The organism is Mesorhizobium sp. WSM1293 (genome assembly GCF_000513875.1).
GTDB classification, from domain to species: domain Bacteria; phylum Pseudomonadota; class Alphaproteobacteria; order Rhizobiales; family Rhizobiaceae; genus Mesorhizobium; species Mesorhizobium ciceri.
Map to the genome: position 1 here is coordinate 1 of NZ_AZUV01000030.1, position 52,875 is coordinate 52,875.

Below are 52,875 nucleotides of genomic sequence, written 5' to 3' on the forward strand. Positions count from 1 at the left end.
TACCGGACGCAAATCATAATCGAGGACGGCACGGCCCGAGCGATCACCCGAAGGGGCTACGACTGGTCATTGACGTACAAGACGATAGTCGAGGCGGCGGCAACCCTTTCCCCCAAGTCGGCAATCATCGACGGCGAGGCAATCGTCCTCAACGGGAAGGGCGTGTCGGATTTCCANTCGCTGCGGTCCGCGATGCGATGGGCGCCGGATCGGATTATCTTCGTCGCCTTCGATCTACTGCACCTGGACGGGGTCAACCTGCGCCCAGCACCTCTGCTGGAACGTCGGGAAAAGCTGCTCGAACTCGTCGGGCCTGCCAAGGGCGTGATCCAGTACAGTCATCATGTGCATGGCGGCGGGGCCGACTTCTACGCCGCGGCAGGCGAGACGGGCTGTTTCCGTTCGGACCTTTCCGCTAAGAGCGGGCATGTGCAAGCATCAAGAATTATCAATAGTTAGCGGAACCTAATATCGCGCCGAATCTTGTGCCGAGATGAGCGCGCGCGGAATCAACTTTCTCCATGGATGACGAACAACGTTCCGGAGACGACCAAGGCCGACGTTATTGCCGTTGATGAACTCACGCATAAGCTTATAGCCGACGCCAGGTCCTTGGGGATCAAACGGGAAGAAATAGACGAGGAGGTCGACAGCCTCTATCGCACTATCCTCGATGCCATCGTCCACTATGATCCTGGCTTGGCCGAATGACCGCTCGCGGCCGCAACTTCCTCAGCGATTGGATCGCGAGCCATCTGCCGGTTACCACAACCGGCGACCCAATCGCCGCCAGCGACCTTGCGGACCAGATGATGGACGCCGCCCGAGATGCTGGAATCAAGCCTACCGAGATTTATGAAGAGGTCTGGAGCGTATCCGAAGTAATGTTCGAGGCGATACGAAAACGCCCGAGGCGCCTCGCGACTTTATAGCAGGTTATTCTCCAAGCAGCCGAACGCAGTGGGCACGGATTTCCGGCATGCGGTTACACCTAGACTTTAGATTTCCGCCAGCCAGCCCACCAAGCTTGCCATTGGGAGCAAAACCACCGCTCTCCCTTGGCTGGGCTGACGACCGTCTCGTTGTAGTATCGCTGGCCGGGCAGGTGATAAATGCGCTCGCCTGTCTCGACGCTGATATTGCCCTTGATGATGCATCCATCCGGCGCGCGCGCTGTGAAATCGCCCTGTCGGTGCACGGTAGGAAGGCGATGTTGGTCAATCTGCGGCAGGAAGTAGCCGGCGGTTGCAACGCCGCAGAGCAACGCCGGAATTAGCGCCCGCTGCTCTAGCAACGAACGTCTACGCCGCCTTCTAGACTTAGACGCCTTCTGCCCCTGTAGGCTCCCCCTCTCCCCAACGGGAGAATGCGACTCTTGGGGGCTAGAGTCCAGAACCGGCCTGTTTCACCGGCCACAGCGCGCCGGAGACTTTTCAATTGATTGGCGCCGACGCCGATCCAAGGGTCTTTTGTGGTGTAACCCACTTGTAACCAAATTGGTTACAAGTTAAGCTGTTGTGGTTACAAAGTAATTCCTGCCACAGAGACCAAAATGCCCTTCTACTTCTACTGCAACGACTGCCTCGCACCCTGCCGCTGCCACGATTCCGAGCTTTGCGCCGGATGCCGCGAGCGCCGCGCCGACAGCATAGCGGCCGAAGAAGCCGACTTCGCTTTCGATCTCATCGAATCCAGCGAGGGAGGAGCAATGCCAGCCAGAGCATAGCCCGAGAACACAATCCCTTTTGAAACCTCGGCGGGAGTCGTCCCGCCGACCGTCCATACCCCCTACCACAGAGACCCCAGACCATGACCAAGCCAACCGAATACGAGTTCACCCTGCCGGACGGCAGCAAGCGCTACGAGATCGTGATCGATCGCAAAGATGTCTTCGTCTTCCAGAAGATGCAGCGCGCCGTCAGCGCCAAGCCGGTCGAGGCGAAGCAATGAACGCGCTGATCCCGCGCAACACCGTCGAGCAGATCGTGGCCTATCGCGATGCAGCGGTGGCTGCCTATCACGGCGCGTTCGCTTCGATCGAGCAGGCCGATCGAGAGTTGAAGAAGGCCGCGTCGCTCTGGAAAGCGGCCGCCGGCGATCATGCCTCCTCTCGATACGGAGAGCGCGACAACCGTGAGGTAAGGGCTTTCTTCGAAGCCGTCGACCTGCCCGACGCTGAGCAATGGAAGCGCACGGCAATCCGCCTGATCGACATTTCGTGTTGGAACTATCTGGTCAAAATGACCGACCTCGAAATCCTCATGGACAAGCAGGCCAAGGACGAGCTGCGCGACACGTTGAAGTGGGTGCCGGAGCGCTACGACCACCGCCATGGCGACGGCAAGGCGCTGGTCAATCTCGACGAGATCATGGGGATTCCGCCGGTCACGGTCGACAACGTTTATGCCACCATCGACAAGTGGGCCGGCGAATCCGAGATGATCTTCCGGCGCGGCATCGCCACTGCATTCTCGAAGCTCGACCGGCGTTTCCGCTCGCATGACGGTTTCAAGGTCGGTAGCCGAATGATCCTGACCTATGCCTTCGACCGCGACCATGGGCACGTGTCCTATGGTGGCACGTGGGACACCGTGCGCGACATCGAGCGCACCTTCTCGGTCCTCGACGGCAAGAAGCCGTCGTACAACAGCATCGAGAACGTGGTGCGCGCCGAGCGCAAAGGCTTTCAGCCCCAGCAGTCGGAGCATCACGGCGAATATTTCAGGATCCTCGCCTACAAGAACGGCAACGCCCATCTCTGGTTTACCCGCGACGACCTTGTCGTGAAGGTCAACAAGATGCTCGCCGAATACTACGGCGAGGTGATCGGCGACGGGCAGACGCAAGAGCCCGATGACCTGTTCCGCAACCGGAAGACCACGCCTGCGCGGAACTTCGGATTCTTCCCGACACCGGACGGCGCGGCCGAGGAAGTGCTTAAGGGCGTGCCCCTGTTGCAGCCGATCGAGAAGCCGCGGCTGACCGTCCTCGAGCCCAGCGCCGGCACGGGCAATCTGGCGCGGCGCTGCGTCTCCAGCATCAAGGACTTTTCCGACCATTACGGCTATGGCCAAGCCGACCGGATGGACAGGTGGCGCAAGGAATACCGCTTCGACAACCAGGTCGATTGCGTAGAGATGCAGGGGCCGTTGGCCGCCGCGCTCCAGGCACAGGGCATCTATCGCAAGGTGTACGCCGCCGACTTCCTGTCGCTGCGCCCATCAGTCACCGGGCTTTACGATCGGATTGTGATGAACCCGCCCTTCGACATGGAGCGCGATATCGATCACGTCGTGCACGCCCTGGGTTTCCTCAAAGACGACGGTCGCCTTGCCGCCATTATGTCAGCCGGAACCGAGTTCCGCGAGACCCGCAAGGCCATCGCCTTCCGCGCGCTGATCGAGAAGCTGAACGGCAGTTTTCACGATCTGCCTCACGGCTCTTTCGCCGAAGTCGGGACCTACGTGAACACAGTCACCGTGAAGGTCTGGAAGAACGGCCGCCGAAATCACTTTTAGGTTGACCCAATTGTAACCATTTTGGTTACAATATAGATCATAGTTGGCACCACGGAGACTTGCCCCATGATTCCCCTACGAACCCCACCCGAAAGCGAGGAGGACCGGCGGCGCCGGCTTCCTTCCATCACGCAGGCCCTCGATATGTGGTCCTCGTGGCACTGCGACTGGTCGCCTCTCGGAGCCACCGGCATTTACAGCCTAGACATGCAGCTCGGCGACGCGTTTCGCCATCTGCTCTACCGGCCCGTGCTGCGCGACAGGCTGGCATGGATTGAACGCCAGCTGCGCCGGCCGCGTCGCCGCGATCGGGACGACCGCTACCAGGCCGAGCTGATGAAATGGTGGCTCGACCTTTTCGAAGTCGAGCAGGCGCCCGTCATCGATCGGCGTTCGAGCGCCAGGAGGTTGCAATGCGCTTTATCCTGATCGACGCCGGCATCCGCAAGGTCTTCGACATGATGACCCCGCACCGCATAGACCAGAATTTCATCGCTCGAACCCTGCGCCGCGATACCGTGGAGCGCGTCGAATTGGCCGATGATCTCGATCTGTGGGTGTCATCCGAGCCGGTGAGACAACGGTTCCGGTTCTTCGCCGACGGCCCGGAATATGTCGGGAGCGGCATGCTCACCGGTCGCACTTGGCTCGGCGACTTCAAGAGCTTGCCGCGCTGGCTGACCTATGAGGCAATCAACGGCTGGGTGGCCTGGCCGCGCTGCTACGACGTCCCCCAGGCACGCCGGAAAATACAACGGCCGACCGGGTTGCCCCTGATCGGCCTGCCTCTCGACCCCTACCACAGAGTCTTGCCCGAAAGCGCGAGAGATAACCTCTACCTAATGCAGATGTATGGCTAGAGCAACGCACCATAACGGCACCAGATGGGTCTATTTTGGTTGCTGCAGAAGTTCCAAAAAATTTACAATCGGACCTGTCCAAACCCCTACCACGGAAGGCGACTCGATGCGCATTTTTACCTCAAGCTGGTTCACCCCCCTGCCCAGCACCATCCAGAAAATCGGCGTTTCCAGGGGAACACCGCGAGGCTACCCCGCCGGCTATCGCAAGATGCCGGAGCTGGCTCCAGGCGAATGGTTCAAGACCGCCAGCGAACGCGATTATAAGCAGCTCTATTTCGAAAGCCTCGCCAAGCTTGATCCCGGCCGGATCGTCGCCAAGATGGAGGATCTCTCGGCCGGCAAGGATTGCGCGCTGCTCTGCTACGAGGCCCCGAGCGACAACCAGTATTGCCATCGCGCCTACATCTCGGTGTGGCTGAAAGAAAAGCTCGGACTCGAGGTTTTCGAATATGGCCTGGAGGCCCAGGGTTGCGCGTGGCAGCATCCCAAGCTGCCGGCGCAATACCGCTTGCGCGAGCCGCCTCAGCCTCTCCAGGTGGCCCCCTACCTCGGCGCAATGGCACCCGACGCCCAAGGCCGCACCTGGACCGTGATTGGCATCAATCCAGAGCAGGTCGACCAGGCGCTGGTGCAGTCGGAAGACGACAAGCGCTCGATCTCCGTGGAAGTCCTGCAGAGCCGGTTCCAGCCGATAAGCTGATGACCTGCGAAGTGATTGAATTTATTGGCTTTTTCTGTTGGTGCCACTTGTAACCGATTTGGTTACAAGCTAAGTTATTGAAGTAGCTTAGAAATCTGGACCAATGTCGCAAAGCCGCTTCCTTTCACCACTGCAGTCTTTGTCAGAACAACCCGACGAATGCGGGCTGGCAACTGGTGACTTCTCGCTCATTCATCCGGCGGCCGAAAGCCGCTCGGGAGCGCGGGCCGGGCTTAGCACAGCCGCATGCGCGACTTCGTCATCCCCTACCACGGAGAAAGCCATGACCACACAACAACGCCTCGCCCATGGAACCCGCGTCATCGATCGCGACGGCTTCATCGGCTCCATCTGCAACACGACCGACCACGACGGTTCGTTCTGGTACGACGTCCGATTTGAGCGCGGGGACGCGGTTCGCTACCCTCGCGACTTGCGCGTCGTCATCGACGACTTTCCCGCATACGCGATCGTCGACGACAAAGATCGGAAGTACCTCGATGGCGAGACGATCGCCGTCCCCTTCAAGTCGGCCCGGCATGGGATTTTGTACAGCTTTTATCAATTGGGCTCGGTCGCAGCATACGCAGTCAAGAACGGCGATGACGTCGAGGCAGCCATCGCGAGAGCCCGGTCGCTAGGCCACAAACTGCATTACGCGTTTGGGCTGGCGACCTCGCTGACGGCATGGGAGCGGCCGAAGGAGATCGTGCCCGGCTTCGATATCGGAGACACGATCCGTTTCGCAGGCAAGCTATTCAGGATCGAGCGCGCCCCAAATCAGAATATCGGGCTTGTTGAAGTCGAGCCGGTGTCGGCATGACGGCGGCCCGGTTCCACAACGCCCTGCGCATCCTTCTCGGCCTGGACGGCTATGACCTGATGAACGCCGGCGTCGCCGACCAGAATTGGGGAACGCCAGAGGCGTCAGAGCGCGACCAGATGGGCGCATTCCTGGAGGATCCTGCCCGGGAAGCGCTCCGCATGCCAGATGCGAATTTCGACCGGCTCATGGAGCTAGTCGAGAGCCGCCAGCCGCCGGCGCCGGCCGCCACAGATCGCCCCGGCGATCAGGCCTCCGTCTATGCCGAAGAGACCGGCATCGACTACGCGACCGCGCTTGTTCACTGCAACATGGATTGAGAGAGCTATTGGCAAACAACAAAACGTTACGCGCACCTAATAGACGGCCGGGCCAGGACGGCAGTAGACCTGATCGCGTCAGGCGTCCGTAATGAAGATACAGCGGGCATCGATCAACAGCAGAGAAAGTGCTCTATCGCCATGAAACTCATGAAACTCCCAGCTCTTCTCCCCGCCAGCCTTCTGGTACTGGTGCTTGCATCGTCAGCGCACGCGGACTCTTGCCCATACCGACTGCGTTTCAATTTCGGCGCAGACGCCACCGGCAGCGGCATGGCCCACAGCGGCCAAAAATGTGTATTCCCCATCTTCGTCCATGGCTCTGGCAGCAACTCAAGTATGAAAATCATTTCCGCGGCTGAGCATGGCGTCGCCACAGCGCCGAACCGCTCAAGCATCACCTATCATTCCCAAAGCGGCTACAAGGGTGCCGACACCTTTGTTTTCGCCGTTACGGGCAAAAACGCCGAGCGCTCTGGTACCTCGAAGATTACCATGAATATCACGGTTGATTAAACCGGGGTGCGATCAACGCGAATTTCACTGCGCTGTTAGAGAAAAGAGGCGGCCCGTTGCCGCCTCTGATCGGCTCCCCAACCATCACCCCTTTTTCTGGGCGCCATCGTGGAGAACATTTCCTTGTAACCCACTTGTAACCGTATTGGTTACAAGCTAAGTTATTGTTGTTACAAGGAAACTTCCCTACCACGGAGACCAGGCCCATGAAAAAGCGCATCCCCCTCGACCAGGTTATCCCTAACCCCGAACAGCCGCGCAAACACTTCGACCCGATCAAGCTTCGCGAGCTGGGGGAATCGATCCGGGAGCGCGGCCTTATCCAAGCCATCACGGTTCGCCCGATCGACGGCAAATTCATGATCGTGGGTGGTGAGCGCCGCTGGCGCGCTCACCAGATGATCGAGGCGGCCGACATTCTCTGCGAGGTCGTCAAGATCGACGACAACGAAATGGCGCTGCAGGCGATCGTGGAAAACCTAGCCCGTGCCGACATCAAGGCGATGGAAGAGGCCCGCGCGTTTCAGGCGATGCTTGACCGCGGCTGGACGATCGAGAAGCTGGCGAAGGATATCGGCGTGCAGCCGGCGCGCATCACTGCCCGCACGGCGCTGCTCAATCTGGACGAGACCATCCAGTCTCTGGTCGACAGCAACCAGTTCCCGCTCGGACACGCAAACTATCTGGTCGACCTTCCCAAGCACGACCAGATGCAGATCGTGAAACTGTTCACGAGTGGGAAGCTGAAAGACTGGTCGGGCGTCCGCGCTGCCGCGCAATCGGTCCGCGACCGCATCGAGCAGGGCGGCATGTTCGACGACAGCATGCCCGAGCCGTCGAAGGACGATATCGCAGCCATGAGCAGGATGGAGAGGACGGTCGAGCGGATCATCACCGCGATTTCCGGCGGCTTCAAAGACGGCGAGTGCGTCGCGCTGAAATCGGTCGACCCGACCAAGGCCGACAAATGGGCCGACACGCTGGCGGCAGCCTCGCGCACGATCCGCACCATGGAGGCTCAGCTGCGCCAGGCACATGCCCGCTCGGTGCTGATGTAGATGCCGTCAACTCCTGACAACCAAGGGTTAGCAGTTGATAACAAATCAGAACGTTTACCGATCATTTCGTGAACGGACGCCCGTCGTAGCCGAGCCGCACAACTCACAGCGACGTGTTAGGTTGAACTTTGAGAACCCGCACCGCCGGCACCCGTGCCTGCGGCTGTGGTAGGGAGGGGCAGCGGATTGGTCTCCGCTGCCCCATTTTTTTGTCGAGTGTAGAGGCACCGCCAGCGCGCGTCAGTCGCCGGCCTTCCCGTCACTCATGCGACGGTCGTATCGCTCGTCCTTGCCCGCCTCCGACGGCGCAGTGTTCCCTTTTGAGAGTTCCCTATCTCGCAGCTTGGCGCAACGCTCACAGCACTGCGAGTTGATCTCCGGCGACAGCCAGCCCGCCGGCGCGTCCTGGGCACCGCAAAGCGAGCGAGCGAGTCCAACTCCAATGCGGCGAAAATAGTGAGGAGTCCCGGCGACGCCCCTCTTTGCCCACCCCTCGGTGAAACCTTTTTTGTCAGTCATGGCTATCGATGCTCCACCGGAATCATCCGGCCCTTTCGAAAGATGCGCTCGGCCGCGTCGCGGGCGCTGGTGATGGTCTCGCCATCGCGCCGCAAATGCCCATTGAAGTAGCGCAACAGGTTCTCAGTGACGGCCTTCCACGCCTCCAGCTCGGTCGGGAAGACTCGAGGCGCACCACAGGGGCCAAGCACCGGCTCCGCTCGGCCATCCTCGGCGAAGCGCAGCATGGCGTGATGACCGCCCACGACCGGCGTGGTGAAGCCCGCGAAATGGTTCAAAGCATGCTCTCCTGGCGGACAGAGTTCGGGTGTGGGGGAACGATCTTTCGATCGGCGAAGATGGGCTCGTCAGCCTCGGCGAAGGTGCGGGCGCGGAGCTGCTTGCAGACGGCGCGCTCGATCTCTCGGCCGTTCATCAGCTGGGAGAGGTCTTTCGCCAGCTTCGACCCGGACGTCTTTGACGTGCAGGCGATGCGGTGCTCGCCGGCAACCGCGCGGATCTCGTCGCTCCAGAGCAGGTGGATCATCCGGTGATACCAAGGCACCTGCGCAGAGAAGGGTGCGCGCCAGTGGCGCCCGCTGGTCAGCACCGGCTCGGGATAGGTCCAGAGGTCGTAGAGGCGACGGCTTACGCCCGAAAGAGTCGCGTCGAGCTTGCTCGGAATCGTCGTGCGATAGCCATGCTTCGGGTGCGGCTCCGACATGCCGGGGCTCGTCGTCCATTTCGAGTGCGCGGCGATGATCAGGCCGTGGCAGCAAGGCCCGAAGAACTTCACCTGGTCGGACAGCCGCGAGAGGGTGTCGCGCTCGGATTTGATCTCGCAAATCCAGATCCTGTCAGGCTGCACCGCGACGACGTCGGCGCGAGCTGCGCCGCCCTCCACGTTCATCTCGTGAATGATCCTGGCATCGGGCCACAGCTCGCGGAATCGCGCGACGACCTTCTGGCGGATTTCGATCTCAGCGAGGGAGCGGGTGTGCTTCATGCGGCAGCTCCCGGCTGATAGTCCTTCCAGTCAACGCGATTGATGACCGTCGGACCGGCATATTCGCCGACGAGGTTCTGCTCCCAGACGAACCAAGCCGTATTCATCCGGCTATTGGCCTCGTTTCCGTCCCAGCCGTCGCGATGCATCATTGGCAGGCGGCGGGAGAAGACGTGCACGCGCGCCGGCATGCACTCGTCCATGGCGTAGTTGCGGTCCGGATCGTCGAAGCCGCAGAGGAAATTCAGGTTGAGCAGCAGCGCCATTTTCGGCGGCCGATGCACGCGCAGCGCGTGCGCGACGAAAGCGTTGAGTACCGAGCCGTAGGGCGGGTTGGTGGCGATATCGTCGCAGTCGTCGCCTGCCTCACTGGTGACGAAGTCCTGCACGGTCTGCAGGACGCCATGGCGATCGTGCGTGCCATAGTCGACGAGGTCGGAGAGTACGACGTCATAGCCGGCAGCCTCCAGCATGCTCGAGATCGCGCCTCGGCCGCACGCCGGTTCCTTGACGCGCGCGCCGAAGGTCTCCAGCGCCAGGAGCGTGTGCATGGCTTCCGGACAGGTCTCGTAGAGATTGTTGCCGCGCTCGGCGGCGCTGGCGCTGTCCGTGCCGATCGCCACGCGCAGGTTGGCCCGACTCGGCTCGAGTCCAACAGCGACGCGGCCGGCGATGGCACGTTCCACGATGCCAGGATCTCGGCGTTCCGCGTCGGCCAGCTTGCGCGCCTCGTGGATTTCCCGTCGCGTCAGTCCTGCCTCGGCCGCTGTAAAACCGTTCTCAGATGGAACGGTTTTCTTCGGTCGCCCGCCCTTCGACGCCTCGCCCGATTCCTGAGCGGCCGACCATTCGGTGGCGATTGCGATCTTGGCGCGAGTCTCGATCAGCAGGGCGTCGGCCTGGAGCCGCCGCGCCTTGGTTATCAGGTGTTCGCCGGCGTGGAAGCGCGTGGCATAGCTGCCTGCCGCCTTCGCCTGGTCATAGGCGCCGGAGGCCAACATGCGAGCCGAGGCGACGTCGCCGTCGTCGAACAGCATTCGGGCTCGCTCGATGACCTGAGCGAGTCCGGAGGCGTCAAAGGGGACAACGGCATCCATGGCTTATGCCATTTCCGCCAGCTTGGCCCGGGCGGGATCGAGCACCTCGAGTGTCGTCCTGATCTGGTGAAGATCGGCGTCGGTCTCTTGGTGGCAATTGTCGCGCACGAGTTTCGCCTGAGCGATGACGCGCTCGAACTCAACCGTCGCGGCAGCCTTGACCGCCTCCAGCTCGGTTTCCTTGGTGCGCATCTGATCGACAAGACGTTTCAGCGATATGCCGGTGGTGGCGATCATGTTGCGAACAGTGGGCTTCACCTCGCTCGTGTCGCGGGCCAATTCCTCGTCGACCGCCTGCGAGAAATCTTGCTCGACTTCGGCCAGGTCGCTGCCGGTAGCTTGTACGGTGGGCATGTTGTCCATTTCACTGGATCCTCAGGTGAATGCCGCGACACGACACGCGCGGAATTGCGCGGCCGCGAAGACGGCGGATGAAACGGGAAAGGCGCGCGATCATTGCGCCTGATCGCCGTATTGCTCGGCGACGACGGCCCCGACGATCTCGTCGATCCATTCGTCACGCCACCACGCGGTTTTGCGGTATGTCGGAAGGTTGCCAGGCGCAGCCGCCATCCCTTTGCCGTAGCCGCAACATCTGGCGATCCCGATCTTGCGAGCGTCGGGGAACGCTTCGGTCAGAGCTGCGAAAGCCAGGTGCCGCCCGCGCGCCTCGCGCTGCGCGACTTGGCCGAGCGCCGTCAGGACTGGACTCGTCTCAGCAAGCCGGCAGGCCGTGACGATGGCCAGGGCGATCTGATCAGCGGTCGGGAACATCAGATGACCCCCGCCGCAAACCGGTCAGCTTCCCGATCGGCCTGCCCTTTGAGGAATGCGAGCAGTTCGGCATGGGACCAGACGGCCGAGCGCAGCGAGCCGGCTTCGGCCAGGAGCACGCTGTTCAGCGTTTCGCGACTGGCGCGATACCAGTGCTGCCCGAGATGGACGTTCGCCAGGAAGCGCTCGGCCGCAAGCACAAGGGTGCGCGCCACCGCCAGCCCCGGCGTCCAGAGGACGTGGGCGAAGTGAAGCCTCTCCCATCGACCGGGTTGCAGTTGCGGGAGGAGGGCTTCGATGTTCTCGGCCGGCCCAAGCCGGAACACGCCAGGATCGGCATCGAAGCCGACGGCGCAGACCGCGGCATAGCCGGCGTTCTTCCGGCGCTTCACCAGGTTGCGCGGCGTGGCGATGTCAACCGGCATTTTCTTGCGCCTCGCGCCGGCGACGGTTTTCCTCGCGCTTGCGTTCTTTCCGGCGCCGCTCGATTTCCCGGACCGTCAGACGACGAAAACCACGGCTTGTGCGGACCAGCCCGAATTCCTGCTCGATGCCGGCGAGGATCTGCCCCAGAACCCGGCTCTTGATGTCGTGCAGCGACTGCCTCGACATGATGTCGACGCGGTGCTTGTCCCAGACGCGGGTGCAGAACTCCGCGCCATTGCCGCCGGCGTGAGCGAGGAATGTGCGCTTGTAGCGCAGCGCGTCCTGGCCCTGCCGCCCTGCCCGCACGAAACGCAGCAGGTCCATGATGTCGACCATCCGGTCGGCGGCCGACTGGTGAACCACGATCCGAACCTCGGAGGTGTCGTATTGGGCCATGCCGTCTTCAAGGCGCGACCGTTCCCGGATGAAGGCTTCGCCCTCGGTCTCTCGCGATGAAGGCATGGCCGACCCGACCCGCGATACCATGCGACGCTCGACGTTCTGCATCTGGCGTTGCGTGTCGACGGCATCGGCGAACAGCAGCCAGAGCAGGTCGCGTGGCGTCGGCAAGCCTCGCTTGTTGCTGGCAAAGAAGACGCCCTCGGCGTGCCGCATGTGCTCGATGAAGCGGTCGATCCGCTTCTCCTTGTCCGCTGGGGTATCGAGAAAAAGACGTCCCATTCAATCAACCCCGAGCGCCGAAGCAGGTGCCGTTCCAGTTACAGATGTTGCCATTTCGGTTACACGTTGGGCAAGCGAAAGATCGCTCGGCCACCGTGTTTTCCGCACCAAGCGACGATGCTTAACCGTGCTTTCCACGCCCCTGTCGCCATATTGACGACGAATCGAGCCCAGCCATTCTCCCCACTCCGGCCGGTCAGGCGTGATGACGAAATCGCCGTCCTTGTCGATCGGCGGCCCGCCATGAAATTCGAGGAACAGCTGCTTTTTCATGAAAGGGATCATGTGGGGCTTTTCCTTCCGAAGGATCATGGCCGTTCGATAGGTCTCAGCTGTCGCAATCGCCATGGCCCGGTCGTCAGCTCCAAGGTTGGCGAACGTCTTGGCAGCCGCTTCCCAGCTATCCGGGCGCATCTTCTCCGGCCATGAATCCCACAAAATATCGAAATCCCCCCCGCCTCGCGCGTCAGCGCGCCCTGGAGGTTCTCTTACTGGTTCTCTTACAAGGTTAGTGTCCGGATTCCGGACACGGCTATTGGCATTTTCCGGACACGGCTTTGCCTCTTTTCCGGACACGGCCCCGTGTCCGGATTCCGGACTCGGCACCACCACATCTTGTGCCGCGACGAAATCGGCCTCGAACGAGAACCGGTACCGCGTGTTCTCCTGCTGCTTGGTGCGGGGGTTGATATTCTGCTCGCGGCGGATCAGGCCGATGCGCTCCAGGATCTTGAGATGTTCGTTGAGGGCAGAGCGCGACATCTCGCAGTCGTAGGCAAGCTTGTCCTGAGAAGGGAAGCAGCCAAGGTCGGGGTTGTGGCGGTCGCAGAGGTGCCACAGGACGACCCTGGTCGCCGGCTTCAATCCACGCTGAGTGATGGCCCAATTGGTCGCAGCGTGGCTCATGCCCCGGCACCATGGGTGGACGGCGCGCAGGCATATCCGCAGCGCCGCCACGGATAGCCTGACCCCGCTTCTTTTTGTTTTTCCACGTACATGTCGCTCTCTCAACGTGAGGAGCGGCAATGCCTACAAGTTACAAATGGTATTGCCGTTCAGTGTTAGTTCAGAGTCTAGCTAAGTGACGTAATCACAGCCGACAGGATTTGCTTGGTCATAGCAGTCCCGACAGTCTCGCCAAGATATGCCGCTGCTGCCACCAGATGCACCCTTGCCGCTCGCTCCGCTGCGGCGCTTCCGATACTTCTGGCCGTCACACAAAAATCGGCCATGACAGCCTTTATTTCGCCGTTCAACGAAGACCCGACGCCCGTCTGCTGCATTTTAATTAAATCCTCTCGAAATGTTTCGGCTCGAAACATTAGCGCGCCTGAATAGGGCCAAGTCATTTCGGGAGGAAATCAACAGTCCGTCACTCGGCTCTGGCCGACGTCTTAGTGGCATCGGCGAAGGGATCGTTAGCCGGCACCAGCGTGGAACCTGCCTTTTGGCAGAGCCGGTTATACCGGCCGAGAAGTTCGAAGATGGCTTTGCCGTTCCAGTTGGACGCATTGCCATACCAAGCCTCTCGCACGCGCCAGTGGCCGCGCGGATAGCCCAGGTTGTCGCAGGCGGCATTGATCTGCGCTTTTATGCCCATGCCCGGTTTGATCGGACCCGCGGCCTTGAAGACCACGTCTTGTAGTTCAGCTGCAATGTCTTGCATCGATTCCTCACGAACAACAGGAGAAGGAACGACGAACAGTCGGGATTCTCGGATGCCCTGTCGGACACCTCCAACGATTTCCACGTCATAGTTGCCCCCTGTGTAAGGAGGCTGCAGATGAGCGACGAGGACGATACCTGGATACCCATGGGCCTCGCGGCCTGGGGCGTGGTCGAGAATGCCGACCGGCTTCGGACGGATAGAGGCAACTTGTTGATTATAACTCGGGCTAGGCCGAAGCCTGTCGCTTCGCAACGACATCAGCAGCCTCCTTGCCCAACCAGTCGCTTCCCGTCACCGCGCCGTCAGTCATAACGACGATGCGGTCCAGATATGGTTGCTTGGGCATCCTGCCGCCTTCATAGCGGTCGACGGAAAGTCGGGTACAACCGATTTTCCGGCCGACCGCGGCAGCGCTCAAACCGCGCTCGAGGCGCCACTTCTTCAAGGGATGATCAGCTTCCATGTTTACGATTTGGCACCAATCTGGTTACACGTCAAGGATTGTAACCAGATTGGCACAGTTTCGCGGGCAATTAAATTGCGGTACCGACGAAATATGAGCAACGGCATCAGGCATTTCCGCGAGAAGAAGGGCATCAGCAAGGCTGAACTTGCGCGACGCGTTGGCATCACCCGTCAGCACCTCGGCCGCTTGGAAGAGGATGAGCGCAAGCTGTCGGCAAAGTGGGCTGAGAAAATAGCTCCCTTCCTCGATTGCGCGCCGCAAGAGCTGTTGTTTCCGGAGCTTGCCCAGATTGATCTGGCCAAGTTCAACAGCGTGTTCGAGATCCTCAAAGGCAATGAGCCAAGGCCGGAATTGCCTGCGCTGGCGATCGACACGAGCTTCCTGGAGCGGATGGTGCCAGACGTGTCGGCGCATAACCTTCGGTTCATGATGGTCGACGCCTACCAGGCCAACGGACTTGTAACCAAAGGGGATGCGCTTGTCATCGATACGGATGACAACCAGCCGAATCGGCCGGGCCTTTATGCGCTCGATATTGCCGGTGTGGTGCAGTGGCGGTACCTCTCCCCGACGACTTCTGGCACCGTACAGGTCCACAGCGACACCAGCGCTGCGAACAATGAAACCGTCAATCCGAAGGATTTGAAGGTCGTGGGTCGCGCCCGCCTCAGGATTTCAACTTTGTGATGTGATTTTTTTTGCCCGTGTTGTAACCATTTTGGCTACAGCCCTTGCAAAAGGTACCAAATCGGTTACGATCTCTTCACGCAGAAGGATCGCTAGACCGATGGCCCAGTTCCCCCTGGTTGTATTTCTCCATCATGGCTCGCGGTCTGGTGTCGAGTATCTGCGTGTTCCCGGCCGGGTTGGTGCCCTCACCCCCGTATACCACCGCCAGCACCAGCTCGGCCGGGTCTCCCCAATCTGACAGCAGACCGCACCCACGACCGCTTTGTCGTGCCCGGAGTGGTGCCAAAATGGTTTCACGTGTAACGCAAAAGGATACAAACGGATGACGGCGGACCAATATGCATGGTGGCGTCAGGCTTTAAAACTGGCCGGCGGATATCGGGAGCTGACCCACGATCAGCTGCTCCTGCTCGCCCCCTCGGCCGATAGCCCGGAGTCAGGATTTTTCAGGAACCGTCCGTACAAGGACGCGCCCCTGGTCCCCGTTGCCATCTGGCGCGACACGTCGGGCAAGGTCATCTGCCTGCAGGGCGACAAGGAAGCCGAGGCCGACAAGGTCTGGAACTATGCTTGCCGCAACCCGATCACCGAAACGCTCTATCATTCGGTGTTGGCCGGTGGCGCATGGCCAGACGAGCCGCCGTCGGTGGCGAAGGATCACAACCTTCCGGCCAAGTCTGGGGACCTGCACAAGGACCTGGCCGCTGAACTCGCGGCCGAGAAGGAAACGGTCGAAGGTTTCCTCAAGAAAGCTATCGCCACTCAGGAGCAGGCCGATCAGGCCGGGGTTTGGGCGAAGCGGCTCTCTGGCATCGCAACGAAGGCGGATGAACAGTTCAACGTCGAGAAGCGTCCATGGCTCGATGGCGGCAACGCCGTCGACGACAAATGGCGCGATGTGCGCGCCGATGCAAAGGAACTCGCCAAGAAGCTGAAAAAGCACGGCGAGGCGTGGCTAAAAGAGCTGGATCGGCTGGAGCAGGAACGCCAGCGCAAGGCCCGTGAGGATGCCGACCGAGTCCGGCTCGAGGCCGAAGCGGCAGCGCAGCGCGTGGCGGATGCCGCCCGCGCCGCCGAGGAAGAAAGCGCGCGGCGCAATGCCATCGCTACGCAGCCAGGCCTTGCGGCTTCATTCGAACAGGAGAGCCAGCAGGAGGCCGACCTTATCGAAGCCGAGGCCGAGGCCAAGCGGCTGATCCAGCGGGTAGCAGACGCGGAACGTGACGCGCAGGCCCGCCCGATCTTCTCCGGCAGGACCGGCGCCAAGGTGTCTCTCCACACCTTCTGGGTCGCGAACATCACCGATTACGACGCGCTGGTCGCAGCCTTGAAGGACGAACCAGAGGTGCGGGACGCGGTCGATAAGATCGCCGGCCGCCTCGCTCGCAACAAAGACGCCATCCTGCCAGCCGGCATGGAGCGCATTCCCGACAAGAGGGCAGCATGACCGACCAGAAAATCATCGCCGTGAAATTCGGCGAGAGCGACAAAACCTACGACTATTTCGCCGGCGCCTTCGACGTCGCCATTGGCCAGCGCGTGATGGTCCCCATGCGCGGCCGCGAAGTCAGCGTCACGGTGGCCGAGCTCAAAGACCACTCCGACTTGGCGAAGGTGGCCGTCATCCGCCCCGACGCGCGCACCGACGAGCAGCGCGCCGCCAAGCATCCGAACGGCCAGCACCAGTGGTCGCCCGACGGCACATTGCTCGACGAGAACGGCAACCGGTCCGTCTTCGACGACGTGGACAAGTAGCCATGAGCTGGGTGCGCCTCGCAATCGTCGCCCTCTGGTTGCCGGTCAGCCTCGTGGCCTTCTTCGGGACGCTACAGCGCGAAATCCGGTCCGCCCTCTGGTTCGCATGGAACGACATGCGGATCGAACACGACGCAATGCGCCACACCTGGCGCGTCAACCACTGGAACCCCGAGGATTGGAAATGAACGAACGGGCACAGATACCGGCTCTGATGGTCGGCGGCGCGATCAGCGCCATCATCCCTCAATCGATCGAGGAAACGTGGCGTCTCTCGACCATGATCGTTGAGGCCGGGTTAGCACCACAGGCGCTTGTCGGCAGAGAGCCGGCCGAGGACGCCGGCGACGCAATCTGGAACCGCTGGGGCAAGAAGGGCACGAGCGCCGTCGCGATCGTCATCATGTCGGGCGCGGAGCTCGGCCTTCCTCCCATGGTGGCGCTTCGGTCCTTCACCGTCATCGGCGGCAAGCCGGCGCTTTACGGCGACGGCCTTATCAACGTCGTTCGCAAGTCGGGCAGAGCGAAGTCGGTGGAGCTGGGCTACCTGCGTGACGCGACGAAGGAAGCGCTCCTCAATCTCGGCCTGTCGAAGGACGTGGTCGCGCAGATGAACACCGTCGACGAACGAACGATCGGCTGGTGCAAGGCGGTGCGCGCCGACACCGGCGAAATGAAGGTCGAGGCCTATTCAGTCGCCGACGCCAAGCAAGCCGGCCTTTGGGACGAGCGCCCGACCCGTCGCGGCACCACATGGATCGACGGCAAGAAGGTGTGGGGCGAGGTCCCCAACGATTCCTCGTGGTTCCGTCATCCCAAGCGGATGAAGCAATGGCGAGCGGGTGGCTTCTGTCTGCGCGAGCTATTCGGCGACGTCCTTGGCGGCGTCCGCGACGAGTTCGAGGCCCGCGAGATCGCCGGCGATCTGATCGAACACGACGACGAGCCCGCACCCAAGGCGAGGCTCATACCGCCATCGCCACCCAAGCCGCCGAGCCCCGACGCGCTTTCCGGCATCGACACGATTCCCGACAACGGCTTCGACAAGGATATGGCCGGCGAGCACGACGGCGCGGAAGCTGCCGAGGAGGAGCAGGAACAGGCCGCCGACTACGGCGAAGGCAAGGCATTCAACTACGGCAAGTTCTTCGAGGATTTCCAGATAGCCCTTGCCGGCGCGAAGTCCGCCGTGGCCGTCGAAGAGGTCTGGACCGAGTTCGACGTGGGGGCGCGGTTCGAGAACGACGACAGCAGCCGCCAGTTGGCCGACCGGATCAAGGCTCGCCGACTGGCTGCATTCAACCCGCCGAGTGCAGGCTGATGGCTGGCCGGATCGCAATCTTACCGGACCACGGCACCCAGGTTCTCGGTCCTCCCGTGAAGTGGCGGCCGCGGCAACTTACGACCAAGGAAAAGCTAGAGATCGTCGTGCGCCAGTTGGGCAAGGAACCCGGTGGCGCCCGGCTCAATCCTCTCGACGGCGTTCAGTTCGATCACGATCCTGCGCTCCAACGGCGACGGTGGGACGAGCAGGCCAAGGATACGATCCCGCCATCGTGCGCGCTGGATTTCATCATCGCCCTCAACAAGCCGACCCACGGCATCAAGACAGCCAAGGTCGACGTGCCCGAGATCGCCAAGCTCAAGCGCCTCGAGGGGCGCACCGGCCAGAAAAAGCCGAAGAGGAAGATACCCGGGCAGAAGCTGCAGTCGAGGCCATTCCCCAAGCTCAATCGAGGGTTCCGGTGATGCGCTCCTTTCCGGCGGTGCTGGCATGAAGGTGATCGACTTTGCACGGCGCTGCTCCGGCATCTCCCTTGTGGCCCTGAAATGGTCCCACGACACCTTGTCGACGGCTCCGGTGGACGTCGACCAGACGGAAGACCCAGACACCGTCCAAAGGTTCATCGCCGAAATGCGGGAACGTCTCAACTACATCGAGGAGAAACTGAATGGCTAACGAAGTATCGCATCCCCCTCGCATTTCCGACCTCCAGCTGCGGATTGCTCAGGCGCAGACGCAGGCGAAGATGGACTTGCTGGAGCGCGCCAATGAGACGTTGACGAACCAGTTGACGACGATCTTCGACGGCATTGGCCGCAACGAGCAGGTCGAGCTGATCTATCCTAGCGGCGAGGTGGTGCTGATCACCAAGGCGCGGCCGCGCCGGGCTGGCGAGGGTGGCGAGTGATGCCGATCCTCTCTGTCTATGTCGACGAAAAGACAGCAGCTCGCATGCGAGCGATTTCGGCCGAGAAAGGCCGGTCGGTCGAGGAGCTTGCAGAGTGCGCAGTCTCCGAAGCCGCGCTCGACTATTTCAGGCTCGCGCCCGTCGCCTCGGATCCTGGTCGCGCCGACGGCGGCGCGAACATCGTCACCACTCACACCAACATCGCGGGGCAGTGATGGATAGTTCAGTTGGACATGTCCAAACGCCAGTTGATCCGCGTGACGTGGCGTTGATGAAGCTGCACGACCTGCTGGCTGCGCGCAACGCACCGAAGCCCGGCAGCTTCATCAGCCTAGACGAGGACCAGAAGCGGGAATATTTCCGCGTCGCCCGCCAGCGTAACCGGGCCAAGGTGCGCGCCGCCCCCTCGGTCGCCGCCACCTCCGCCAACATCAATCAGGCGCTCGCCGATGCGGCGCTGATGATCCTTGCCACCGGCGCGCCCGGCGCCGACCAGGTGCGCAAGGTGCTGCAGACGATCTTCGCTCAGCGCCCGGGTGTCCCGATCGCGGTCGAGAGCAAGGCCAAGAAGGGCAAGCTCAAACCGAAACTCATTGCCAGGAGCGATCAATGAACGATCTGCCAAAGCTCGCCCTCTCCGTCCGCCAACCGTGGGCCTTCGCGCTGGCGCACCAGTGGAAGCCGGTAGAAAACCGCTCCTGGAAATCAGCCAACCCCGGCCTGAAATTCCGAGGCGATTTCGCCATCCACGCCTCGACCGGCATGACGCGTGACGAATACGAGGACTGCGCTGATCTCTGCCTGTCTCTGGGTTTCCGATGCCCGCCGCCGGCCGAGCTGGAGCGCGGCGGGATCGTGGGCGTCGGCACCATTGTCGACATCGTGAGCGAGTTCGATAGCCCGTGGTTCTTCGGCCCGAAGGGGCTGATCATCGCCAATGCGCGGCCCGTCGAGTTCATCCCGGTTGCCGGCCAGCTCGGGTTTTTCGATTGGAAGCGCCTGGTGCCATTCGCCAAGCACGGCAAGCCCATCCTGCCGGCGAAATGGATGCTGCCGGCCGCGTCGAAGCCCGCCACGGCCCGGCCGGTCAAATCCGCACCTCAAACCACCGACACGCAAGGATCGCTCCTATGAGTGGCATTCAAGAGATGAAACGCGACCAGCTCCTGTCCGAGATCGGCGAGGAGATCGTCACCGCCGACATGCTGGCCGCTAAACTCGGCATCTGCACCCGCACCGTCTACCGCTACGTGAGCCAGCTCCGAGAGCGTGGCCACAAGATCCTGTCGGGGCCAGGCTTCGGATACCTGAGACTCGAGCGCCGTCGGGAGGCGCAGCAATGACCCTGTGGTGCGTGAACATTCACGGTCCGGACGACGTCGTTGCCGTCGCCGACTACCTGACCGCGATCAAGGTCGCCAACGCCTTCAATGCCTGGTGGCAGCGTCAAGAGATACGCGCGAACGATCCCCACATGTGGGCTGTGCCGATCGCATGGCCCTACACCGAAGCCTCGCATGCGGAATCGGTGGCAGATACCGCCGGCGAATATGCGGGCTTCATCGCGGCCGCTCTCGCCAGCAGCGAGGTCATCGAGTGGACGCCCGAGCTGGAAGCGGCACGGATCGCGCTATGCCACTTCTGGCTCAAGATTGCCGACGATCCCAGGAAGGCGGCGCTCGCTATCCCGAACTCGGCCGCAGGGCCATCGAGACGGAACAGGCGCTCACCATATTGGGCGACTACGGCCGTCTCGCCGCCGAGCGAGGCTGATCACGGACAGGCTCAAGCAGTCGTGATCAGCCTCGACCAGATTTCCCAGCGCGGTTCCAGTAAGGGAACGAGCCCGCAAAAGGGTCCGAATAGCAACCATGAAATCCTACATCATCAACCTGGACCGCAGCCCCGGCAGGATGCAGCGGATGGCTGACCGCCTCAACTCAATCGGAGCGGACTTCGAACGAGTTCCGGCGGTGGATGGACGTCTTCTCAGCGAAGCCGAGATATCGGACGTCTACAGGCCCCTCGCCGGTGCGGCCGCGATGACCCCAGAAGAGGTCGGCTGCTTCCTGAGCCACCGCAAGTGCTGGGAGCGGATCGTATCGGGCACGGACGCCTACGGCTGCGTTTTCGAAGACGACATGTTGATATCCAAGCAAGCCGCCCTGTTTCTTGGTGGCGGCACCGATTGGATTCCCCGAAACGCGGACATCGTGAAGATTGAAACAGTCGGCGGAAGAGTGTGGCTTGACCGCGTGGTATCTCCCCTGACCGGGGCCTTCAAACTGGCGCTTCTGCGCAGCTTTCATTTTGGCTCCGGCGGATACATCCTTTCCAGAGCGGCGGCCGAGCGCCTCTTGGCGGTCACGAGAGTCTTCTCGGATGCGGTTGATCATGTGAAGTTCAACCCCGCCTGCGGAATAGCGGGCAGTCTGAAATCCTACCAGGTGATCCCAGCCCTTTGCGTGCAGACACAAGCCTTCTATCCCGAAGGGTCGAGCTTGATCGAAGCGCCGGCGCTCGCCGTCCATAGTGATCCTCGTTTTCCGGAAAACCTGGAGAATAGGCCGTGGCTCGAACGAAAGGGCCTGCAGGCGCTTCGACGCGCGGCGCACAAGCTGCTCCGACATTGGCGAATCGAGATCCTGTTTGCGGACCAGCCAGGCGCTTTCGGCCTTGAACAAGCAGGCTGACACGAACGGAATCTGCTGAAATGTTCTTCATCGATGCGTGGTCGGTCGGCCTGGACGAGATTCCCCGTAAGAAGATCACCACCGAGCGCATCCTATCGATCCTCCAACGCGAGGGCCGATTCAGCAGCTTCGAGCGTCCGGCAATCCAGTGATCGCCAGAGCCATGACGGCGTTGCTGGATAAGAAAAACGGCCTGCTCGAGACGTACCTGCCGGAGAGCCACAAGGGAAAGCTCGAACCGGAAGGCACGCGCGGCCCGGCCTTCTCGGGCTATCCCTGGACCTATGTCCGCCTCACCGAAGCGGGCCTGCGCGTCATAGGCGCCGGCGCACCAAGACCTGATCACAAATAGACAGCTTTTCTACTTGACTTCATTGTAACCAAAATGGTTACATCATGCATCGATTTGGCTACACCAGAGAACCAAAAATGAACGAGTTGCCCGCAATCGTCGTCGCCGGCTTAGGTCGATGCGGAACATCGTTGATGATGCAGATTCTGCACGCCGGCGGCGTGCCCTGCGTTGGCGACTGGCCAGACTTCGAGACGAGCGACAGCATGTTTGGCCGGTTCGATCCCAAGGCATTCTCGGCACTTCGCGGCAAGGCAATCAAGCTCATCACTCCGGCAGACCTGCCCATCGGTCCGATGCCGCGCCATGTCGTCATCTGGCTCGACCGAGACCCGCAAGAGCAGGCCAGATCGCAGTTGAAGATGCTCGACGGTATCGGTGCGCCGGTGGCGAACAATCGGAAATCCATGCGCGTCTTCGTCGCCGGCCTGCGCCGCGATCGACCCTTGAACATGGCGGCGGCAGGCGTCGGGCGGCTTCCCAATCTGAGGCTGAGTTTCGAGGGCCTCATCACGCGGCCTGCCAATACCGTCACTGCGCTCGAGACGTTCTTGCTTTCGCACGGATACGACACCGTCGATCGCCGAGCGATGCAGCAGCAAATCCGTCCGCGCTCGGCCGCCTGCTATCCGGGCATGATGGAGGTCGAGCTTCTCAATTCGCCAAGCTTCGAGCGGCAACGCTCGCAACCAGGTCGCCCCGGAGCTTTCTAAGCCCCACGACGCCAACCCCTACCACGGAGTGTAAAAATGGAAGACAAGAGCCTACGCCTCATCGAACTGACTGCCGGGATCGTCTCGGCCTATATCGCCAACAACCCGGTTCCAGTCGCCCAGCTGCCCGACTTGATCGCCAGCGTGAGCGCATCAGTGCGCAAGCTCGACGTCCCGGAGATCGTGAACGCGACCGCCCGCCAGGAGCCAGCCGTCAACCCGAAGAAGTCGATTTTTCCTGACCACATCATCTGCCTGGAAGACGGGAAGCGCTTCAAATCGCTCAAGCGACACCTCCGGACTGATTTCGGCCTGACCCCGGACGAGTATCGCGCCAAATGGGATTTGCCGTTTGACTATCCGATGGTGGCTCCGAACTACTCGGCCACGCGCTCGGCGCTGGCGAAGCAGACCGGCCTTGGCCGGCATCCGAAGGTCGTGCCTCTCCGCGCCAAGGCCGGCGTGCGTCGCGCTTTCCAGTAGGGCACGGCAATGAACGTCCGCACCGTCGTCGAACGGCTCGCTAAGGGCGATCACCTCCACCTCGGCTTCTCCAGTGGCCAGAGGCGTTGGTGGTTCGAAGGGCCTTTCCAGGCCATACCCGAGCATGTTGTTCACGCGGCGGTGCGTGATGGGGCTGTCGCTGTGGTCGAGGCCGGCGACAGCCTATTCGGCTTCAAGGGAAATTCGCAGACCTGGTTGGTCGAGGCGTCCTCCGATGCTCGGTGATCCCTGGGCCAGCTACGACGCATGGAAGACGACACCGCCCGACTGGAGCATGCCCTATTGGCTGGAGGCCGACGCGGACGAGCTGGCGCGCATGCACCGCAACTACGATCTCACGCCGTTCTTCGACGGCGACGAGAGCCGATACGAGTGGCTCTGCGAAGAACGCGACGAGCTTGCGCGCATTGATGCCCACGAACGGGCACCCGAGGATGAAGATTTAGAAGAGGTGGAGAGCAAGCTCATCACGGCGATCGACGGGCCGGGCCGCTATGGGCTCTGCTTCGAGGCATCATGAACGACCAGCCTCCAGAGGTGCTGACCGTCGCCAAGACGCCAGACTACTGGTCGTCGCTTTTTCACGACAAAGGGTTGCGTATGTCCGCGAGGTCGTTGCGCGAGAAGGCGATCAAGGCCGGGCTCTGCTACCATGTCGACAAGCAGATACTGATCTCGCCTCGGCAGATCGACGAGTTGTTTTTGTGGAGTAAGTCATGCCGCTCACCATCTACAAGCGGGGCCGGTTCTGGTGGCTCACTGGCACCCTCAAAACCAAAGAGGGCGAGAAGCGAGTTCATGAAAGCTCAGGCGAGACTGACGAAGCCAAAGCGGACGAGGTCCGCCTAAATCGCGAACTCGAAGAGCGCGAGATACGACAGCTCGATCCGAAGGTGCTGTTCACCTTCGCCGCCGCCGTCAATGCCTACCTGGACGCCGGCAAGGGCGATCAGTATCTCGCTCCTCTGCTGGCAAAGTTCGGCGAAACCAGGATCTCGGCAATGACCGGCGCCATGGTCCGTGGCGCCGCGAAGGAAATCTATCCGGATGCGGCTTACACGACATGGAACCGCCAGGTCATCACGCCCACGAAAGCCGTCATCAATCTGAGCGCCGACGCCGGCGACTGCCCAGAGGTGAAGATCAAAGGGTTCTCGAAGCGCGACAAGAACGTGCGCCTGCCCTCGACCGCACCGCGGCGAGCCGTCGACCGCTCTTACATCGACGAGTTTCGCGCCTACGCCGAGGAGGACCGGCTGCGCACCCTCATGCTGTTCATCTATCAGACAGGCGCGCGCATCAGCGAAGCGATCAAGCTGGAGCCGAAGGATATCGACCTGCCGGCCCGCAAGGCGACAATGCGCGACACGAAGAACGGTACAGACCGCAAGGCCGATCTCACGATCGAACTCGTCTACGAACTCCAGCAGCTCGCCCCGAGGAACGGGCGCGTCTTCGGGTATCTCTACCGCTGGTCGGTCTACAAGCTGATCAAGGCCACATGCGCCCGCGCCGGCATCCCCTACCTTGGGACGCACCAGCCAGGGCGGCACAGCTTCGCAACCGAGATGATCGTGAAAAACCGGGTCGACATCAGGACGACGGCCGACAAAGGCGGCTGGAAATCACCCCAGGTTTTGATGAACAACTACCCGCACGCCGACACCGGCCCGGCGGTGATCGACGAGGTGTTTGGAACCCAGCCCGGGAAGAAGTCTGGGGTCGGAGGTTCCAATCTGGCCACTTTGGTTACAAGAGCTACACCAGCCCGAAATCCAGGGCTGACTAAGTGGCTGGAAAATAAGAAGAAATCGTAGGTGCCAATTCGGTTCACTCTCTTACCAAGGGAGTGCTCTACCACTGAGCTACCGCAGCCGCTGATGGCGGGGCTTCTGCCATATCGAACCGGCAAGCGCAAGGCCAAGTGCAACGCTTCTGTGAAAGGCTTTGCCGGATGGCTTTTAATGACATGGCAGTGCCACAATGTTGGCTATCCCTGAACAGCAAGCTGGTGGGTCGCCTGCGGGATGGGGCGATGGACGACAAGACAATTCCAGTGAAAAAGGATGGTCCACCGAAAAGCAGCGCAACAATCCGCAAGGATCGGCTGGCCGAGCAATTGCGCGCCAATCTGCAGAAGCGCAAGGCGCAGTCGCGCTCGCGGCGGACCGGCGAGGCCGACGTGCGCCCGGACGGGCTCGCTGCATCGAAGAAAATACAAAAAGATTAACTCAAATAGGTCACTCTTGGCCTGGGGTGGGCGAAATCCTATTTCTTGAACCAGATTGGCCAATGGTCTAGACGGGCCGCTACTCAAACGATTGAACCGGCCCTTTTTTGGCCGAGAGGGACGTTCTTCCATGGATCGCATCAGAATTGTCGGGGGCAACAAGCTCTCCGGAAGCATTCCGATCTCGGGCGCGAAAAACGCGGCGCTGCCTTTGATGATCGCCTCGCTTTTGACCGACGACACGCTGACGCTGGAAAACGTGCCGCATCTGGCCGATGTTGAGCAGCTGATCCGCATCCTGGGCAATCACGGCGTCGATTATTCGGTCAATGGCCGCCGCGAGAAGCAGAATGAGGGCTATTCGCGCACCATCAACTTCTCCGCCCGCAACATCGTCGACACCACAGCGCCCTACGAGCTGGTGTCGAAGATGCGCGCCTCGTTCTGGGTGATCGGCCCGCTGCTGGCCCGCATGGGCGAAGCAAAAGTGTCGCTGCCGGGCGGTTGCGCCATCGGCACGCGGCCGGTCGATCTGTTCCTCGAGGGCCTCCAGGCGCTGGGCGCTGATATCGACGTCGACACCGGCTATGTCATCGCCAAGACCCGGAATGGCCGCCTTGTCGGCAACCGCTATATCTTCCCGAAGGTCTCGGTCGGCGCCACCCATGTGCTGATGATGGCCGCGGCACTCGCCAAGGGCGAGACGGTGCTGGAAAATGCCGCCTGCGAGCCCGAGATCGTCAACCTGGCAGAGTGCCTCAACGCCATGGGCGCGAAGATTTCCGGCGCCGGCACGCCAACCATTGCCATCGACGGCGTCGAATCGCTCTCCGGTGCGCGCGTGCGCGTCATTCCCGACCGCATCGAGACCGGCACCTATGCGATGGCCGTCGCCATGACCGGCGGCGACGTCGTGCTCGAAGGCGCGCGTGCGGACCTGCTGCAGACCGCACTGGACGTGATCGCCCAGACGGGTGCGGAGATCACGCCGACAAATTCGGGCATTCGTGTGAAGCGCAACGGCGCCGGCATTTCGCCGGTCGACGTGACGACAGCACCCTTCCCGGCCTTCCCGACCGATTTGCAGGCGCAGTTCATGGGCCTGATGACCATGGCCAAGGGTAAGTCGCGCATCACCGAGACGATCTTCGAGAACCGCTTCATGCATGTGCAGGAACTGGCGCGGCTCGGCGCTCACATCACGCTTTCGGGCCAGACGGCGATCGTCGACGGCGTGCCGAAGCTGAAGGGCGCGCCGGTCATGGCGACCGATCTTCGCGCCTCTGTCTCGCTGGTCATCGCCGGCCTGGCGGCGGAAGGCGAGACCACGGTCAACCGCGTCTACCACCTCGATCGCGGCTTCGAGCGGCTGGAAGAAAAGCTGTCCAACTGCGGCGCGGTGATCGAACGGATTTCGGCGTAGCCCGCGACCTCGGCTCCTCTCTAGCAACGCAGGAGATTGGCGAAATCCTTCGCGGCAGCGTCCTTCTCCCCGTCACTATCCGGGGAGAAGTGCCCGGCAGGGCGATGAGGGGCAGCGCAGAGCTGCAGCTGTTGGTGCGGTTGCACCGATCGCCAAGACCGCCTAACAGAAGGCTGAACAATCAACCTTCAGGTGCGAAATCCGTATGACCGCCCTTAAGCTTATCGCGCTCGACGACCGGGATCTGAGCATCGTTTCGGCTCATGTCCAGGATGCCGTGTTGAAAGTCAGCGACCTCGAATTCCTCCCCGCGGCCAAGCGTTTCCTGCTGACCATGAACCGTTTCGTCTGGGAGGCAAAATCCGGCCTGTTTCGCCAGCATAATGAGCGACGGCAGGCCGTGCTGCATTTCGACCGCGTGCTCGGGGCCAAGACCAGCGGTATTGACCGCGACAAGCCTGCCGAAGTCCTGTCGCTGCTGGCGATCAGCTTCATCGAGATCAGCAAGCCGGCCGGCATCGTCGAGCTGATCTTCTCGGGCGGCGGTGCGATCATGCTCGACGTTGAGTGCATCGAGGCCCGTCTTGCCGACGTCGGCGGGGCGTGGGAAGCCACCTCGCGCCCCATCCACAAGGCCTGAGCGTCCGATGGCCATCACGCTTCGTCAGTCCGATGCCGATTTCGAGCAACGTTTCGCCGCCTTCCTCACGACCAAGCGGGAGGTCTCCGCCGATGTCGATGCCGCGGTGCGCGACATCATCGCGCGCGTGCGCGCCGAGGGCGACGCGGCACTGATCGACTATACGCGGAAATTCGATCGCGCCGATTTGACCGGCCTCGGCATTGCCGTGTCTAAGGAAGACATCGCAACCGCCTACGAAACGGCCGACCCAAAGACGATCGAGGCGCTGGAGTTCGCGCGCGACCGCATCCGCTCGCATCATGAACGGCAGCGGCCGAAGGACGATCGCTATACGGATGCCGCCGGCGTCGAGCTCGGCTGGCGTTGGACGGCGATCGAGGCCGTCGGGCTCTATGTGCCGGGCGGTACCGCGAGCTATCCGAGCTCGGTGCTGATGAACGCCGTGCCGGCCAGAGTGGCCGGCGTCGAGCGCATCGTCATGGTCGTGCCGGCGCCGGGCGGCATCATCAATCCGCTGGTGCTGGTGGCAGCGGACATATCAGGCGTGTCCGAAATCTACCGCGTCGGCGGCGCGCAGGCGATCGCCGCCCTCGCCTATGGCACCGAGACAATCCGGCCGGTCGCCAAGATCGTCGGCCCGGGCAATGCCTATGTCGCGGCAGCCAAGCGCCAGGTTTTCGGCACCGTCGGCATCGACATGATCGCCGGGCCGTCGGAAGTGCTTGTCGTGGCCGACGGCAGCAACGATCCGAACTGGATCGCTGCCGACCTGCTGGCCCAGGCCGAACACGACGCTTCGGCACAGTCGATCCTGGTCACCGACGATCCGGCTTTCGGCATCGCGGTCGAACAGGCGGTCGAGCGCCAGTTGCAGAGCCTGCCACGCGCTGAAACGGCAGCGGCGAGCTGGCGCGATTTTGGTGCCGTGATCCAGGTGTCGACCATCGACGCCGCGCTGCCGCTGGTCGATCGCATCGCCGCCGAACATGTCGAACTGGCCATCGACGACGCCGAGGGCTTCCTGTCGCGGATGCGCAATGCCGGTGCGGTCTTTCTCGGCCGCCACACGCCGGAAGCCATCGGCGACTATGTCGGCGGCTCCAACCATGTGCTGCCGACGGCGCGCTCGGCGCGTTTCTCGTCCGGCCTGTCCGTGCTCGATTTCGTCAAGCGCACGTCGATCCTCAAGCTTGGACCGGAGCAGTTGCGTATCTTGGCGCCGGCGGCGATTGCGCTGGCAAAGGCGGAGGGTCTTGACGCGCATGGACGCTCCGTCGCCATACGGTTGAACATGTAGGCGGCGATGTCTGGCCCCGATCAAACCCGCGCCAGGCTGATCGATGTCGAACTCGATGAATCGATCGGCCGGTCAACGCCGGATGTCGAGCATGAACGCGCGGTGGCGATCTTCGATCTGATCGAGGAGAACAGTTTCCAGCCCGTCAATGACAGCGGCGACGGCCCTTACCGGCTGAAACTGTCGCTGGCCGAGCAGCGCCTGGTGTTTGCCGTGGCGCGCGAGGATGGCACCGCCGTCGTCACCCATATCCTGTCGCTGACGCCGCTCCGGCGCATCGTCAAGGATTACTACATGATCTGCGAAAGCTACTACGACGCCATCCGCTCCTCGACGCCGAGCCATATCGAGGCGATCGACATGGGCCGCCGCGGCCTGCACAATGAAGGTTCGCAGACGCTGATGGACCGGCTGTCCGGCAAGATCGACATCGACTTCGATACGGCGCGCCGGCTGTTCACGCTGGTCTGCGTGCTGCACTGGCGGGGCTAGCCCTGTCGCCCGGCGCCCTGCCCCGTTCGATCCTGTTCCTGTGCGGCATGAATGCCGTGCGCTCGCCAATGGCGGAGCAGCTGGCGCGCCGGATGCTGCCCGCCACCGTCTTTGTCGCTTCGGCCGGCGTTCGCGCCGGCGAGCGCGATCCGTTCGTCGATGCGGTGCTGGCCGAAGAAGATCTCACGCTGGGCGAGCGCCACCCAAGGACGATGGACGATCTCGAGGACGACTATTTCGACCTCATCGTCACGCTGGCACCCGAAGCGCACCACGCCGCACTCGAACTCACCCGCTCGCTCGCCGTCGAGGTCGAATATTGGCCGACGCCGGACCCGACCGACGCCGGTGGCACGCGCGAACAGATCATGGCAGCGTACCGGGACGTCCGCGAGCGGCTGAAGGTGCGCATAGGCCGACGTTTCTTGCTTCCAGAGGCAAAAAACGCGACGGATTAAGCGTGTTCACAAGCGGACGATTATCATATAGGTTCCGCCGAAATTCCGGCCAGGGTGCTGGAACTACCATCCAAGCAAAGGTATCGAATGCCGAAGGAAGAAGTCCTCGAGTTTCCGGGTGTCGTGACGGAATTGTTGCCGAACGCGATGTTCCGGGTAAAGCTCGAAAACGAACACGAAATCATCGCCCATACGGCCGGCCGCATGCGCAAGAACCGCATCCGCGTGCTGACCGGCGACAAGGTTCTGGTCGAGATGACGCCATACGACCTGACCAAGGGCCGCATCACCTATCGTTTCAAGTAAGCAAAGCCCGACTGGTCCGCGATGAGCATTTTGCAGAAGCTGGTGCTTGCCTCGGGTTCGCCGCGCCGAATCGAGCTCTTGCAGCAGGCCGGCATCGAGCCGGACCGCGTGCTGCCGGCCGATATCGACGAAACGCCGCTGCGTGCCGAGCATCCGCGCTCGCTGGCCAAGCGGCTGTCGAAGGAAAAGGCCGAAAAGGCGTTTGCGTCACTGAAGACCGAAGCCGACTATGCGCCGGGTTTCGTGCTGGCCGCCGACACGGTGGTTGCCGTCGGGCGGCGCATCCTGCCCAAGGCAGAAACCCTCGACGACGCTGCCAACTGTCTCGGGCTGTTGTCGGGCCGTTCGCATCGGGTCTATTCCGGCATCTGCCTTATCACCCCGGGTGGCAAGCTGCGCCAGCGCCTGGTCGAGACGCGGGTGCGTTTCAAGCGGCTGCCGCGCGAAGAGATCGACGCCTATATCGCCTCGGGCGAATGGCGCGGCAAGGCGGGCGGCTACGCCGTCCAGGGCCTCGCCGGCGCCTTCGTCGTCAAGCTGGTCGGCTCCTACACCAACATCGTCGGGCTGCCGCTGTATGAGACCATCGCGCTGCTGAGCGGCGAAGGCTTCAAGGTGCATGGCGGCTGGCTGGCGGGAACCCGGCTGTGAATTCCGACTCCAAAGTCACGCCCTTGCGCCCAAAGCGCCCCTGCCCCGAATGCGGCAAGCCCTCGGCGCGCGACAGCTTTCCGTTCTGCTCGACGCGCTGCAAGGACATCGACCTCAACCGCTGGCTGAAGGGCGCCTATGTCATCAAGGCCCGCGATGACGAGGAAGAGACGGATCCCGACGCTCCGAAATGAGGTCGTCAGGCGGCCTCGGTCTTGCGCGCCACCCGCGCCCAGCCCGGCAGCCAGTCGCCGTGAGCGGCCAAGAGATCATCGACCAGTGACCAGATCTGGTCGAGATCGAGTTCGGCCGCGGTGTGCGGATCCATCATCGCCGCGTGGTAGATGTGCTCGCGGTTCTCGGTCATCAGAGCCCGCACCGTTAGTTCCTGCACGTTGATGTTGGTGCGGATCAGCGCGGTCAATTGCGGCGGCAGGTCGCCTATATAGGTCGGCTGGATGCCGGAGGCATCGACCAGGCACGGCACTTCGGCGGCGCAATCCCGAGGCAGCGAGGTGATGCAGCCATTGTTGCGGACATTGCCGTAGATCACCGACGGCTCGCCGGTCCAGACTGAATTCATGATCGAGGAGGCATATTCCCGGGACTGCTCTACCTCGATGCGATCGGCCGAGCGATAGGCTTCAGCCTGCCCCTTCCAGCGCTCGATCTGCTCGATGCAGCGCTTGGGATATTCATCAAGCGGGATGCCGTACTTCTCGATCAGGTCCGGGCGGCCGTCCTTGATGAAATAGGGCGTATATTCGGCAAAATGCTCCGAGCTCTCGGTGACGAAATAGCCGAGCCTGGTCAGCATCTCGTAACGCACCTTGTTGGGACAGCGCGGGTTCCAGCCGGGCTTGGGCGCGCGGCCTTCGCGATAGGCGCGCACGAGATCTGGGTAGAGGTCGCGGTAGGAACCGTCCGGCTGGCGATGCTCGAACTTCAGATAGAACGCCATGTGGTTGATGCCGGCCGAGCGATAGCGGATCTCTTCGTAGGGAAGGTCGAGGTCTTCAGCCAGCTCCATCGCCGTGCCCTGCACCGAATGGCAGAGGCCGACCTGCCTGATCGCAGGGTATTTCTCTGCTATCGCCCAGGTGTTGATCGCCATCGGGTTGACATATTGCAGCATGATCGCATCGGGGCAGACGGCGAGCATGTCTTCGCACACCTTCCACAGATGCGGCACGGTCCTCAGACCCCGCATGATGCCGCCGACGCCGAGCGTGTCGGCGATCGTCTGGCGCAGGCCGTATTTCTTCGGCACCTCGAAGTCAGTGACGGTGCAGGGCTCGTAGCCCCCGATCTGGAAGGCGACGACGACGAAATCCGCGCCGGCCAGCGCCTTGCGCTGATCCGAATGGGTCTCGGTCTTCGCCTTGACGCCAAGCGTCGCGATCAGCTTGTTGACGACAATGGCGCTCTCTTCCAGCCGCTGCGGATTGATGTCCATCAGCGCGATCGTTGCGCCGGACAGCGACGGGCGCTGCAGCACGTCGCCGACAATGTTCTTCATGAACACCGTCGAGCCGGCGCCGATGAACGTGATCTTGGGATTTCTTGCCATGCTAACCTCCGGCATATGTTCAGGCCACATCGAAAGCGGCCCTGACGAGCCGTTCGGTGTAAGCGGTCTTGGGATTGGACAGGATGTCGTCGACGGGGCCCTGCTCGACGATCTTGCCGTTCTGCATGACGATCACGCGATGGCACAGCGCACGCACCACCTTGAGGTCGTGCGAGATGAAGAGGTAGCTGAGGCCGCACTCGTCCTGCAGCTTGCGCAGGAGGTCGATGATCTGCGCCTGGACGGAGAGGTCCAGCGCCGATGTCGGCTCGTCGAGCAGGATGAATTCTGGTTCAAGCGCTATGGCGCGGGCGATCGCAATGCGCTGCCGCTGGCCACCAGAGAATTCGTGCGGAAACCGCGACAGTATATCGCCCGGCATGCCGGCGCTGACCAGCGCGTCGCGCACCCGTTCGACCCGCTCGCGCCGCGTCGCCCCTATGCTGTTGACGATCAGCCCTTCCTCGATGATCTGGCCGATCGTCATGCGCGGGTTGAGCGAGGAGAACGGATCCTGGAAGACGATCTGCATGCGCGAGCGCAACGGCCGCATCTCGGCCCGCGACAGGCCGTGGATCGGCTTGCCGTCGAAACGGATCTCGCCGCGCTTGGCGTCGATCAACCGGAGCAGGGCCTGGCCGAAGGTGGTCTTGCCGGAGCCGGACTCGCCGACCAGCCCCAGCGTCTCATGACGACAGAGTTTCAGGCTGAGATCGTCGACGGCGACCAATTCGCGCCAGTCGGGTTTCAGAAAGGTGCCATGGCGCAGCATGAATGAGACGCGCACGCCGCTGGCCTCGAGAATGGTGCCACAGCCCTCCGGCAGCGGTTTCGGCTGCCCGTGCGGCTCTGAAGCCAGCAGCCGCCTCGTATAGGGATGCCGCGGATCGCCGAACAGCCGTTCGGTGACGTTGTGCTCGCACATTTCGCCATGCTGCATGACATAGACGTAGTCGGAGAACTGGCGCACCACGGTGAGGTCGTGGGTGATCAGGATCACCGCCATGCGCAGCTCTTTCTGCAGGCTGCGGATCAGGTTCAGGATCTGCGCCTGGACGGTGACATCGAGCGCCGTGGTCGGCTCATCGGCGATCAGCACGTCGGGATTGTTGGCCAGCGCCATGGCGATCATCACCCGCTGGCGTTGCCCGCCCGAGAGCTGATGCGGGTATTGTCTGAGCCGCGCGGCAGGATCGGGAATCTGCACGTGCTGCAGAAGTTCGAGCGCTCGCGCCCAAGCCTGTTTGCGGCTGACCTTACGATGCACCCGGATCGCCTCGACGATCTGGCTGCCGATCGTATAGATCGGGTTGAGCGAACTCATCGGCTCCTGGAAGATCATCGAGATGCGGTTGCCGCGCAGCTTGCGCCGGGCGCTCTCGGGAAATTTCAGGATGTTTTGCCCGTCATAACAGACGCTCGAGCCGGGCGACACGGTGGCGCGCCGCGACAGCAGGCCCATGACGGTGCGCGCCGTCACCGACTTGCCCGAACCGGATTCGCCGACGATGGCGATCGTCTCGCCGCGATAGAGCTGGAACGAGATATCCTTGACCGCTTCGACGACGCCATGCTCGACCTTGAAGGCCACGGCGACGTTGCGGGCATCGATGATCGGCTGGTCCTGGCGTCCGTCATGGTCGTGACGGACGATCGGTGCGAAGGATTCGGCGAGCGCGACGGACATCTGTGCCACCTCAATAAGGGTCGACGGCGTCACGCAGGCCGTCGCCCAGCGCGTTGAAGGCAAAGACGGTGACCAGCACGAAACCGACCGGCGACAGGATCCAGGGATAGGTGCCGATGACGGAATAGGTCGCGGTGTCCTGCAGCATCAGGCCCCACGAGATCAGCGGCGGCTTGACGGCGAAGCCGAGGAAACCGAGGAAGGATTCGAGCAGCACCACGGTCGGGATCGCCAGCGTCACGGCGACGATCACATGGCTCATCACATTGGGGAAGATGTGCTGCATGATGATGCGCCGGTCGGTGGCGCCAACCGCCATGGCGGCGCGCACATACTCGATCCGCGCCAACGCCAGCGTCTTGCCGCGAACCTCGCGCGACATCTGCGCCCAGCCCAAGGCCGACATGACGATGATGACGAAAGCGAGGAAGACGTTGGTGGGAGCGGTGACCGGGATCAGCGTCGTCAGCGCCAGATAGAGCGGCAGTTGCGGGAAGGCGAGCACCAGTTCGACGAAGCGCTGCATCCAGACATCGAACCTGCCGCCGAAATAGCCGGAAACCATGCCGACGGTGGTGCCGATGACGGTGATGATGAAGACGACCGTCAGGGCGATCATCAGCGAGACGCGCGAGCCGTGGATGGCGCGCGACAGCACGTCACGGCCGAACTTGTCGGTGCCCAGGAAATGCACCGGCTGGCCGTCCAGCGAGCCGAACAGATGCCGGTCCGCCGGCAGCAGCCCAAACAGCTTGTAGGGCGCGCCATGCACGAAGAAACCGAGCAGCCTAGGATGATCATAGTCGGGGCCGACGACGGGCTGGAAAGTGACCGGATCGAGGTCCGCCGAATCGGCCAGCGCATAGACCCTCGGCCGTGCGGTGAAACCGCCGTCTCTGTCATGGAAGCTTGGCACCTGCGGCGGAGCGAAGCCGACATCCGTGACCTTCGGGTCCATTGGCGCGATGAATTCGGCGAATACGGCCATCACCAGCAGCAGCACGACGAGCCAGAGCCCGGCCATGCCGGTCCAGGAGCGCTTCAGCCGGCGCCAGACAAGCGCCATGTAGCTTTCGTTGCCATGCGCCGGTTTGGCGACGATGGGCCCTTCGGCAGGCAGCGGTGGAGGGGATGGATCGCGCGCCAGCATCTCAACGCTCCCCGAACTGGCGCACGCGCGGATCGAGCAGCACGAGCAGCATGTCGGCGATGATGTTGCCGACGATGAGCGTCGCCGACAGGACCATCATGAAGGTGGCGGTGACATAGACGTCGCCGACAGCCATGGAGCCGACGATCGCCGGGCCGACGGTCGGCAGTGCGAAGATGATCGCCGTCTCGATCTCGCCGGTCAGCATATAGGGCAGCACCACGCCCTGATACATGATGAGCGGATGCAGCGCGTTGGGCACGGCGTGGCGCATGACGACGGCAGCACCCGTCAGCCCCTTGGCCCTTGCCGTCTCGACATATTGCGCGTTCAGCGTATCGAGCAGATTGCCGCGCATGACGCGCATATTGTAGGCGAGGCCGCCGAAAGTGGCGATCGCCACCACCGGCCAGACATGTTTGACGAGGTCGACGAATTTGGCCCACGACCACGGCGCACCACCATATTGCGGCGAGAAGAATGAGCCGATCTCAGACACGTTGAACTGGAAGACCAGGAGATAGACGATGATCAGCGCCATCAGGAAGCGCGGCACCGTCATACCGAGGAAGGAGATGGCCGACAGTGTCGAGTCGATCCAGGTGTATTGCCTTGTCGCCGCCCATATGCCGAATGTGATGCCCAGCACCGAGGCCAGCAGATGGCAGACCAGCGCCAGAAGGAGCGTGCGCGGCAGGCGCTCTCCGACCACATCGGCGACCGGTTTGTTGTAGTACAGGCTGTAGCCGAAATCGCCTCGAGTGACGATGCCGACGATCCAGTTGAGATACTGCACGGGCAGCGGCTTATCGAGGCCATGCTCGATGCGATAGGCCTTTGCCTGCGCGTCGGCCTCGGCAAAGGAAGCTCCACCCTGGTTGATCGCCTGCGAGCGGATGTAGTCGGCATAGTCACCCGGCGGCGCCTGGATGATGGCAAAGGTGGCCAGGCTCAAGATGGCGAGGACCGGGATTGCCGACGCTATGCGCGTGAGCAGGAATCGCAGCATGGACGGTTCATTTCCTTGTCTCGCCGATCGCGCCCTTGGTTGCGTCCGGAGGTTGGTTTGTCCGGCCGCGCCAGCGGCGCGGCCGGAGGTCTCTCAGTCAGGGAGGTAAACCTAATTCATCAGCCCCTTCTCTCCGGGTTTGCCGGGCAGCTCATCGGGGAACAATTCATATTTCGCCTGCTTGTCTGCGGCGACAAATACCCGTTCGCGGATGATCGAATCCTCGGCCCAGTTGAACATGAAGATCGGCGTGCCCTGCGGAATGTTCGAGAAGCGCTTGTTGACGATCAGCGCGCCGGGATATTCCGTCAGGCCGACATTGTAGACGTGCTCCGTCGAGATCTTCTGGAATTGTTTCATCAAGCTGGCGCGCTGGTCATTGTCCTGCGTGGAGACGAACTTGTTGACGATGTCGACGAGGTCCTTTTCGAACGGCATCACATCGACCTCGCCATTTTCCGGCGCACGATGGTCCCAGCTGGTGCGCGGGCCGACAGGGGCAAGCTGCACGGTGTTCTGCACCACCGAGGTCAGTTCCTGTTCGTTGCGCCGGACCAGCCAATCGAAGCGGCCGGAGTATTGCGAAGCGTCCCGCTGGGTGCCGTTGAGGCCGTTGAGCACGACCCGCAGCCCGAGCTTTTCCATCTGGGCGACGACGCCTTCGGCAAGGCTTTTGTCGGTCGTGTAGTCGTTGTTGACCAGCATCACGATCTCGACATTCTTGCCGCCGGCGGTGCCGGAAGGGAAATTCACGAAGCCGTCGCCGTCCGTATCCTTGAGGCCGGCCTTGGCGAGTTCAGCCTTGGCGCCATCGAGGTCGAAGGGGTAGTAGACCGTCGAATTGCGGTCGTAGAAGCTGGTTCCTGACGACAAGCCGCCGGGATAGATGGCGGTGAACGGCCCCTTGACCAGCGAGTCGCCGAGCGCCTTGCGGTCGAGCGCCATGGTGACGGCCTTGCGGAAATCCTCGTTGCGGTTCAGCTCGCGGATCGCCTGGCCGCGTTCGTCCGGATTGCCCCAGCCATTGGCGGAAAAATTAAAGCGCAGATTGTAGCCGATGAGCCGCGGGCCGAAAGCAAGACGGGCAGGCGCGTTCGCCTCCGCCGCACGCTTCAGCGAGGCGACGAAGTTTTCCGGCTGCTCCAGATTGGAAAAATCAGCCGCGCCGGCCACCGCCTGGACGTCGCGATCGGCCCAGGTCGACAGCTTGTAGTGCAGTTCGTTGAGATAGGGCAGTTGATTGCCCTTTTCGTCGACCTTCCAGTAATAGGGATTGCGGCGCATGACGATGATGTCGTCCGGCCGGTATTCGACCGGGACCCAGCCGCCCATCACCGGCATGTTCATGAATTCCGGCGGGAAGGCATTCTTGAACTGATCGTAGGTGTTCTTCGAATATTTCGGATGCTGCGGCTTCAGGATGTGCCCGGGACCAGGACAGAAGGTGCCGTAGGCCATGGCATACAGGTACTGCTTGGGGAAGGCGTCCTTGAAGGTCCATTCGACGGTGTAGTCGTCGATCTTCTTCAACGTCGTGCCGACGCCGAAGGTTTCCGGCGTGGCGCCGTTCAGCGGCGAGACGTTGGGATCGACGACCTCGTCGTCCCAGTAGAACATGACGTCGTCGGCATTGAACGGCACGCCGTCCGACCACTTCGCGCCTTCGATGAGGTGCATGGTCAGCTTGTGGCCATCGCTCGACCAATCCCAGCTCCTGGCCAGGTTCGGCAGCGGCTCGGTGTCCTTGGCCTCGACCTGGAACAGCGGGGCGGTGCGCGTCAGGCATTCGGAGAGGCCGATGTCGATGCCGCCCCAGCCTTGCGTCTGACCGGCGCCGTAGTTCCAGCCTTCCGGCCGCCCGCCGATGACGTGGCGCATCGTATCGCCATAGACGCCGATGCCGTCTTGCATATTGCCCGTCTTGAAGACCAGCGGCTCCTTTGGCAGCCTGTCTTTCACCGGCGGAAGCTTGCCGGTCTTGACGTATTTCTCGGTGACCCAGTCGGGCTCGTGATATTCGGGAAGCGCCTTGAACTCCAGAATGGAGTCGCGCGCGACATAATTGATCTTGCCTTCGGCGGGAAACGGTGTCGGCGCCGGCGGAACCGTCGGCTCGGAAGCGTATGCACTGAGTGCCGAGACCGAGACGCTCAGCGCCAGTCCGGCAGCAAGGCCGATATTGCGTAAATTCCTCACTGTCTCTCTCCCTCTTGTTGGTCCGGAGCGTTTGCACCCGCTCCGCCTCTCCTCGAATTCAAACGGCTTCGTGGCAGTGGATCCGCCTCCCATGGATCCACCATCACCGCATGAATTTCCAGCCGGCCCGTTTCAGCCGGCCCGTTTCAGCCGGCTTGCTTCAGCGCGGCTTTTTCGGCGCGCAATTCCTCGATCGAGCGAACGCTGCGCCGTGCGGCGCCCGCCCACTCGCGGGTCTTCACCTTGGATGTCGACAGCCGCTCCCTGGCGGCCGGAACCGCATGGGCGTATTGCGGCAGCCAGGCTGCCTGGGCGACGACCATTTCGTCGACCATCTGCCAAACCTCCTCCGGCGTCGAAACCGCGCCGACCAACGGGTCATGCAGCACGGCGAGCTTCAGAAGATCGATGTCGCCCGATATCGCGGCATGCACCGACATGCGCTGGACGTTGATCGAAGCGATGCAGGTGGCGGCGCAAGCCTCCGGCAACGTGATGCCGGCGGCCATGTTGATGCCGAAACGGTCGACGAAGCCCGGCGACTCGATGATGGCATCGTGCGGCAGGTTGGTGATCACCCCATTGTTCTTGACGTTGAAGTGGCCGCGATAGACGCGGTTGGTCTCCAGCGCCTCCAATATGTGGCTGGCATGCTCGTTGGAGCGTTTCTCGCGGTCGATCGGCTTGGACGCCGCTTCGAGGAACTGCGGATATTCCGTCTCGAACCAGTTGCGGGTTTCGGTGGAGTAGCGGAGATAGCCGCCGGTCTCGCCGTGAATCCAGTCGGACATATCGATCCAGCGCGTGATCTCGTCGGGACGCTTGCGATACCAGGGCAGATATTCGGAAAGATGGCCGTTGCTTTCGGTCGAATAGACACCGAAGCGCTTCAGGACGTCGATGCGCAGCTTCTCCTGCCTGGAATAGACCGGATGCGCCTCGAAAGCGGCCACCAGTTCATCCTTGCCAATGGGGCGGCCGTTGAGGCGCAGGTCGATGAACCAGGTCTGGTGGTTGATGCCGGAACAGACATAGTCGAGCTCCTGCGTGGACTTCGCGCCAAGCACCTCGGCGATCTGCTCGGCGCCGTGCTGGACGCCGTGACAGAGCCCGACAGTGTCGACCTTGCCGTATTCGATCGCCGCCCAGGTGTTCATCGCCATCGGGTTGGCGTAGTTCAGGAATTTGACGTTCGTCTCGGCGACCTCGCGTATATCCTTGCAGAAATCCAGGATCACCGGAATGTTGCGCTGGCCATAGAGAATGCCGCCGGCACAGATCGTATCGCCGACGCACTGGTCGATGCCGTATTTCAAGGGAATGCGGATATCGTCGGCGTAGGCTTCGAGGCCGCCGACCCGCACGCAGCTGATGACGTAGCGAGCGCCTTCGAGCGCCTTGCGGCGGTCGGTGGTCGCCGTCACCCTGGTCGGCAACCTGTTCGCCTCGACGATCCTGTCGAGGATCGCCTTGATCATCTGAAGATTGTGCTCGCTGACGTCGGTCAGCGCGAATTCGATGTCCTTGAATTCGGGCACGCACAGGATGTCGGTGAACAATTTCTTGGTGAAGCCGACGCTGCCGGCACCGATGATAGCGATTTTGAAACTCATCAGCCGCACCTCATTCCATTTCGAATTGCAGGCAAGGAATGACAATGGAGGCTGTAGCCACATGCCGCGACATGTATGCAGGACAAGCCGGAATCCGGCTCGCCAACCTCCCTGTCCGCTCCTTGACTGCGGATCTCTCTCGCTTTTCGATGGGGATTATGCGCTTATTCGCGAGCGCGACCAGAGAAGGATTATGCTTTCAGGGGTAATTTTGTGCTGCATGATTTGATAGAACACGGACAGTCCATGCGCACGATCTCGCTGCCGCGCGGCCGCCAGCGCCTGCACGCCATGCCGACGAGCACGGGCTACGAAGTGCGCGAGGACGAAATCTACGACTGGGACGGCCGCAAGCGCGGTCAGACACCGTTCACCGTGCTCCAGCACACGATCAGCGGGACTGGCCGGCTGCGCTACGAAAACCGCAACTACCGCTTGCAGAAGAACGACACATTGCTGGTGCTGGTGCCGCACAACCACCGCTACTGGCTGGCTGGAGATGAGCGCTGGGAATATTTCTGGATTTCGATGAACGGCGAGGAAGCGCTGCGCATCCACAAGTCGATCCTCAGCGTCTCGGGTCCTGTATTTCGGCTGCAGCCGGCGACAATCGATCATCTTGCCGATTGCAGCCTGCGCCTGATCAAAGGCGCCGCTTCGCCGGGTGCTGCTTCCGCGATAGCCTACGAGGCTGCGATGGCGCTCTATGACGATGTCTTCGGTTCCCATGCCTTCGCCGAAAAACTAAGCGCCATGCAGCCGGTCATCGATCACATCAACGCCAATCTCGACAAGCCGCTGCCGGTGGCGGACCTGGTCCAGATCAGCGGCCTCAGCCGAGCCCATTTCTCACGCTGTTTCGCCGAGAGCGAAGGCCTGCCTCCGGCCGAGTTCGTGCTGCAGCAGCGCCTGCAACGCGCGGCGAAGCTGCTGACCAAAGCGGATTTTTTGCCGGTGAAGGAAGTCGCCATCCTGTGCGGCTTCGAGGAAGCGAACTATTTTTCAAAGGTCTTCCGCCGCTGCTACGGCATCACACCGAGCCAGTTCCGCACCACAGGCATGTACGCGAATTTGCGGACTCCGGCCAGGCGCGGCGTCAGGGCGTTCGATGACGAGACCTGACGCCGCCATGGTTAAACAGGCAGCCAACTAGGCAGCGCGCAGGCTGCCGCCGTCCAGCCATTCGAGATCGGCTTGCGAAAGCGTGATGTCGAGAGCGCGCAGGCTGTCGTCCAGTTCATCCAGCGTGCGTGGCCCGATCAGCGGGATGGAGGGGAAGGGCTGAGCGAGCACATAGGCCAGCGCAATATGGATCGGGCTCTTGCCCAGTCTCGCGGCAAGTTCGATCGCCCGGTCGCGGCGGCCGAAATTCCGCTCGGAGTACCAGACCCGCACCAGCTCCTCATTGTCTTGCTTGTCGCGACCCGCCCGATCGGTGAAGAAGCCGCGCCCCTGGCTCGACCAGGCGAAATTCGGCATCTGCCTGGATGTCAGCCAGGCCTTCCAGACATCCGTGGAGGACGTGACGCAGCCAGCCCAGATCGGCTCCAGCATTTCGGCCAGCGAGAAATTGTTGGACAGCGCACCGGGCTTTTGCTTGCCGGTGCGTTCGGCGTAGGCAATTGCCTCATCCATGCGTTCCATCGTCCAGTTCGAACCGCCGAACAGGCCGCGGATGCGGCCGGCCTTGACCTCGCGATCCATCGCATCGACGAATTCGCCGACCGGCACATCCGGATTGTCGCGGTGCATGAAGTAGACATCGACATGATCGGTCTGCAGGCGTTCGAGCGTCTGGTCGAGCTGCTTGCCGATCACATCAGGATAGCACAGCGGCGAGTGCGCGCCCTTGGCGATGACCACCGATTGCGCGCGCACGCCACGGTTTTTCAACCATTCGCCAAGCAGCTTCTCGGTATAGCCGCCGCCATAGACATAGCCGGTATCGAAGAGATTGCCGCCGGCCTCGAAAAAGGCATCGAGCAGGATCGAACCTGAGGAAAACGTACGGAAATCCTCGAAGCCGAGCGCCACCACCGATGCAGGCTTCGACAGGCCAGGAATGGTGCGCTTGGCGACCGCCGTGCCGCCGGACCGTAGCGGCCGGCCGGAGATGGTGTTGGTGCGCTGATCGGCCTTCTCGATCCCGTATTCGAGGCCGGCTGCCGTCCGCCATTTGTCCAGCACACGCAAGGTGCCGAGGCTTTCCGCCCACGCCATGCCCGGCCAGGCGAATTCTTGGCCGCCGGCGCGGATCGCCTCGCCGGCTGCGTCGACCTCGAAGGAATAGACATGGCGCTTCTCGTCGACGCTGATGGTCTGGCGCGTACCATCGGAGGCGATGACGTCTATCCGGCCGAGACCGACATCGCGGTTGCCGCCGGCGAACCAGAAGTCCGGCACTTCGATGCGGCCCCTTGTGCCCAGGATGCGCAGCACATTGTCCTGGTTGAGCGAGATGCTGCAGGAGACTTCGGCGACAATGCCGCCGGGGAAATGCAGCAGCGCGGAGGCCCATTCGTCGACGCCGGACTGGCCCAGATGGGCGGTGCCGACCACCTTGTCTGGCTCGCTGAAGGGCTTTCCGACGGCCGCACCGGCAATCAGCCGGACCATCGAGACGGGATAGCCGCCGACATCGAGAATACCGCCGCCGGCGAGATCGTTGGCATAGAGCCGGTGCTGCGGCATGAAGCCCGGCATGGCGAAACCGAAGCTCGACTTGATCATCCTGATCTCGCCGATGACGCCGGACCTGATCAGCTCCACCAGCTTCTTGGTCTGCGGGTGCAACCGGTACATGAAGGCTTCGCCGAGGAATGTGCCGGCCTTGCGCGCGGCATGCATCATGGCGTCGGCCTCGAAGGCGGTCAGCGCCAGCGGCTTTTCGCACAGCACATGCTTTCCGGCCTCGGCCGCCTTGATCGCCCATTGCGCATGGCCTGGATGCGGTATCGAAATGTAGACGGCGTCGATGTCGGGGTCGGCGAGCAGCGCGTCGTAGCCGTCGAGGATACGGGCACCGGGAAAACGCTCGGCAAGCCCCGGCTTGGCGGGATTGCGTGCGCCGATGGCGACCAGCTTGCCGGTGTCCGAAGCGGCCACGCCACCGGCAAAGGACTGGGCGATGCTGCCCGGGCCGAGAATGCCCCAGCGAATGGGCGTGGTTGCGGTCATTGTCATTCTCCTTGAAGGCTGGAAAGGGCTGGCGGTCAGCGCAGCCGCAGTCCTTTTTCGTCGAACAGGTAGGATTTGCGGATGGAAACGGTGATCTCGGACGTGTCAGGGACCTTTGCCGCGTCGCGCTGGATCACCACGTCGTCACCGTTGGCCGTTCTGGCATAGAGGAAACTTGTGCCGCCCAGGTGCTCGATCACGTCGATGGCAACCACAAGGTCGGCGTCGCCTTCTCCGGCATTGCCGAAATGTTCGGGCCGCACACCGACAATGACCTTGCTGCCGATTTTTGGGCTGCCTATTTCGGGCGCAGTGCCAGTCAGCGGTTGCGTGATGCGGGTCTTCTCCTGGCCCGCCAGTTCGACCACGACGCCAGGTGCATCGTGCCCGACAACCCGGCCTTTGATGAAATTCATCTTCGGCGAGCCGACAAAGCCGGCGACGAACTGATTGTCGGGGTTGTCGTAGAGATCGAGTGGCCGGCCGATCTGCTCGATATGGCCGGCGCGCATCACGACGATCCTGTCGGCGAGCGTCATCGCCTCGGTCTGGTCGTGGGTGACATAGATCATTGTCGTGCCCAGTTCCTTGTGGAGCCGGGAGATCTCGACGCGCATCTGGACGCGCAATTCGGCGTCCAGATTGGAGAGCGGCTCATCGAACAGGAACACCTGCGGTTCGCGCACGATGGCGCGGCCGATGGCGACGCGCTGGCGCTGGCCGCCTGAGAGTTTTTTCGGGCGTCTGTCCATCAATTCGCTGATGCGCAGGATCTCGGCCGCCCGCTTCACCCGCCGTTCGGTGTCGGCTTTTGGATTGCCGGTCATGCGCAGGCCGAACGAGAGGTTCTGTTCGACGCTCATATGCGGATACAGCGCGTAGGACTGGAACACCATGGCGATGCCGCGGTCGGCCGCCTCGACATCATTGACCACCTTGCCGCCGATGGCGATCTCGCCGCCGCTGATGTCCTCGAGCCCGGCGATCATCCTGAGCAGCGTCGATTTTCCGCAGCCGGAGGGGCCGACGAAGACGACGAACTCGCCGTCCTTGATGTCCATGCTGGCGCCATGGACGACCTCGAAGACGCCGAAGCGCTTGACGACATTGGTGAGCGTGACCGTTGCCATGCTGCCCCTTACTTGACCGCGCCGGCGGCAATGCCGGCGATGAAATGGCGCTGCAGCAGCACGAAGACGACCAGCATCGGCACCGTCAGCATTACAGCGCCCGCCATGATGCCGCCCCATGACACCTTGGTGAGGCCGATCAGCGTGCCGAGCGCCACCGGCGCCGTCATCGAACCAGGCTGGCTGTTGATCAAAAGCGGCCACAGATAATTGTTCCAGGAGGCGAGGAACAGGATGATGGCGAGTGCGGCCAGCATCGGCCGCGCCAAAGGCAGCGCGACAAAGAGGAAGATGCGCCACTCCTTCACGCCCTCGACGCGCGCCGCATCGAAGAGGTCGTCCGGCATCATCGAAAAACTCTGCCGCATGAACAGCACGCCGAGCGAATTGAACAGCGGCGGAACGATCAGCGCCACCCAGGTGTTGGCGAGCTTGAAGTCGCGCGCCACCATGATGAACTGCGGGATCAGCACGACCGCATAGGGCAGCGTTATGGTGCCCAGTATGATGGCGACAACCGCGCCCTTGCCGAAGAACTGGTATCGGGCCAGCGCCCAGCCGGCCATCGACGTCAGCAGCACCGACAGGATGGTGTAGGTCACCGCCACCGAGACCGAAATGCCGATGGCGCCGACGAAGTTCGTGTCACGCTGCAGATTGTTGAAATTGTCGATGAAATTGCCGTGCGGCAAAAGCTCGATGCCGGGGCTGAAGATGCCGTTGTCGGGCATGGTCGAGAACACCACCATCATCCACAGCGGAAACAGCCAGATCAGCGCCAGCGGCGTCAGGAACAGATGCAGAGCGATGCTGCGTCCCAGCCTGGCGGAGGAGCGCGAACTCATTTCGGTTCCCTCGTCAGCCACAGCTGCGCCAGCGTGATGGCGATCGCCAGCCCGGCCATGGTGTAGGCGACGGCCGAGGCGTAGCCGAAGTTGAGCGACCGAAAGCCCTGGCGGTAAAGCAGCAGGCCAAGCGTCTCCGTGCCGCCGCCCGGCCCGCCGCGCTCGGTGATCAGGAAGGGCTCGGTGAACAGCTGCATGGTGCCGATGATCGACAGCACGAGACAGAACACGATGACCGGCTTCAGCAGCGGCAGGGTGATGTAGAAGAACTGCTTGAGCTTGCTGACGCGGTCGAGCGTCGCCGCCTCGTAGACGTCTTCGGGAATGGACTGCATGCCGGCGAGCAGGATGATGGCGTTGTAACCGGCCCAGCGCCAGGTCACCGCGATCATGATCAGCGCCATCGCCGGCGCGACGTTGGAGAACCAGTCGATCTTGGGCAGGCCGACGCTGTTCAGGAGCTTGTTGATGATGCCGAAATCGAGGTTGAACATCAGCCGGAACACCGCCGAATAGGCAACCTCGCCGACCACGACCGGGGCGAAGAAGGCGAAGCGGTAGAGGCCACGCGCCTTCAAGAGCGGCGAGTTCAAAAGCACCGCCATGACGAGCGCCAGCGAGATCATCACCGGCACCTGGATGACCAGGATGAGCAGCGTGTTCTTCAGGGCGTTGAAGAAGGCCGGATCGCCGATCAACCGGCCCCAGTTGAAGCTCGGAGCGAACCGCCACGGCACGGTGCGCGTCGCCTGGAAGGAGATCATGAAGGAGCTGATGATCGGCCACACCCAGAAGATCGCGAAGATCAGTAGATAGGGCGTGAGGAAGCGATAGGCCGTGGCGTTACGATTGCGCATCTTGCTCCTCCTTCTACCGCTTGTTGTTTCACGCCGTCGCCTGGGTCTTCCCTTCTCCCCTTGTGGGAGAAGGTGTCGCCGAAGGCGACGGATCAGGGGTGTTCCAGGGAACGCAAACGTCTCACTCCCCTGGGGCACCCGTCATCCGTCTCGGCGCTATCGCGCCGATCCAGCTTCTCCCACAAGGGGAGAAGGAGAAGCGGTGATCAAGATTTGACGGGCAGTCCGGTCGCCGCCGCGATCTGGCTTGCGGCATCGTCGAGCGCCGCCTTGGCGTCAGGATAGCCGCCGGCCAGATACCTGGTCTGCACGGCGCGGACGATGATTTCGGCGTCGCTCTGGAACTGCGTGCCGCGGCTCGGAACAACCTTCGGCAAGGTGCCGAGAATGTCCTTCCATACCGCCTGGCCGCCCCAGTAAGACAGGCCTTGCGCGACATAGGGATCGTCGAGCGCCGAGACCAGGGACGGTACCAGGCCGAACTCCTTCAGCATCGTGATCTGGCCTTCATTGGTTCCGAGCGTGTATTTCAGATAGGCGTAGGCGGCCTCCTTGTTCTTGGAAGCCGAGGTGATGGCCAGCGAGGACCCGCCGAGATTGGCGGCGCGCGGCCCGTCGGCGGTGAGGCTCGGCATCAGATAGACGCCCCATTTGCCGTTTTCGCCGGCAGATTCGGTGCGAATGGTGCCCTCATACCAGCCGCCATAGATCTGGGTGGCGACGGTGCCGGCGGTGTTGTTGGTGATCTTGGTGCCCCAGTCGGCCGACGAGATGATGCCGGCGTCCTTCATCTCCTTGACCTTGGTCATGGCATCGACGCATTTGGGCTGGTTGACCGTGATCGATTGTCCGTCCTCGGAGAAATAGGCGCAGCCCTGTTCGTTGGAGATCATGCGGAAGAATTCCGAGTCGCCGTTGAAATCGGCATTGGTCATCGAGACGCCAGGATTGGCGGACTGGATTTTCTTGCCGGCGGCGATGAAATCGTCCCAGGTCTTGATCGAAGCCGGATCGACGCCGGCCTTTTCGTAGAAGTCGCGGCGATAAAAGGCGGCCACCGGGCCGGAATCCCACGGCATCGCGTAGGCCTTGTCGCCCACTTCCAACTCGGTGCGCTTGAAATCAGGGAATTTTTTCTGGTCGTCGGCTGTGTAACCGAGCGTATGCAGGTCGACGAAGCAGTCGGGGAACTGGCTCCAGTAATTCTCGGCCTCGCCGTTCTCGATGGTGACGACATCAGGCAGCCCGACGCCGCCGGCGGCGCAGCCGGCGATCGACTTGTCGTAAGTCGGCTGGTTGCCGAGATCCTGGACCGTGACCTTGACGTCGGGAAATTGCTTGTTGAAGCCGGCAATGGTCGCTTTCAGCGATGAAGCCGCGACATTCCAGCTCCAGATGGTGATTTCGCCGGATTGCGCGAAGGCCGGGGCTGAGCCCAGGGCAAGCGCGAGCGCGGCGCAGGTCATTGTGATGCGCATTGAAATCCTCCCATTTCATTTGCTCTCTCACTGTGAGCGTGGCTAGACTATGCACCGGGCAAGGCCTGTCGCCGTCAAAGGGAATATGAAATTGGCGGAAAGTAAGATGCCTGAACGGCCGTTCTACCAGCCTGGGGCCAGCAGCGTGGAAGGCCTGCCGCTGCTCCTGCAGATGTTTCACACCAATCCGTTGGTGATGCTCAAGCCGCATTGGCACGCCCAAGTCGAGGTTAATTTCATCGTGCGCGGCAGCGTGCATTACCGCATGAACGACCACGAGATTTCGCTTTCGGCCGGCGAGATGTGCCTGTTCTGGGGTGGCCTGCCGCACCAGATGGACGATTTGTCCGACGACGCCATCTATGCCGGAGCGCATCTGCCGCTGGTGCATTTCTTCCGGCTGCACCTGCCCACGGACATAAGGCACCGGCTGATGACGGGCGCAACACTGGTGACATCGGCCACCGACCAGTCCGACAACCATAATTTCGAGCGCTGGAACCGCTACGCCCGGTCCGGCGACCAGGCCAAGGCCGAACATGCCGTCAACGAATTGCTGCTGCGGCTGGAGCGAGTGCGGTTCGAGCCCTATCGGCTGGTATCCGCAACTCCGACCGACCAGGAAACAGGCAGCCCCTTTGACCAGCAATCGTCGCGGAATGTCGGACGCATGTGCGATTTCATCGCCGAAAACTTCCTCTATGACATCGATTGCGTGAACATCGCCGCGGCCGCCGACATCCATCCCAAATACGCCATGAGCCTGTTCAAGAAATCCACCGGCATGACGCTCAATGAGTATGTGAACCTGTTGCGGCTGAGCTATGCGCAGGCGCTTTTGATGCATCAGGACGCCAATGTGCTGCGTGTCGCCATGGATTCGGGTTTCGGCTCGCTCAGCGCCTTCAACAAGTCGTTCCGCAAGCTCGCCGGCATGTCGCCTTCCGATTTTCGCCGCGGCGTGACCGGCGCCAGATAGGCGATGGCGACTTGCGGGCGCCCAGTGCCGCGAGCATTGCTGCGCCTCGACCGCCGGCTAAAAGACATGTCACGGCGTTTCAGCCTGCAATAGCGGCACGGACAAGAATGGCGAAGGCCGGATCGTGCCATGCCGTGCGCGATTCCGGCCCGCAAGCGGCATGGAAACCCGGGCGCCGCACGGCATCGCTTTTCCTGCCTGAAATCGCCACCTAGGCGCTGGACAGGCCGAATTCCCGTGCTATAACCCACGCGCTTTCAAGGGGCGCCCACGGCGCCTCGATGAATCCCGGCCTGCGAGTTTTCGTTTGCCGGAACAGGCCCAGATAGCTCAGTTGGTAGAGCAGCGGACTGAAAATCCGCGTGTCGGTGGTTCGAATCCGCCTCTGGGCACCATTCCCTCTTCTCCCGACAGTCTCTTTCGCCGAAGCTTATACGCTTCTGTCTCGGCAAGCCATTGAAATCCTTCCCGATTTCGGCGCGCAAAGCGCAGATGAGCGGGTTTTTGTGGAACTTCGGCGCAGTTGGTCCAACGAGGCGGGGGGCTGGTATTTTCGCTGGTATTGGAGATCCTGATGGTATCGATGCAGCCAAATGCAGGTCCCGAAAATGGCCCTTTCCGACGTAAAATGCCGAAATGCCCGACCCGTTTCCAAGCTGGTGAAATTGTCTGACGGTGGCGGGCTCCAGCTTTGGGTTCAGCCTACCGGATCTCGCCTATGGCGCCTCGCGTATCGTTTTGGCGGCAAGCAGAAGCTTCTGGCGTTGGGCAGCTATCCCCTCATATCCCTCGCTGAGGCACGCGAGGCGCGCGATACCGCCAAACGTCTCCTCCTACGTGGCATCGACCCCGCACAGGAGCGTAAGTCGCAAAAGGCTTTGGCAGAGGACACCTTTCGCTCAATCGCGGAGGACTATGTCGACAAGTTGAAGAAGGAGGGACGTGCCGACCGGACCATCACCAAGGTCAAATGGTTGCTCGACTTTGCCTATCCAACGTTTGGGGACAAAAGCATTCAGGAGATCGATCCGGCCACAATTCTTGCCGCTCTCCGCAGCGTAGAGGTTCGCGGTCGATACGAGTCGGCTCAGCGACTGCGCTCCACCATTGGCAGCGTGTTTCGATATGCAATCGCAACCGCACGCGCCGATGTAGATCCGACCGTCGCCCTGAGGGGCGCACTCGTCGGCCCGATGGTCACGCCACGCGCCGCGGTTACCGATCCTAAGGCCTTGGGAGGCTTACTGAGGGCGATCAATGCATTTGACGGACAGCCTACAACCCGAGCCGCCCTGAAGCTGATGGCCCTGCTGTTTCCCCGCCCCGGCGAGCTGCGCGCGGCCGGATGGGACGAGTTCGATCTCGAAAGCTCGGTTTGGATCATCCCTGAAGGACGCATGAAGATGCGACGACCGCACCGTGTCCCCCTCGCAGACCAGGCCGTCGGCGTCCTGACAGCACTTAGAGAACTCTCTGGTGGTGGATCGCTGCTGTTTCCTAGTGTTCGATCGGGTTCGCGTCCGATTTCGGACAACACACTTAACGCCGCCCTTCGCCGTATGGGCTATGGCAAAGAAGAAGCTACCGCGCACGGTTTTCGAGCAACGGCATCAACTCTGCTAAACGAGTGCGGAAAGTGGCATCCGGACGCCATAGAACGGCAGCTGGCCCATGTTGAGAACAACGACGTTCGGCGCGCCTACGCCCGGGCAGAGCACTGGGAAGAGCGCGTAAAGATGATGCAATGGTGGGCCGATTATCTGGATGAACTCGAGAGCAAAAAGGGCGCGGGTGAAAATTACCTGCGGTGGGAAGGCCGCTAAAACTGGGCCACTCCTATGGTCTGGCGAACCCAACGACCAAGACTAATGGTGATTTGCCGCGCTGTATCACAGAAGCCAAGCCTTCTGAGTCGAACTCGGCCCATGCGTGGTGGGAAGTGAAAGTGAGCTTTGCGCCCTATCTCGGTGGTTCCGCCTGCATTCTCGACTGCCTAAAAAGCCGCCGTCCCGACAAACAAGCCATCCTGCTGGCCGAGAGGTCACACGAACAGAGACATTCGGGCTTTGCATGGGCCGCCCCATCGCCAAGACGAGAGGCCTTATGCCCATCAAATTGCGCAAGGGGGGACGCTTCCAATTCGGCAGTTCACACTAGGCGCGGCCGAGGGTCAGTACATGGAAAGCCGAGAAGGCAATCGGATCTCTATAAGTGGCCACCTGCCAAGGAATAATCTGGACCACGAAAAGCTCCACTAGTTGTTGGCCGTCAAAGTTCCGACCGGGCCTCTGCCAATCCTCGCCCAGTACGCTATCCAGCCAATCTCCATGTGGATCAAAGACAGGCCCCCATTTGTCACGGACATCTTGCTTCAAGGCTAGCCATAAATCCTGCAAGTTCACAAACGCCCTTGCAGCATTCTCCCCAGAGGTGGACATTTCGATCTCGGTTGTCGGACCGAGTAGCGCTTCAGCAATTCTGCGCTGCTCCAGCCCGTTACTCAAATTAACGTGCTGGAACGCGCGTTGCAGGTTTATGGTAGCAATGATGCAGCGTGCGATATGATCGGCCGAATAAGGATGTGGACGCATCCCGCCCCATACACCATCGATCAGATTCTGCAGCTTTTCGTCGCCCGCAGAGACGGTCACAAGATCCGTGCAGCCGCGACGCTTTTCGATGACCTCCGTTAATGCGGCGATCGAGTTTAACACGGGCTCGGCCAACACCGGACCCGAGGAGTCCACATCGATGTCTTTCCATCGCTCGTTTGGTCCGGCGATCCAAGCGGGCGGAACGACCAGGGCGTCTTCTTCGGTGGTGTTGTCGTCGTCACTCAGCTCAATCAAGAGCCCGCCGGCCGCGTGAATGTGTTCCAAGAGATCGTCGAACCCGGCCCGTCGGCGCCGCATCACACTGTACTGATCGAGAGCGAGTTCCAATGCGCTCTTCTTGTCGGGGTAGATATTGCGTCTTGGGATCGATGAGTGAGAAGCAATATGAGGGAAGACGATGCGGTCCAGTGGCCAGATATGGTCGAACTTTCCAGGCGCCTCCAAGAACAAGCCCTCTTGGGCCTGCAGACGCCACAGATTCGGAACATCCAGGTGGATGAACCGCACTGGTCCGCTATAGGCGTCAAATGCCCCTTCCGCCTCGCGATCGACTAAAAAGATCGCTCCTTTGTCCTCGGTCGATGCTCCATCGCTTGCGAACCAGCCCGCGACCTCCGGACTGCGTGTGAAATCTATGAAGTTGGTAAGGGCGAGGCCGTGGTGCTGCGCTGTAGCAATTAGTGCGTCGTCATTCTGCAGATACGGAACGAGGTGCGGGGCACCGCGGGCGAATGAATAAAAGGCGCCAAAATCAGTGACCGCCTTGGTGCGGTCGGCGTCGTTCGCTCGGACAAAGCTTGAAATCACCTGCCAGCTCGCATCGCGCTGCCCGCGGAAGTACTTGTAGTGATCCCCAGCCTTGAAGTCGGCAGCCAGCGCCACAGCCGTCATTAGATCCGGGGCATCGTACTGAATAAACCCGCCTGGCATTGGACGGCCCAATATTCCCAACGCATTCTGCTTGGCGCCGAGCAGCTCGGCGATCTTCTTATCAGACCGGGGTTCTTCTTTATCCGTCAGGGCCGCGCTCCCAATCCTAAACCGAAGCCCGTTAGAGGGCCTCTACAATGTCATTCGCGCATGCGCGTAGATCGTCCGCTACAGATAATCTTTAAGAGCCGTCGGTCTGGTCGCGGCGCCGATCCCTCGCGCCCTCCGGAATCAATGCTCGTCAAGACGGAAAGCGCAATTCCGTGCGGCGGAGAAACTGCTCCATGCCATCAAGCGGATCGCGGCCTATATCCGCCCGTTGGGCGAGTTCCTTCAATATCTCTCTGCCGATTCGAACCCGGCGGTCGCTCTTAGTGGCCAACTCGGGGAGGAAATCGACGGAATGAGCGTGAAGTTGGTGCTCCCCCAGCCAACGAGCCACGGTCGTCGCTGCTTCGCTTTGGACGTCCCACGCCTCAAGGGTCATTCCCGCCAACAAATCGGCTACTTGTATGGTCGGGTGTGTTTCAGAGGATCCGAATTCCACGGGTGCAACTAAGTTACCCCTTATCTCGTGCGATACCTTGCCATCCGTTAGCGAGGTTGATTGATCCTGTCCAACCCACGCGTTGAAAAGGTCGACCCCGTCCGCCAAAGGCTTTGAATCGTCGCACAGGAGGCGCAATTGGGGATATCTGTGACCCCAATAGAAGAACAGAAGCGAGAACAGCGCAGTGGAGGTTAAGTCGAGCGTCCATTTACCGCCTTGGCCAGCCTCCGGACGCAACAATCTTGATCGATCCTCAATGACCGTAGCGTAACCAC

The 52,875-nt window shown here is 61.8% G+C and carries 67 protein-coding genes, 2 tRNA genes and 2 pseudogenes (1 of these 71 only partly in view); 46 read left to right on the plus strand and 25 right to left on the minus strand.

Annotated features, from left to right (window positions below; translation table 11 throughout):
- The 3 genes and pseudogenes from M729_RS01000000135825 to M729_RS0126705 all read left to right on the plus strand — a co-directional run.
- Positions 1-459: pseudogene (locus M729_RS01000000135825) on the plus strand (hypothetical protein); the annotation flags it as partial.
- 34 nt (positions 460-493) lie between these two features.
- A pseudogene (locus tag M729_RS01000000135830) lies at positions 494-711 on the plus strand (hypothetical protein).
- Positions 708-932: a DUF768 domain-containing protein gene (locus tag M729_RS0126705; protein ID WP_027163386.1), complete on the plus strand. Its 225-nt coding sequence runs from the start codon at positions 708-710 to the stop codon at positions 930-932. The pseudogene M729_RS01000000135830 and the gene M729_RS0126705 overlap by 4 nt, the downstream one beginning before the upstream one ends.
- A gap of 59 nt (positions 933-991) precedes the next feature.
- Here M729_RS0126705 and M729_RS1000000139405 read toward each other — a convergent pair whose 3' ends face one another.
- On the minus strand, positions 992-1,294 hold the full coding sequence (locus M729_RS1000000139405; protein ID WP_032809429.1) for a hypothetical protein: 303 nt from the start codon (positions 1,292-1,294) through the stop codon (positions 992-994).
- Between the two features lie 515 nt (positions 1,295-1,809).
- On the opposite strand from M729_RS1000000139405, the gene M729_RS1000000138555 reads away from it, so the two are divergent.
- The 9 genes from M729_RS1000000138555 (at position 1,810) to M729_RS01000000135840 (ending at position 7,798) form a co-directional block, all read left to right on the plus strand.
- A complete protein-coding gene (locus M729_RS1000000138555; RefSeq protein ID WP_156949337.1) occupies positions 1,810-1,950 on the plus strand; it encodes a hypothetical protein in 141 nt (46 codons plus the stop codon).
- Entirely contained in the window at positions 1,947-3,518 is a 1,572-nt protein-coding gene (locus M729_RS0126720; RefSeq protein WP_027163387.1) for a DUF4942 domain-containing protein, read from the plus strand. The genes M729_RS1000000138555 and M729_RS0126720 overlap by 4 nt, the downstream gene beginning before the upstream one ends.
- 207 nt (positions 3,519-3,725) lie before the next feature.
- The gene (locus tag M729_RS0126725) at positions 3,726-3,947 is read left to right on the plus strand and encodes a hypothetical protein (RefSeq protein ID WP_027163388.1); all 222 of its coding nucleotides are present in this window, start codon (positions 3,726-3,728) and stop codon (positions 3,945-3,947) included.
- A complete protein-coding gene (locus M729_RS0126730) occupies positions 3,932-4,378 on the plus strand; it encodes a hypothetical protein (RefSeq protein ID WP_027163389.1) in 447 nt (148 codons plus the stop codon). The genes M729_RS0126725 and M729_RS0126730 overlap by 16 nt, the downstream gene beginning before the upstream one ends.
- Positions 4,379-4,484: 106 nt before the next feature.
- Entirely contained in the window at positions 4,485-5,081 is a 597-nt protein-coding gene (locus M729_RS0126735; RefSeq protein ID WP_027163390.1) for a hypothetical protein, read from the plus strand.
- Positions 5,082-5,364: 283 nt separating this feature from the next.
- Entirely contained in the window at positions 5,365-5,904 is a 540-nt protein-coding gene (locus M729_RS0126740; RefSeq protein WP_027163391.1) for a hypothetical protein, read from the plus strand.
- Positions 5,901-6,224, plus strand: coding sequence for a hypothetical protein (locus M729_RS0126745; RefSeq protein WP_027163392.1), 324 nt, complete (start codon positions 5,901-5,903; stop codon positions 6,222-6,224). Before M729_RS0126740 ends, M729_RS0126745 begins: the two co-directional genes overlap by 4 nt.
- Positions 6,225-6,365: 141 nt before the next feature.
- On the plus strand, positions 6,366-6,740 hold the full coding sequence (locus M729_RS1000000138560) for a hypothetical protein (protein ID WP_156949338.1): 375 nt from the start codon (positions 6,366-6,368) through the stop codon (positions 6,738-6,740).
- Between the two features lie 206 nt (positions 6,741-6,946).
- Positions 6,947-7,798 (plus strand): ParB/RepB/Spo0J family partition protein, encoded by an 852-nt coding sequence (locus M729_RS01000000135840; protein ID WP_050596351.1) that lies wholly within the window; start codon positions 6,947-6,949, stop codon positions 7,796-7,798.
- A gap of 521 nt (positions 7,799-8,319) precedes the next feature.
- Here M729_RS01000000135840 and M729_RS0126765 read toward each other — a convergent pair.
- The 10 genes from M729_RS0126765 to M729_RS1000000138970 all read right to left on the minus strand — a co-directional run bounded on the left by M729_RS0126765 (position 8,320) and on the right by M729_RS1000000138970 (position 14,394).
- Positions 8,320-8,595, minus strand: coding sequence for a hypothetical protein (locus tag M729_RS0126765; protein ID WP_027163394.1), 276 nt, complete (start codon positions 8,593-8,595; stop codon positions 8,320-8,322).
- The gene (locus M729_RS0126770) at positions 8,592-9,302 is read right to left on the minus strand and encodes a hypothetical protein (protein WP_027163395.1); all 711 of its coding nucleotides are present in this window, start codon (positions 9,300-9,302) and stop codon (positions 8,592-8,594) included. The genes M729_RS0126765 and M729_RS0126770 overlap by 4 nt, the downstream gene beginning before the upstream one ends.
- Positions 9,299-10,339, minus strand: coding sequence for an SAM-dependent methyltransferase (locus M729_RS1000000136630; protein ID WP_245267640.1), 1,041 nt, complete (start codon positions 10,337-10,339; stop codon positions 9,299-9,301). The genes M729_RS0126770 and M729_RS1000000136630 overlap by 4 nt, the downstream gene beginning before the upstream one ends.
- Before the next feature lie 63 nt (positions 10,340-10,402).
- Positions 10,403-10,762, minus strand: coding sequence for a hypothetical protein (locus M729_RS0126780; protein ID WP_027163396.1), 360 nt, complete (start codon positions 10,760-10,762; stop codon positions 10,403-10,405).
- 90 nt (positions 10,763-10,852) lie between these two features.
- Positions 10,853-11,173: a hypothetical protein gene (locus tag M729_RS0126785; RefSeq protein ID WP_027163397.1), complete on the minus strand. Its 321-nt coding sequence runs from the start codon at positions 11,171-11,173 to the stop codon at positions 10,853-10,855.
- The gene (locus M729_RS0126790; protein WP_027163398.1) at positions 11,173-11,598 is read right to left on the minus strand and encodes a hypothetical protein; all 426 of its coding nucleotides are present in this window, start codon (positions 11,596-11,598) and stop codon (positions 11,173-11,175) included. Before M729_RS0126790 ends, M729_RS0126785 begins: the two co-directional genes overlap by 1 nt.
- A complete protein-coding gene (locus tag M729_RS0126795) occupies positions 11,588-12,280 on the minus strand; it encodes a hypothetical protein (protein WP_027163399.1) in 693 nt (230 codons plus the stop codon). Before M729_RS0126795 ends, M729_RS0126790 begins: the two co-directional genes overlap by 11 nt.
- A complete protein-coding gene (locus M729_RS1000000136635; RefSeq protein ID WP_084652733.1) occupies positions 12,281-13,186 on the minus strand; it encodes a helix-turn-helix domain-containing protein in 906 nt (301 codons plus the stop codon).
- Positions 13,187-13,652: 466 nt separating this feature from the next.
- Positions 13,653-14,207 carry a hypothetical protein gene (locus tag M729_RS1000000138565; protein WP_156949339.1) on the minus strand — a complete coding sequence of 185 codons (555 nt, stop codon included), beginning with the start codon at positions 14,205-14,207 and terminating at the stop codon, positions 13,653-13,655.
- The gene (locus M729_RS1000000138970; protein WP_084652726.1) at positions 14,176-14,394 is read right to left on the minus strand and encodes a helix-turn-helix transcriptional regulator; all 219 of its coding nucleotides are present in this window, start codon (positions 14,392-14,394) and stop codon (positions 14,176-14,178) included. The genes M729_RS1000000138565 and M729_RS1000000138970 overlap by 32 nt, the downstream gene beginning before the upstream one ends.
- 111 nt (positions 14,395-14,505) lie before the next feature.
- On the opposite strand from M729_RS1000000138970, the gene M729_RS01000000135855 reads away from it, so the two are divergent.
- The 21 genes from M729_RS01000000135855 (at position 14,506) to M729_RS1000000136645 (ending at position 25,131) form a co-directional block, all read left to right on the plus strand.
- Entirely contained in the window at positions 14,506-15,102 is a 597-nt protein-coding gene (locus tag M729_RS01000000135855) for a helix-turn-helix transcriptional regulator (protein WP_032809431.1), read from the plus strand.
- 325 nt (positions 15,103-15,427) lie between these two features.
- On the plus strand, positions 15,428-16,552 hold the full coding sequence (locus tag M729_RS0126825) for a hypothetical protein (RefSeq protein ID WP_027163403.1): 1,125 nt from the start codon (positions 15,428-15,430) through the stop codon (positions 16,550-16,552).
- The gene (locus M729_RS0126830; RefSeq protein WP_027163404.1) at positions 16,549-16,860 is read left to right on the plus strand and encodes a hypothetical protein; all 312 of its coding nucleotides are present in this window, start codon (positions 16,549-16,551) and stop codon (positions 16,858-16,860) included. The genes M729_RS0126825 and M729_RS0126830 overlap by 4 nt, the downstream gene beginning before the upstream one ends.
- Positions 16,861-16,862: 2 nt before the next feature.
- Positions 16,863-17,048 (plus strand): hypothetical protein, encoded by a 186-nt coding sequence (locus M729_RS0126835; protein ID WP_027163405.1) that lies wholly within the window; start codon positions 16,863-16,865, stop codon positions 17,046-17,048.
- Between the two features lie 26 nt (positions 17,049-17,074).
- Positions 17,075-18,181, plus strand: coding sequence for a hypothetical protein (locus M729_RS0126840; RefSeq protein ID WP_050596354.1), 1,107 nt, complete (start codon positions 17,075-17,077; stop codon positions 18,179-18,181).
- Positions 18,181-18,609: a hypothetical protein gene (locus M729_RS0126845; RefSeq protein WP_027163407.1), complete on the plus strand. Its 429-nt coding sequence runs from the start codon at positions 18,181-18,183 to the stop codon at positions 18,607-18,609. The genes M729_RS0126840 and M729_RS0126845 overlap by 1 nt, the downstream gene beginning before the upstream one ends.
- Before the next feature lie 25 nt (positions 18,610-18,634).
- On the plus strand, positions 18,635-18,820 hold the full coding sequence (locus tag M729_RS0126850; RefSeq protein ID WP_027163408.1) for a hypothetical protein: 186 nt from the start codon (positions 18,635-18,637) through the stop codon (positions 18,818-18,820).
- Positions 18,813-19,052: a hypothetical protein gene (locus tag M729_RS0126855; protein ID WP_027163409.1), complete on the plus strand. Its 240-nt coding sequence runs from the start codon at positions 18,813-18,815 to the stop codon at positions 19,050-19,052. Before M729_RS0126850 ends, M729_RS0126855 begins: the two co-directional genes overlap by 8 nt.
- Entirely contained in the window at positions 19,049-19,267 is a 219-nt protein-coding gene (locus M729_RS0126860) for a ribbon-helix-helix protein, CopG family (RefSeq protein WP_156949341.1), read from the plus strand. The genes M729_RS0126855 and M729_RS0126860 overlap by 4 nt, the downstream gene beginning before the upstream one ends.
- Positions 19,267-19,665 carry a hypothetical protein gene (locus M729_RS0126865; RefSeq protein ID WP_156949342.1) on the plus strand — a complete coding sequence of 133 codons (399 nt, stop codon included), beginning with the start codon at positions 19,267-19,269 and terminating at the stop codon, positions 19,663-19,665. The genes M729_RS0126860 and M729_RS0126865 overlap by 1 nt, the downstream gene beginning before the upstream one ends.
- Positions 19,662-20,186 (plus strand): hypothetical protein, encoded by a 525-nt coding sequence (locus tag M729_RS01000000135860; RefSeq protein WP_084652728.1) that lies wholly within the window; start codon positions 19,662-19,664, stop codon positions 20,184-20,186. The genes M729_RS0126865 and M729_RS01000000135860 overlap by 4 nt, the downstream gene beginning before the upstream one ends.
- Entirely contained in the window at positions 20,183-20,395 is a 213-nt protein-coding gene (locus tag M729_RS0126875) for a helix-turn-helix domain-containing protein (RefSeq protein WP_027163412.1), read from the plus strand. The genes M729_RS01000000135860 and M729_RS0126875 overlap by 4 nt, the downstream gene beginning before the upstream one ends.
- The gene (locus M729_RS1000000138975) at positions 20,392-20,982 is read left to right on the plus strand and encodes a hypothetical protein (protein ID WP_050596355.1); all 591 of its coding nucleotides are present in this window, start codon (positions 20,392-20,394) and stop codon (positions 20,980-20,982) included. The genes M729_RS0126875 and M729_RS1000000138975 overlap by 4 nt, the downstream gene beginning before the upstream one ends.
- Entirely contained in the window at positions 20,924-21,745 is an 822-nt protein-coding gene (locus M729_RS01000000135870; protein ID WP_084652730.1) for a glycosyltransferase family 25 protein, read from the plus strand. The genes M729_RS1000000138975 and M729_RS01000000135870 overlap by 59 nt, the downstream gene beginning before the upstream one ends.
- A gap of 20 nt (positions 21,746-21,765) precedes the next feature.
- Positions 21,766-21,897, plus strand: coding sequence for a hypothetical protein (locus M729_RS1000000139760; RefSeq protein ID WP_280940195.1), 132 nt, complete (start codon positions 21,766-21,768; stop codon positions 21,895-21,897).
- The gene (locus M729_RS0126895) at positions 21,894-22,097 is read left to right on the plus strand and encodes a hypothetical protein (protein WP_027163413.1); all 204 of its coding nucleotides are present in this window, start codon (positions 21,894-21,896) and stop codon (positions 22,095-22,097) included. Before M729_RS1000000139760 ends, M729_RS0126895 begins: the two co-directional genes overlap by 4 nt.
- A gap of 134 nt (positions 22,098-22,231) precedes the next feature.
- Complete coding sequence (locus M729_RS0126900; RefSeq protein WP_027163414.1) at positions 22,232-22,810, plus strand: hypothetical protein; 579 nt, start codon at positions 22,232-22,234, stop codon at positions 22,808-22,810.
- A 36-nt stretch (positions 22,811-22,846) separates the two neighbouring features.
- The gene (locus M729_RS0126905) at positions 22,847-23,293 is read left to right on the plus strand and encodes a MucR family transcriptional regulator (protein WP_027163415.1); all 447 of its coding nucleotides are present in this window, start codon (positions 22,847-22,849) and stop codon (positions 23,291-23,293) included.
- 9 nt (positions 23,294-23,302) lie between these two features.
- Positions 23,303-23,539, plus strand: coding sequence for a hypothetical protein (locus M729_RS0126910; protein ID WP_027163416.1), 237 nt, complete (start codon positions 23,303-23,305; stop codon positions 23,537-23,539).
- Positions 23,529-23,834 (plus strand): hypothetical protein, encoded by a 306-nt coding sequence (locus tag M729_RS0126915; RefSeq protein ID WP_027163417.1) that lies wholly within the window; start codon positions 23,529-23,531, stop codon positions 23,832-23,834. Before M729_RS0126910 ends, M729_RS0126915 begins: the two co-directional genes overlap by 11 nt.
- A 196-nt stretch (positions 23,835-24,030) precedes the next feature.
- Positions 24,031-25,131: a site-specific integrase gene (locus M729_RS1000000136645; protein WP_027163418.1), complete on the plus strand. Its 1,101-nt coding sequence runs from the start codon at positions 24,031-24,033 to the stop codon at positions 25,129-25,131.
- Here the strand turns inward: M729_RS1000000136645 and M729_RS1000000138570 are convergent.
- Positions 25,105-25,190, minus strand: a tRNA-Thr gene (locus tag M729_RS1000000138570). The two genes, M729_RS1000000136645 and M729_RS1000000138570, sit on opposite strands and share 27 nt — an antisense overlap.
- A gap of 159 nt (positions 25,191-25,349) precedes the next feature.
- Here M729_RS1000000138570 and M729_RS0126925 point away from each other — a divergent pair.
- The 9 genes from M729_RS0126925 to yacG all read left to right on the plus strand — a co-directional run bounded on the left by M729_RS0126925 (position 25,350) and on the right by yacG (position 31,008).
- Positions 25,350-25,544 (plus strand): hypothetical protein, encoded by a 195-nt coding sequence (locus M729_RS0126925; protein ID WP_084652731.1) that lies wholly within the window; start codon positions 25,350-25,352, stop codon positions 25,542-25,544.
- A gap of 130 nt (positions 25,545-25,674) precedes the next feature.
- Entirely contained in the window at positions 25,675-26,967 is a 1,293-nt protein-coding gene (gene murA, locus M729_RS0126930) for a UDP-N-acetylglucosamine 1-carboxyvinyltransferase (RefSeq protein ID WP_027163420.1), read from the plus strand.
- 205 nt (positions 26,968-27,172) lie between these two features.
- Positions 27,173-27,607, plus strand: coding sequence for a DUF2948 family protein (locus M729_RS0126935; protein WP_027163421.1), 435 nt, complete (start codon positions 27,173-27,175; stop codon positions 27,605-27,607).
- A gap of 7 nt (positions 27,608-27,614) precedes the next feature.
- Positions 27,615-28,907 (plus strand): histidinol dehydrogenase, encoded by a 1,293-nt coding sequence (hisD, locus tag M729_RS0126940; protein ID WP_024504780.1) that lies wholly within the window; start codon positions 27,615-27,617, stop codon positions 28,905-28,907.
- 6 nt (positions 28,908-28,913) lie between these two features.
- Positions 28,914-29,399: a UPF0262 family protein gene (locus tag M729_RS0126945; RefSeq protein WP_013530198.1), complete on the plus strand. Its 486-nt coding sequence runs from the start codon at positions 28,914-28,916 to the stop codon at positions 29,397-29,399.
- On the plus strand, positions 29,387-29,857 hold the full coding sequence (locus M729_RS0126950; protein WP_013530197.1) for a low molecular weight phosphatase family protein: 471 nt from the start codon (positions 29,387-29,389) through the stop codon (positions 29,855-29,857). Before M729_RS0126945 ends, M729_RS0126950 begins: the two co-directional genes overlap by 13 nt.
- Positions 29,858-29,944: 87 nt before the next feature.
- Positions 29,945-30,163, plus strand: coding sequence for a translation initiation factor IF-1 (gene infA, locus M729_RS0126955; protein ID WP_006200926.1), 219 nt, complete (start codon positions 29,945-29,947; stop codon positions 30,161-30,163).
- A gap of 21 nt (positions 30,164-30,184) precedes the next feature.
- Complete coding sequence (locus M729_RS0126960) at positions 30,185-30,814, plus strand: Maf-like protein (RefSeq protein ID WP_013530196.1); 630 nt, start codon at positions 30,185-30,187, stop codon at positions 30,812-30,814.
- A complete protein-coding gene (gene yacG, locus M729_RS0126965; protein WP_027163422.1) occupies positions 30,811-31,008 on the plus strand; it encodes a DNA gyrase inhibitor YacG in 198 nt (65 codons plus the stop codon). Before M729_RS0126960 ends, yacG begins: the two co-directional genes overlap by 4 nt.
- Positions 31,009-31,013: 5 nt before the next feature.
- Here yacG and M729_RS0126970 read toward each other — a convergent pair whose 3' ends face one another.
- The 6 genes from M729_RS0126970 to M729_RS0126995 all read right to left on the minus strand — a co-directional run bounded on the left by M729_RS0126970 (position 31,014) and on the right by M729_RS0126995 (position 40,039).
- Complete coding sequence (locus M729_RS0126970; RefSeq protein ID WP_027163423.1) at positions 31,014-32,384, minus strand: alpha-glucosidase/alpha-galactosidase; 1,371 nt, start codon at positions 32,382-32,384, stop codon at positions 31,014-31,016.
- Between the two features lie 19 nt (positions 32,385-32,403).
- Positions 32,404-34,071, minus strand: a complete 1,668-nt coding sequence (locus M729_RS0126975; RefSeq protein ID WP_027163424.1) for an ABC transporter ATP-binding protein — start codon at positions 34,069-34,071, stop codon at positions 32,404-32,406.
- 10 nt (positions 34,072-34,081) lie between these two features.
- A complete protein-coding gene (locus M729_RS0126980) occupies positions 34,082-35,221 on the minus strand; it encodes an ABC transporter permease (protein WP_024504776.1) in 1,140 nt (379 codons plus the stop codon).
- A gap of 1 nt (position 35,222) precedes the next feature.
- The gene (locus M729_RS0126985; protein WP_013530191.1) at positions 35,223-36,230 is read right to left on the minus strand and encodes an ABC transporter permease; all 1,008 of its coding nucleotides are present in this window, start codon (positions 36,228-36,230) and stop codon (positions 35,223-35,225) included.
- Between the two features lie 111 nt (positions 36,231-36,341).
- Complete coding sequence (locus M729_RS0126990) at positions 36,342-38,426, minus strand: ABC transporter substrate-binding protein (protein ID WP_027163425.1); 2,085 nt, start codon at positions 38,424-38,426, stop codon at positions 36,342-36,344.
- 146 nt (positions 38,427-38,572) lie between these two features.
- Positions 38,573-40,039 (minus strand): alpha-glucosidase/alpha-galactosidase, encoded by a 1,467-nt coding sequence (locus M729_RS0126995; protein ID WP_027163426.1) that lies wholly within the window; start codon positions 40,037-40,039, stop codon positions 38,573-38,575.
- Between the two features lie 246 nt (positions 40,040-40,285).
- On the opposite strand from M729_RS0126995, the gene M729_RS0127000 reads away from it, so the two are divergent.
- Complete coding sequence (locus M729_RS0127000) at positions 40,286-41,161, plus strand: AraC family transcriptional regulator (protein ID WP_082826649.1); 876 nt, start codon at positions 40,286-40,288, stop codon at positions 41,159-41,161.
- Positions 41,162-41,188: 27 nt separating this feature from the next.
- Here the strand turns inward: M729_RS0127000 and M729_RS0127005 are convergent, their stop codons facing one another.
- The 5 genes from M729_RS0127005 to M729_RS0127025 all read right to left on the minus strand — a co-directional run bounded on the left by M729_RS0127005 (position 41,189) and on the right by M729_RS0127025 (position 47,526).
- Positions 41,189-43,216 (minus strand): aldo/keto reductase, encoded by a 2,028-nt coding sequence (locus M729_RS0127005; protein WP_027163428.1) that lies wholly within the window; start codon positions 43,214-43,216, stop codon positions 41,189-41,191.
- Between the two features lie 35 nt (positions 43,217-43,251).
- A complete protein-coding gene (gene ugpC / locus M729_RS0127010) occupies positions 43,252-44,346 on the minus strand; it encodes a sn-glycerol-3-phosphate ABC transporter ATP-binding protein UgpC (RefSeq protein WP_027163429.1) in 1,095 nt (364 codons plus the stop codon).
- Positions 44,347-44,354: 8 nt separating this feature from the next.
- Positions 44,355-45,191 (minus strand): carbohydrate ABC transporter permease, encoded by an 837-nt coding sequence (locus M729_RS0127015; protein WP_013530185.1) that lies wholly within the window; start codon positions 45,189-45,191, stop codon positions 44,355-44,357.
- Complete coding sequence (locus tag M729_RS0127020) at positions 45,188-46,048, minus strand: sugar ABC transporter permease (protein WP_027163430.1); 861 nt, start codon at positions 46,046-46,048, stop codon at positions 45,188-45,190. Before M729_RS0127020 ends, M729_RS0127015 begins: the two co-directional genes overlap by 4 nt.
- Before the next feature lie 206 nt (positions 46,049-46,254).
- Positions 46,255-47,526 (minus strand): extracellular solute-binding protein, encoded by a 1,272-nt coding sequence (locus M729_RS0127025; protein ID WP_027163431.1) that lies wholly within the window; start codon positions 47,524-47,526, stop codon positions 46,255-46,257.
- 85 nt (positions 47,527-47,611) lie between these two features.
- Here M729_RS0127025 and M729_RS0127030 point away from each other — a divergent pair, with 85 nt between their 5' ends.
- The 3 genes from M729_RS0127030 to M729_RS01000000135880 all read left to right on the plus strand — a co-directional run bounded on the left by M729_RS0127030 (position 47,612) and on the right by M729_RS01000000135880 (position 50,328).
- Complete coding sequence (locus tag M729_RS0127030) at positions 47,612-48,505, plus strand: helix-turn-helix domain-containing protein (RefSeq protein ID WP_024504770.1); 894 nt, start codon at positions 47,612-47,614, stop codon at positions 48,503-48,505.
- A gap of 319 nt (positions 48,506-48,824) precedes the next feature.
- A tRNA-Phe gene (locus M729_RS0127040) sits at positions 48,825-48,900 on the plus strand.
- 213 nt (positions 48,901-49,113) lie between these two features.
- Positions 49,114-50,328 (plus strand): integrase arm-type DNA-binding domain-containing protein, encoded by a 1,215-nt coding sequence (locus M729_RS01000000135880; RefSeq protein WP_050596358.1) that lies wholly within the window; start codon positions 49,114-49,116, stop codon positions 50,326-50,328.
- 330 nt (positions 50,329-50,658) lie between these two features.
- Here the strand turns inward: M729_RS01000000135880 and M729_RS0127050 are convergent, their stop codons facing one another.
- Both M729_RS0127050 and M729_RS0127055 read right to left on the minus strand, forming a co-directional pair.
- Positions 50,659-52,050 carry an FRG domain-containing protein gene (locus M729_RS0127050; protein ID WP_027163432.1) on the minus strand — a complete coding sequence of 464 codons (1,392 nt, stop codon included), beginning with the start codon at positions 52,048-52,050 and terminating at the stop codon, positions 50,659-50,661.
- A 241-nt stretch (positions 52,051-52,291) separates the two neighbouring features.
- Positions 52,292-52,875 carry the 3' portion of a DUF3800 domain-containing protein gene (locus tag M729_RS0127055; protein WP_027163433.1) on the minus strand. 547 nt of this gene lie beyond the right edge of the window, so only the last 584 of its 1,131 coding nucleotides appear in the window; the start codon falls outside the window, past its right edge — the gene reads right to left on this strand; the stop codon is at positions 52,292-52,294.

Excerpts from the sequence above, each read along its gene's own strand:
- M729_RS0126705 (WP_027163386.1), top strand. The coding sequence starts at position 708 with ATGACCGCTCGCGGCCGCAACTTCCTCAGCGATTGGATCGCGAGCCAT.
- M729_RS1000000138555 (WP_156949337.1), top strand. The coding sequence starts at position 1,810 with ATGACCAAGCCAACCGAATACGAGTTCACCCTGCCGGACGGCAGCAAG.
- M729_RS0126720 (WP_027163387.1), top strand. The coding sequence starts at position 1,947 with ATGAACGCGCTGATCCCGCGCAACACCGTCGAGCAGATCGTGGCCTAT.
- M729_RS0126725 (WP_027163388.1), top strand. The coding sequence starts at position 3,726 with ATGCAGCTCGGCGACGCGTTTCGCCATCTGCTCTACCGGCCCGTGCTG.
- M729_RS0126730 (WP_027163389.1), top strand. The coding sequence starts at position 3,932 with ATGCGCTTTATCCTGATCGACGCCGGCATCCGCAAGGTCTTCGACATG.
- M729_RS0126735 (WP_027163390.1), top strand. The coding sequence starts at position 4,485 with ATGCGCATTTTTACCTCAAGCTGGTTCACCCCCCTGCCCAGCACCATC.
- M729_RS0126740 (WP_027163391.1), top strand. The coding sequence starts at position 5,365 with ATGACCACACAACAACGCCTCGCCCATGGAACCCGCGTCATCGATCGC.
- M729_RS0126745 (WP_027163392.1), top strand. The coding sequence starts at position 5,901 with ATGACGGCGGCCCGGTTCCACAACGCCCTGCGCATCCTTCTCGGCCTG.
- M729_RS1000000138560 (WP_156949338.1), top strand. The coding sequence starts at position 6,366 with ATGAAACTCATGAAACTCCCAGCTCTTCTCCCCGCCAGCCTTCTGGTA.
- M729_RS01000000135840 (WP_050596351.1), top strand. The coding sequence starts at position 6,947 with ATGAAAAAGCGCATCCCCCTCGACCAGGTTATCCCTAACCCCGAACAG.
- M729_RS0126770 (WP_027163395.1), bottom strand. The coding sequence starts at position 9,302 with ATGAAGCACACCCGCTCCCTCGCTGAGATCGAAATCCGCCAGAAGGTC.
- M729_RS1000000136630 (WP_245267640.1), bottom strand. The coding sequence starts at position 10,339 with ATGCTGTTCGACGACGGCGACGTCGCCTCGGCTCGCATGTTGGCCTCC.
- M729_RS0126780 (WP_027163396.1), bottom strand. The coding sequence starts at position 10,762 with ATGGACAACATGCCCACCGTACAAGCTACCGGCAGCGACCTGGCCGAA.
- M729_RS0126785 (WP_027163397.1), bottom strand. The coding sequence starts at position 11,173 with ATGTTCCCGACCGCTGATCAGATCGCCCTGGCCATCGTCACGGCCTGC.
- M729_RS0126790 (WP_027163398.1), bottom strand. The coding sequence starts at position 11,598 with ATGCCGGTTGACATCGCCACGCCGCGCAACCTGGTGAAGCGCCGGAAG.
- M729_RS0126795 (WP_027163399.1), bottom strand. The coding sequence starts at position 12,280 with ATGGGACGTCTTTTTCTCGATACCCCAGCGGACAAGGAGAAGCGGATC.
- M729_RS1000000136635 (WP_084652733.1), bottom strand. The coding sequence starts at position 13,186 with ATGAGCCACGCTGCGACCAATTGGGCCATCACTCAGCGTGGATTGAAG.
- M729_RS1000000138565 (WP_156949339.1), bottom strand. The coding sequence starts at position 14,207 with ATGTCGTTGCGAAGCGACAGGCTTCGGCCTAGCCCGAGTTATAATCAA.
- M729_RS01000000135855 (WP_032809431.1), top strand. The coding sequence starts at position 14,506 with ATGAGCAACGGCATCAGGCATTTCCGCGAGAAGAAGGGCATCAGCAAG.
- M729_RS0126825 (WP_027163403.1), top strand. The coding sequence starts at position 15,428 with ATGACGGCGGACCAATATGCATGGTGGCGTCAGGCTTTAAAACTGGCC.
- M729_RS0126830 (WP_027163404.1), top strand. The coding sequence starts at position 16,549 with ATGACCGACCAGAAAATCATCGCCGTGAAATTCGGCGAGAGCGACAAA.
- M729_RS0126835 (WP_027163405.1), top strand. The coding sequence starts at position 16,863 with ATGAGCTGGGTGCGCCTCGCAATCGTCGCCCTCTGGTTGCCGGTCAGC.
- M729_RS0126840 (WP_050596354.1), top strand. The coding sequence starts at position 17,075 with ATGGTCGGCGGCGCGATCAGCGCCATCATCCCTCAATCGATCGAGGAA.
- M729_RS0126845 (WP_027163407.1), top strand. The coding sequence starts at position 18,181 with ATGGCTGGCCGGATCGCAATCTTACCGGACCACGGCACCCAGGTTCTC.
- M729_RS0126850 (WP_027163408.1), top strand. The coding sequence starts at position 18,635 with ATGAAGGTGATCGACTTTGCACGGCGCTGCTCCGGCATCTCCCTTGTG.
- M729_RS0126855 (WP_027163409.1), top strand. The coding sequence starts at position 18,813 with ATGGCTAACGAAGTATCGCATCCCCCTCGCATTTCCGACCTCCAGCTG.
- M729_RS0126865 (WP_156949342.1), top strand. The coding sequence starts at position 19,267 with ATGGATAGTTCAGTTGGACATGTCCAAACGCCAGTTGATCCGCGTGAC.
- M729_RS01000000135860 (WP_084652728.1), top strand. The coding sequence starts at position 19,662 with ATGAACGATCTGCCAAAGCTCGCCCTCTCCGTCCGCCAACCGTGGGCC.
- M729_RS0126875 (WP_027163412.1), top strand. The coding sequence starts at position 20,183 with ATGAGTGGCATTCAAGAGATGAAACGCGACCAGCTCCTGTCCGAGATC.
- M729_RS1000000138975 (WP_050596355.1), top strand. The coding sequence starts at position 20,392 with ATGACCCTGTGGTGCGTGAACATTCACGGTCCGGACGACGTCGTTGCC.
- M729_RS01000000135870 (WP_084652730.1), top strand. The coding sequence starts at position 20,924 with ATGAAATCCTACATCATCAACCTGGACCGCAGCCCCGGCAGGATGCAG.
- M729_RS1000000139760 (WP_280940195.1), top strand. The coding sequence starts at position 21,766 with ATGTTCTTCATCGATGCGTGGTCGGTCGGCCTGGACGAGATTCCCCGT.
- M729_RS0126900 (WP_027163414.1), top strand. The coding sequence starts at position 22,232 with ATGATGCAGATTCTGCACGCCGGCGGCGTGCCCTGCGTTGGCGACTGG.
- M729_RS0126905 (WP_027163415.1), top strand. The coding sequence starts at position 22,847 with ATGGAAGACAAGAGCCTACGCCTCATCGAACTGACTGCCGGGATCGTC.
- M729_RS0126910 (WP_027163416.1), top strand. The coding sequence starts at position 23,303 with ATGAACGTCCGCACCGTCGTCGAACGGCTCGCTAAGGGCGATCACCTC.
- M729_RS0126915 (WP_027163417.1), top strand. The coding sequence starts at position 23,529 with ATGCTCGGTGATCCCTGGGCCAGCTACGACGCATGGAAGACGACACCG.
- M729_RS1000000136645 (WP_027163418.1), top strand. The coding sequence starts at position 24,031 with ATGCCGCTCACCATCTACAAGCGGGGCCGGTTCTGGTGGCTCACTGGC.
- M729_RS0126925 (WP_084652731.1), top strand. The coding sequence starts at position 25,350 with ATGGACGACAAGACAATTCCAGTGAAAAAGGATGGTCCACCGAAAAGC.
- murA (WP_027163420.1), top strand. The coding sequence starts at position 25,675 with ATGGATCGCATCAGAATTGTCGGGGGCAACAAGCTCTCCGGAAGCATT.
- M729_RS0126935 (WP_027163421.1), top strand. The coding sequence starts at position 27,173 with ATGACCGCCCTTAAGCTTATCGCGCTCGACGACCGGGATCTGAGCATC.
- hisD (WP_024504780.1), top strand. The coding sequence starts at position 27,615 with ATGGCCATCACGCTTCGTCAGTCCGATGCCGATTTCGAGCAACGTTTC.
- M729_RS0126945 (WP_013530198.1), top strand. The coding sequence starts at position 28,914 with ATGTCTGGCCCCGATCAAACCCGCGCCAGGCTGATCGATGTCGAACTC.
- infA (WP_006200926.1), top strand. The coding sequence starts at position 29,945 with ATGCCGAAGGAAGAAGTCCTCGAGTTTCCGGGTGTCGTGACGGAATTG.
- M729_RS0126960 (WP_013530196.1), top strand. The coding sequence starts at position 30,185 with ATGAGCATTTTGCAGAAGCTGGTGCTTGCCTCGGGTTCGCCGCGCCGA.
- M729_RS0126970 (WP_027163423.1), bottom strand. The coding sequence starts at position 32,384 with ATGGCAAGAAATCCCAAGATCACGTTCATCGGCGCCGGCTCGACGGTG.
- M729_RS0126975 (WP_027163424.1), bottom strand. The coding sequence starts at position 34,071 with ATGTCCGTCGCGCTCGCCGAATCCTTCGCACCGATCGTCCGTCACGAC.
- M729_RS0126980 (WP_024504776.1), bottom strand. The coding sequence starts at position 35,221 with ATGCTGGCGCGCGATCCATCCCCTCCACCGCTGCCTGCCGAAGGGCCC.
- M729_RS0126985 (WP_013530191.1), bottom strand. The coding sequence starts at position 36,230 with ATGCTGCGATTCCTGCTCACGCGCATAGCGTCGGCAATCCCGGTCCTC.
- M729_RS0126995 (WP_027163426.1), bottom strand. The coding sequence starts at position 40,039 with ATGAGTTTCAAAATCGCTATCATCGGTGCCGGCAGCGTCGGCTTCACC.
- M729_RS0127000 (WP_082826649.1), top strand. The coding sequence starts at position 40,286 with ATGCGCACGATCTCGCTGCCGCGCGGCCGCCAGCGCCTGCACGCCATG.
- M729_RS0127005 (WP_027163428.1), bottom strand. The coding sequence starts at position 43,216 with ATGACCGCAACCACGCCCATTCGCTGGGGCATTCTCGGCCCGGGCAGC.
- ugpC (WP_027163429.1), bottom strand. The coding sequence starts at position 44,346 with ATGGCAACGGTCACGCTCACCAATGTCGTCAAGCGCTTCGGCGTCTTC.
- M729_RS0127015 (WP_013530185.1), bottom strand. The coding sequence starts at position 45,191 with ATGAGTTCGCGCTCCTCCGCCAGGCTGGGACGCAGCATCGCTCTGCAT.
- M729_RS0127020 (WP_027163430.1), bottom strand. The coding sequence starts at position 46,048 with ATGCGCAATCGTAACGCCACGGCCTATCGCTTCCTCACGCCCTATCTA.
- M729_RS0127025 (WP_027163431.1), bottom strand. The coding sequence starts at position 47,526 with ATGCGCATCACAATGACCTGCGCCGCGCTCGCGCTTGCCCTGGGCTCA.
- M729_RS0127030 (WP_024504770.1), top strand. The coding sequence starts at position 47,612 with ATGAAATTGGCGGAAAGTAAGATGCCTGAACGGCCGTTCTACCAGCCT.
- M729_RS01000000135880 (WP_050596358.1), top strand. The coding sequence starts at position 49,114 with ATGGCCCTTTCCGACGTAAAATGCCGAAATGCCCGACCCGTTTCCAAG.
- M729_RS0127050 (WP_027163432.1), bottom strand. The coding sequence starts at position 52,050 with ATGCCAGGCGGGTTTATTCAGTACGATGCCCCGGATCTAATGACGGCT.